Origin of the sequence: Helicobacter pylori FD535 (assembly GCF_000296015.2) — a bacterium.
Taxonomy (GTDB): domain Bacteria; phylum Campylobacterota; class Campylobacteria; order Campylobacterales; family Helicobacteraceae; genus Helicobacter; species Helicobacter pylori_CT.
The window spans coordinates 1-57671 of sequence record NZ_AKHP02000021.1; the positions used below are offsets into that span (position 1 = coordinate 1).

The following is a 57671-nucleotide window of genomic DNA, read 5'->3' on the forward strand; positions in this document are numbered from 1 at the left end:
GGCACAATCGTGTAATGCCCGGGTTTTAAAGGGGTGGTTAGTTCGCTGTCATTGATCAAGATTTCCCCATCCACTTCAGGTGCCCATCTGAGATCCCTAGCTTTGTAAAAATATTCGCCCTCTTTATTTTCCACTAACGCTAGATTGAGCGTTTGAGTTGTGATAATAAGGTTAGTCCTAAACATGCTAACATGTCAAAACTAGCTACATAACGATAGGATAAGTTATCTTGTCGCTTCTAGCGATTTTGTGATTTGCAAGGAAAAATTTATGGATGAAATTAGAACGCTGTTAGTGGATTTTTTTCCGCAGGCAAAGCATTTTGGGATAATCTTGATCAAGGCTGTCATTGTCTTTTGTATAGGTTTTTATTTTTCGTTTTTCTTACGGAACAAAACCATAAAACTTTTATCCAAAAAGGATGAGATTTTAGCGAATTTTGTCGCGCAGGTTACTTTTATCTTAATCCTTATCATCACCACAATCATTGCGCTCAGCACGCTAGGCGTGCAAACCACCTCTATTATCACTGTTTTAGGAACGGTGGGGATTGCTGTGGCGTTGGCTTTAAAAGATTATCTTTCAAGCATTGCTGGAGGGATAATCCTTATTATTTTACACCCTTTCAAAAAAGGAGACATCATTGAAATCTCTGGCCTAGAGGGTAAAGTAGAAGCGCTTAATTTTTTTAACACCTCTTTACGCTTGCATGATGGGCGTTTGGCGGTTTTGCCCAATAGAAGTGTCGCTAATTCTAATATTATCAATAGCAATAACACTGCATGCCGGCGCATTGAATGGGTTTGTGGGGTAGGGTATGGGAGCGATATTGAATTGGTGCATAAGACAATAAAAGATGTTATTGATGCAATGGATAAAATTGATAAAAACATGCCCACTTTTATTGGAATCACGGATTTTGGATCCAGCTCATTGAATTTCACCATTAGAGTTTGGGCAAAGATTGAAGACGGGATCTTTAATGTGCGCAGCGAACTCATTGAACGCATCAAAAACGCCCTAGACGCTAACCACATTGAAATCCCTTTCAATAAGCTAGATATTGCTATTAAAAATCAAGACTCTTCTAAGTGATTGGTGTGAGGCGATTGTAGTAATACTTGAATTTTAAAGGAGACCCCACATCAAGCGGTAGCGTATGTCGTTTAGTGGAAAAATATAACGATAAAATAAAAGAGGTTTTAAACAATGATCTAACCTACTATTTAAATAAAACCATTAAAGAGTGGGTGTATAACATCAATTATGAACTTGAGAAAGTAGAAAAAAATCTAAAAGCCAAACAAGAGCAAGAGAAACGCATGGCATAAGAGCCATGCGCTTGGCAGTGAAACAAAAGAAAAAAAGGAAACAACATGGGAAAAATGAAACAAGAAACAGCGATTGACTATGAAAAATTAGCGAACCATTGGAATAATAATGATGAAAACAGCGAAGCACTAAACGCTTTTACGGACGCTTACCTTTATAAATATGAGAAAAAGAGTCAAAAGGTTCGGGCAATAGAGGTAAGTTCTCTAAACAAAGCTTGCATGGGAGAATTTTGCCACAAAAACCCAAACTTATTTTGATAATGATCGCTCCAAGGAACCAACGCCCTATGACCTCAAGAAAAGAGAATAGCTTTGAATCGGTGAGATCAGCCCCCATACCAGTTTTTGGGCAGGATAAACAAACCCTATTCCTAAAATATTTTGATTCATTTAATCCTATCTAAAAATATTAATCTGATTCTAAAATTCCCTCTAACTCTTTAGTGAGATTTGCAATTTCTTTCAACTCTTTAAGGTTGAGAGTAAGCTTATAATTGACTTGGTCATTGGGATTCATTGGCACTAATTGTTTCTTAAAAACTCTAAAATCCAATAGCATATTGGTTTAACACCAACTAAACACTCTCTCCCTAATTTATCAACGCCTAGAGTTATTGATATAATTCTCAATATTTTTTTAAAATCTTTAAAAATAAACTTAATGTTCAAAATTTTAACTTTTTCTTGAAGACCTTGCCCCAAATTACCATCACTTGATATTAAAATGCATTTCGCATTGGCTCCACCAAAAATTTGAGCGTTAGTGGATAGAGCGGTTAAAACCCCCTTATTTTGTAGCTCCCCACTCTTGCACTCTGCAACATAGAGATTTTTACCATCGCTAAAAGCTATGTCAAGCTCAGCATAAATAGGACGCTTATCTCCTTGAATGGCATTTGTGTTTTCAACGCCCAAAGTCATATTCAAGCGTAGATCATAGATCACTTGTTTGTCTAGCAACTTCAGTAATTCACAATAAATATATTCTTCAAACCAACCCCCTATAATATATTTTCTAAAATCATCTTCATTTTCTGAATATCTGAGCTTTATTTCCTTTCCGTCTATATTCACGCAAACTTGATGGTCTTTGTAAAACATTTTCAGATTATTTTCGCAAATATTTATCGTTTTATCTTTGGCATAGTTTTCATTGATCTTTTGATAGAGCGGAATAATTCTTGCGCGATGTTCATACAATAAGTTGCTTAAATTTTTACGCTCTTGTATCTTTTCTAAACTCTTTTCGTCTATAATACCTTTTTGTTTTATCATACGATTTGGGGCATGCAAAGAGAAAAAAGTCTCCACATCCTTAATGGGGATAGCTGGGATAACAAAAGGCTCAATGCCGCTTGGATTTTTAAAAAATAATAGTCGTTGGGCTTTTTCTTCAATATAGAAATAAGGCGCTTGAAAACATTCTGATGCCTTTAGCCCTGCTAGAAACATCATTTTAGTCCCACCGGTCAAATTAAAACATAATCTCTTATCCTTTAAGCCATGTTTTTTTGCATGTTCCAAAACGTTTTCATAAATATTTTTAGGTTCAAAAACATTCACTTCTATAGAATGAATACGATTGGCATTGATTTGAAAATACTCATTAGTCTTTTTTCGTTCTTCAAAAAATCTCTTTAATGTCTCAGCATTTTTGGAACTAGAAGTGATAAAAACATGCTTTTGAGCACTAAATTAACGCATTCCTAAAAAAATAGGCATCAATTGCTCCCCAAAAGAATGGAAAACCACATCAAAATCAAAATTGTATTCTAAAAATTTTAAGGCTTTTAGGCTCAACTCTCTATTTTGTTTCTCATAATCCTGTGGCTTAACCGGAACCTTCTCCAAATAAAAATCATAGTCATAATGTTTTGCAATACCTCGTGACTTCTTGACGCATTGCACAACATCCCATCCATAATCCATGGGGGTTTCTAAGGTATCTTTTCTTAAAATCTTGGTCTTATCCGAGCAAGGACTAGAAATCCTGTGCTCTTTATGCATTCTTTCTAACACATCTTTATCAACTTGATGTGCATCAGGGCGTTCTTGGGTTATTTTTTGAGCTTCTAAATGCAATTCTAATTCTCTGGGTTTAAAATCAATCAACAAAATTTTATAGCCAAATCCTCTAGCCATATCTGTATATGGTTTGCTTTGCCACGATTCAAAATTGGTGTTATCGCACACTACAATATCTATATGACTTTCTAAAGCTTGTTTGAAGGCTTCTTGATTGTTTTGATGGTATTCATTGAGTTTCTTTTTATCAAAAACATAACGCCTAAACCCCTCTTCATTTATTTGGATGAAATATTCATCGGTAGAATGAACGCTGATAGAATGCCCCAAGCTTTTTGCCGACTCTTCAATCTGTTTGGTCAAAGAGGTCTTGCCCCCACCTGGAATGGTGCGATTGATAACGACTAATTTGTTTGATTTATCCATCCTCTTCTGTCCCCTTAATTTCAATTCCAACACCTTCCAAATCCCCTCTTAAATACAAGCGTAACGCCAACAACAAAGGTGGGATATTGTTAAAGCTTTGATTTTTTAGCTCTAATTTTACAAAGCTTTTAATTTCAGTCTCTTTCTTTATCGCTTTATCTATGCTGTCCAATAAACGCATGGTTTTCTCGCTTTCAGGGATCAATTCTAACTCTTTTTTAGCGTTACGATAAGACAAAAACGCTAACAACAATTCGCATGCGCTACCGAAATAAAATGGCTCAGGATCTTTCAAACACTCTTCTATACGCTTTAAAAAGCCTTTTTGCTGCTCCAAGCTGGTTTCTTCCATCAAATTCTCTAAAAATTTCTCATTATTCCAACTAGCCCTAGCCACAATGCCTAAAATTTTAAAACAAATCTCTTGATCAATATTAGGGTTAAAAAAAGCAACTTTAAGATTTTTAAAAATCGTTTTTTGAAAGTCTTTTTCAAGAGAGCCTAAACATCTGCTTAGTAAAAAATCCCTAGAAGGTAATTTAAAAGGTAATTCAATAAATTCTTGTTGTAATTTTGCGGGAATGCTATCGTTCAAGCGACTAAAGAAATCCAAGATCTCTTTTTTAAAATCTCTGTCTGTTTGTGGGTCAAAATAATACTCTTCTAACCGCTTCAAACATTCTTTAAAGGGAGTAGCAAATTCAGGATTTAGGGTTTCTAACTCCTCAAGCGTGTAATGTGAAAAAATTTTAAAACAAGGATACTTGATTTTTTTGAGCGCTTCTATTCTGTGTTTAATTCTCTCATCTAGAGGTTTTCTTTGATAATTATTTTTAGCTGTATTCAATAAAACAATTTCTCTATTTTTTTCCAAACCATAAATTTTACCTCGATATTTACTAGGGTCTTCCCTATCTAAAAACACTTCCAAACACACTCGCGTGCCTTGTGAAAGCTCATTTCTGTTCGCGCTCTCTTTGCATTGACGGCTATGACAAAAAACTTTTTTACCATTTGTTTCCACTATGTAAAAAAGTTCATTGTTTCTATCTTTCCCTATTTTTGAGATTCCACCGCATTCTAGTTTTTTCTCTAAGAATTCTATGGCTCTCTCTAAAACAAATCTGGGTGGACTATTTAAGTCTTTCAATGTCTCTAATTGCTCTAGCGCCCACTCAAACAAATCAGAACTTTTGCCCTTATTAGGATTAAAGTCATTTTTTAGTTCATCAATACTTGGTTTTTTGATGGGATCGGGCGTAGGGAGTTCAACCTCCTTTGTATCAATACGCTGCCATTCTATAACAATGGGCTTTAAATCATTATTGACAGGTTTAAACTCTAACATGTAGTTAAACTCGGTGCCAGTGTCATAAGTGAGCGTGAGTTTGTATTCTTCGTCATTTTCTAGGGGAAAATCTTTAGAGGTGATTTTGCCTTGATAGGCGATTTTTTCTTCATTTAGGATCAAGGGCAAAGCAAGGCTTTCTAGCCCTTTAGGGATAATAAAAGGCGTTTCAATCTCTAGGGTTTCTTTATCTCCTAAAATGGTTTTATCTTTAATGATCTCAAAATTTTCAAACCGCCCGTCTTTAACCACTTCCATAGAGAGCTTAGGCAAGCATTCTTTATACAGAATAAAGCCTTCTTTTTCTAATCCTAAGGCTCTTTTAAAATTTTTTAAAGCTTTTTGGATAAAAGAATCTTGTAAAATACGAGCCTTTTTTGAATCATCGCTTTTTTGCCTCTCCAAAACCAAGCCGCAATTATTAAAGGTCTTACTTTTATGGTTTTCTTTAACGACCAAATCCACGCCGTTATAACGCAAACGCTCATTTTTCTTTAATTTATTTTCAAACAAAAAACTAAATCCTAAAGCAACGCTTTTAGGATAGAATTTTGCGTCTTTAAAATACAAGCTTATTTTATGCTTGATCTTAGCAAATTCAAAATTTTTAATATTATCATCTAATAAATAATATAATTTTTCTATCTTATAGCGTTCCTTGAAATCTCTCATAAAAGCTTCCACAAGAGTCTCATCATAGTCTTTGAGAGCGTTGGTCAAATAACCTTTTTCATCTATCTCACCCTTAGCGCCATTAGCGTTGATACAAATATTATCCTCCTGCTTTTTGGCTAAAAGAGGGAGCTTTAAAATCTTTTCTTCATTGCCATTACCCACTAGCAAAGCGAAGGGTTTAGGGCTAAACATATCAATATACATTTCCTTATAAACCCCCTTACACAATTCTAATTGCGGGATTTCTTGATTTAAATTTATAGGCTGTTTTAATTCCAAAAACTCTTTCGCTTTTAAACGCATCTTTTCAAACGATAGATCTTTCAACGATAAATCTTTCATTGGAAAACTATTTTTAATTAGCGCGTATAAATCTTGTTCATTTTTAATTAGCGTGGGTTCAATGTTTATAGAAGTATAAAATTGGGCTTGGTATAAACACTCCAAACAGAAAATTTGATCCAAGTTCATCCATGACCCCACACCATCATAAAGCCAATCATGGGCTTTAAAAATGCGTTTGTAGTGCTTATCAAAATGCAACAAGTTATTAGGAATGATGGCTTGTTTTTCATCAATTTGTTGGGCTACTTTACTCTTTAAAAAATTTGTTATGCTGAAAATTAACTCTTCAAAAACCTGTTGGAATTCTCTCTCGCGCCAATGAATTATTCTTAAAAGTTCTTTAATGAAACGCTTGAGAAACCTGTTTTCATGCGTATTGGCATTCACATAACGCTTGACGCTCAATACCTTATTGTCGCACAACTTTTCTTTCAAACTACGACCTGGTCGCTTGGCTAAATACAATACTCATTTAGCGTCAAATTCCCTAGCCTTTTCTAAAGGCATTTTTAAATGTTCTCTGCAGATATTGGTATTTAGATTGCTAAAGATAGCCTTTAGGGCTGGCTCCACAAATTTGCACAAAAAATACAAATCATCTTTATACGGCTTTTTTTATAATCAAATTGCGCGATATTTTCCAAAACGCTGAATAGATCTCTGTATTCAAAAGAAGCACTAAAATCATCAAAAAAAGCAATCGATCTTAAAAAACTCTGTGCTTTCAAACGCTCTATATGATTAGGCACATAGAGTTCTTCTAGATCCATTACAAGCTACTTTTTGAGAATTTTTCATATTCGGCATTATTCAAATAGTTAGCGCTGTTGAACACAAACTGATTGAAATCATTTTCCATAGCTTGTTTGAAATCCGAAGACACACTAAAGTCTTTCAATAGATCTTGAATCTTTGTTAAGTGTTGGTTGTTACGCGTCTGAACCCCTCTAAGTTTGGGGAAGATCTTTAAAACCAAGCATTCTTCATAAGCGAATTGCAAAGCCTTGTCCTTATCAAAAGCATGGAGAACTAAAGGGTGGTTATGCATATAAGCGCTCATGCTCTGCCACACTCTATGCCCAATGCTTCTAGCGTCCAAGCGTTCATTGATCTCTTCGGTTAGTTTTTTATATTTTCCTTCCAGCTTAGCTTCTTGATCACCCTTTTTATTTATCCAACGATTAAAAGTTTCAGCTTTTAAATATCCATCATTACTAGGAAGAGATTTTTGTTGCTTGCTTTTCAATGTTTTAGGTCTCTCAAAGTTCAAACAAAACGCCCTGTCTAGCACCTTATCGCTTAACATTTTGGTGCTTTCATCTTCATTCATCGTGCCCACAAACAATAAATCATCGCCTAAGGGCAATTCCCAAGTTAAGCTGGTGCCTAGTTTAATGCTGATATTAGTTTCTTCACTGCGTTTAATCTCTAGCTTGCTTAAAAATTCTGCAAAATACAATTCAATGTGGGCTAGATTCATTTCATCAAGCAACACCATATTCATCGCTTCTTTTAAGCCGTATGGTTCTTCATTCTTGCTCAAAGTGGTCTGGATGAAAAAGCGTAAAAACTCTGTCGCATCAAATTTGTTTTCTATCGCATTAAAATACCCCATCAACGATTCTGGGCTATCCCAAGTAGGCTACACGGCAATGCTTAAAAAATTTAACCCCCCAAAATGCGCATAGAGCTTGGGCAGTTCAGATTTTCCTGTCCCACTCACCCCACTTAGCACGCTCAATGGCGATAGAGACGCGCTTTTTAAAGCGGTGTGGAACATATACAATAAACGCTTGGGATAGAAAACATTGAACTCTTGCATACCCTTTTCTATGCGCTCTAAGAACGCTAATTCTTCCACTCTGCTTGAAGGCGTGCCTAAGCCTTTGGGGTTGGTTTTTGCAATTTGTTCTTTGATATTTTTTTTGGCGTTTTTCAAAATCCTCTACTCCCGCATATCTATTTTTCAGGCTTTCAAATCTTTCCTTAAGCATATTTCCATCAGCTTCTAAGGACACTAACTCAGCTTCTAATTGCTTATTGTGGACTGAAAGAGTGTTATATTTTTGTTCTGCGTTCTCTTTTTGGGCTCGAATTCCCTCTAATTCCCTTTTTTCTTCTTCTAACTATTCTATTCTTTCATCTCTTGGATCAAGCTTGCTTTTTTCATTTCCCAATTCTTGGATTCTATTTCTTAGATCCTCGTTAGCGGCTAATAAATCCTCTTTGCATTGTTCTAAATCCCTATTATCTCGTTCTAATTTTTCCCTGTCATAATCTTTTTGCCAATCTATTTTTTCTTTTAGTTCTCTGTTTTTTGTCTCAGAGCGCTCGTTTCATCTGCCATTTCATCTAGTTGGGCATGCAAATCACTCTTTTCTTTTTTTAAACGCTCTATCTCGTTTCGGTTTTCCTCTTTGATCTCTTCTTCTTTTTGCTTCATGTGGTTTTCAAGCGCTTGTTTTTGGGCATTAAAACGCTGTTTATCCAAATCTAGCCGCATTTTTTCTTCTAAGATGCCTGTTAGTTGTTGTTCATAGCCCTTAAAATTTTGCTCCCACTTTTCTAATTGGGCGTCAAATTGCGTTTTAAGATCATTCTCTAGCCTATCAGAGTACTCTTTGATACTTTCTAGCTTCTTTTTATAATCTTTATTGAGAGATTCTTGTCGCTCTTGTAGTTGCTTGTCTGTTGTTTCTAAGATCAATTCTTTTTGCTCTTTTTCATAAGTCCGTAAGTCCTCTTCAACTTTTTGAACCTGCTCTTTTTTAAATACCTCTCTATCTTTTATAAAAACTTCAAATTCTTTTCGGGTTTTTAGATAAACTTTTTTTCTTGATTGAACGCATCAATGTTTTTTTCAAGTTGTTTTTCTCTTTTATCCAACTCAGTTTCTCTAGCTCTTAGCTCCAATTCTTCATTCCTACTCATCGTTTCTCCTTTGGATATATTTTATTTGCTATTTTATTAAAATACTCTAGTGCTTGTTTTTCCAATTTTTTTAAATCCTCTTCTTTTAAACTTTCAAGTTCTTTAGCTATCTTGTGTGCATGGCCTCTCAAAGCAATAAGCCTAGCGATAAAATCCAGCCATTCTTGAACTTTTTCAAACACGCTCTCAAAATACTTACAGCTAAGCAATACTAACACATACGCTCCCAAACTCGCTTTATTATACTCAAACGCTCTTTTCAAAAAGTCTTCCATCACTTCTCTTAAAGATTTTCCAAGACCAGGATAATCCTCTAAAAGCTCGTCTTTAGTTTTAGGATTAAGCTTTGGTTGTTTTTGGATAGCTTCAAAAAGAATGTAATTATTCAGCTAGATCTAAGCTTCTTAATTTTCTAATGCTAACTTTTTAAAAACTACTTCTGTATTCTACTATAAATTTTTAAAAAATTATTTTCTTTTATAAATCGGAAAATTTTTTCTTTACAATTTTATTATTAATAGGGGGAGAAAGAATAATTACAATTACTATATTATATATCTTTTTTGTTCTTTTTTTATAAATAAGATCCTTGTTTTTGATTTTTTATAAATTACATTCTTTTTGATTTCTATTGAAAAATTTAATATTAAGAGGACTTTTATGAAAAAATCAAATGACAATAACGCACTCGCTAGAAGTCAAAGGGAGTTGTTTGTAGGGATTAGGGATTTTATTGTTTTTAAATTTAAGCGTATGGTTGTTTTTAACGGAGTAAGGGATTTTACAAAAATGAGATTTTTGTCCATAGAATTAGAAAAATGCGAAAATATTAAAGATTTGGAAAAATTATGTCATACAATTTATAATCAAGGCACAAAGCATATTTTGATGATGCGTGTATTGTTTTTATTCTTTGACTATTTTTGCAAGCATTTGAAAGTTAAGCGATTGAGACTACTCAATGAAGAAATGCTTGTGAATTTTTTATTTGAGTTAGCTAAACAAAGAAAGATTAATTCAATGGCAAAATATGTGATGTATATTAGGCAATTTTTTGATTACTTGGATAGGACTAAACATTATGAATTTTATTTTAGTCTTAAAAATATAGCCTTTGCTAAACACAAGGATAATTTGCCTAAACATCTAAATTCAAAAGATTTAAAATCTTTTATATATACTCTTATAAACTATAAAACGAGAAGCAGTTATGAAAAGAGAAATAAGTGTATTTTGCTCTTAATTATTTTGGGTGGTTTGAGAAAATCTGAGGTTTTTAATTTAGAATTGAGAAATATTGTTTTAGAAAAAGAGCATTATATCTTGCTTATAAAAGGCAAAAACAATAAAGAGCGAAAAGCGTTCATTAAACGAGAAATGCTAGAAAAATCTTTAGATGAGTGGTTGGGTGATAGCAAACGATTGAGTAGTTTTAATGGGCGTTTTGTATTTAAGAAGTCTTTGTCTAACTATACTCAAAAGCATTGTTCAATCAGTAATTTTGTGTTAAAGATTTTTATGTTGAGTGGTATTGAAAATTTTAAACAATATGGCACAGGATTGCACCTATTTAGGCATAGTTTTGCCACTTTAGTCTATGCTAAGAGTAGGGATATTGTTTTGACTTCAAGAGCATTGGGGCATCAGTCCTTAAGCTCCACAAAAATCTACATTCACACCGCACAAGAATATAATAAACAAGTAGCAAGCATTTTTGATAATTTGTTGAGTGGGTGAAAGATGGTTAATTCCTCATTCAAAAATTCTTTAAAAGGTTGTTTTTTGATGTTTTTTTGCAGTTTATCTCGTTGCTTTAGAACCAACATTAACAAAACCAACCGAAGTTCTTATGTTTTCAGGCTGAGAGGCTCTGTTTTTAATGTTATTTACAGCATTGCCTATTGCACCTTCTGTTTTCACAAGAAAATTGCCAGTTCCTACAGAAGCGCCTTTAACGCCACCGCTTACTGCACTACCTACATTACTAGCAAAGCTTAAAAAACTTTGCGACCCAGCTTTTAAGAAGTTAGCTAAATCAACCGAGCCACCTTGTGTGCCAAAAATGGTATTGATAATATTTGGAATATTGCTAATTAAAGCTGAAGTAATCGCTGAAATGATAATAATGCCGATAGTTTCTATGATATTTTGAGTAGGGTTAAATAATTCTAACCCAATAGAGTTTAGCATGGCAAACAAAAATACAAGAGGCGCATAAAAGGTTAGAGAAAAGACTTTTTTAATGTAAGAAAAGAAAAATCCTTGAGTTTGTTTAAAAAATAAACAAGGTGTCATAAAAATAAAGCATAGCAAATAAAAAGTTTTTTCTATAAAAATAATACAAATAAGATAAATTGTTTTAAATATAAGTAGGATTTGGAAAAACACAATAGCCACAAAAGATAGAGATTGCATAATGAAAACAAATGGTTTGCTAAAACCTGCATTATTTTCTCTAAAGCTTTCATAAAAAGCAAAAAGTTGCTTGGTTTGGTTTTTAATAATTCCTTGTATATTCCCATTAAAACTTATAAAACTTTGATTTGTTTTATTTTGGGATTGATTTGATTGTTGTTGAGCTTTTTGGTAAAAAGTTTTTGTTGTTTCTTCAATGGCGTTATTGAGAATGACTGCAGGCGCTTCTACAAAAAACTCTACATATGAATGGAATTTTTTAGGACTATTCAAAGCAAAGTGCATTAAAGATAGAAGAGCAAGAAAAAAAGCAAATTGTGTGAAAGTTTTGATTTCAAAAAACTCATTATTTTTGTATTTTTTTACAGAATATGCAAAAATAAGTATTGTTCCTATAGAAACCATAGCAGGTGCGATTGTTTTTGCAATATTGTTGTATTTGTCTTTAAATTCATTGGTGAAATTTTGAAATACGCCTATAATACTACTATAAAGCCCATCAGTAGCCACATTGAGATTATCAGCTGGTATGAAATAAGAAATAATACCAATAGCAAGAGAAATACCACCCCAAACCAAATAAGGCATTATTCATCCCATCCTTGTGTAATATTGTTTTTCATTTGTTCAAACTTTTCTGTTGCTATATTCCCACCTTGTGTCATCATAAAAGATTTTTCAACATCAGGCAATTGTGAAGTGGGTAGTCCAAATTTATTTAAATTTGCTCTAAAAGCTTGACTTGTTTTTTTATTTATTTCTAAAAACTCTTTTTTAACGCTTTCAGGAGGGTTTAAAAATGATGGCATAATGATATTTTGTTGTTTATAATAAGTGTCTGAATAGGCACTTGCCATAAGAGATAGGGTTTGATTCATAAAATTTAGGTTATTAGCAATATTAAGTAGAATTTGCGTGTTTAACATTTCAAATTTTTGTTTAAAGTCTGCATAGACTTTTGCTTTAGTTTCTTGATTTGTTGCTCCTTTAAGCCTTTCTATATACGAACTATTGTCTTTCTCAAAAGTGTTTATCAATCGTTCAATTTCAAGTGTATTACTAAAACAATAATCCTTACCATCAATATTTTGTTTAGAGCAATACCCTTCTTTTGCATAAATAGGATTTTTAACGGAAAGCTCTTGTGTGAAACTTGCACCCCTGTTCTGTAAAGATGAAAAAAGTTTAAAGGTTCTAGCTTGAGCTTCTTTGAATATTTTTAAATCAATTTGTTTTGATTGAGATAAAAAATCTCCATAGCACTGAAAATTTTTTGATATTAGACAAGTTTGTGCTTGAGCTAGGTATTGTTGCTTTTTTATCTCTAAAAGTTCTTGCTCTTTTGTTTTGCAAATAAAGTCTGCTAAAACCCTACCACTTAAACTTGTTGTTATATCTTGAGTGGTTGTAATTTGTGTATTTCCAAGCGCATTAGCTAAATTTTCTAAAGCTTGTCTAGCAGCACTCTTTTCTTTTCCCTTATCGGAGAAAAAAATCTCTTTTGTTTTTGGGGTAATTTTATTCATATCTAATTCAGGGCATTTGCTAGCAATATTTCGTAATAAAAATTTTTCGGCTAGATTGTAGTTTTTGGCGCTTTCTTGTAGAGCGAGAGCGTTTGACTTTACATTCTTGGCAATTTGAGTTGCATTTTCCACTAAACCCATAGGATTAGGGATATTTAAGATAGAACCATTCATAAACTGATTGGTTTTCAGTAAAATATCATTCACTTTATTTAGTTGGTTAATGGTTGATTGAGCTTTTTCTATCATATCTTGGTATTTTTTGATTTGGTCAGCCCAGTGATTGACCTGTTGGACAAAGCGAGACTTGTCTATAGCGTCTTTTGCTTGTTGCCAGATATTCTGCGTAGGATTATCCACAATCATAGCCACAGCGTTCAGGTGGCTTAAAGCAATCACCAACAACAGAATAAGGGATTTTTTTAAAAAAGTCTTTAACGCTTCCATACCTTATCCTTGAAAAGGCCTATAAATCAGTCTTTGAGCACAAGAAATTTTATTATCATGCCAATGATACCAATTCTTACCAATTTTTGTTTTTTCACTCCAAATATTATATTGAGAGCAAAAGCCTTCACTTTGATTGAGATAGTAATTAGACCAATCAATATAGCCTTGCGATTGTTTAAGATCATTATCCTTGTAATAGCCTTGATGGATTTCTACATACTTCAAATAATCATTACTCAAATGCAATTCGTTTTTTAAAACGCTTTGAGTCCTGTTGATGGTGGTTTGAGTGGTGATAAGATTATAGGTTGTGGGGTTTTTATTATCTTGGGCAGGGCGTAAATAAGGTTGAGTGGTTTGAGTGGTAGTGGTTTTGTAAGTGGCGCTCCAATCGGTGATACTAGGATTAGTATGGAAATATTGCGGTTGGCAACGATTAACTCCATAAGGTTTTTGGCATTGTTCTCTCTCACCATAATTCTTTCTTTCTATCCTAAAATAATGGCTTGTAGTCGTATCGCTTAAGACTTTAGAGCTGGACACACCCATTACATAAGGACTAACAACCGCACCACTTTTAATCCCTGCTTCAAAATTACAAGGCGTAACTTCTACCCATTCACCATTAAGCTTGTTATAGCTTTTTAACATTGTAGGTCTTTTGGCTTCTAATTTAGCGTCATTGTATTCCCATTGACCGCATGCAAATTCTTGATATTGTGAGCTTAATTGGGTAGCAATCCCACGATTTAAAATCTGTTGTTTGTTAGGATTGTTAGGATAATTGTAATACTGATCCACGATGGGCGTTAAGGTTTGGGTTTTATCATTTTTTTCATACCTAACAATCCTGTCTTGCACCCTTGCATAATCGCTACAAGGCACAGCGACATGGATTAGATTATCCATCCCACGAAACACGATTTCAGTTTGGAAGGTCTGAGTTTTCCCCATACCATAACCTTTATCGCTCGTGGTTTGTAAAGCGCATTTGCTGTCATCTTTGTAAAGTTGCATGGCGTATTGAGCGCCTTGTAAATCCACACAACCACCGATATTTTGCGTTTTATTTTCCCTATCTACATAGTAGTATTGCGTTTGCTTGATAGCCTTACCGGCTTCAAAATCGTATCTATAAGCGCATTTAGTGTCATCTCTTAAAGCGTTCATAGAAATACAAGAACCATCTTTAGCGATAACATCTAGTTTCATCGTGTTGTTGGGGCTTAACTCTGACGCTTTACAATACTGGCTGGAGTAATTGTTTTCTTGCGGGTTAGGATTAGTGGCGTTATTAGAACTACTGCCATTAGTTGGGCTAGTGGTGTTAGTAGGATTATTGGAGTTGTTTGTGTCTCCATTGCCAAAAGGAATAGGGAAAAGCCCTCCATTCCCTAACCCCCCACCACTTGAGCTATTATTATTAAAATTGTCATACCCTCTTGTGTTGTTGTTAGTAGAGCCATGATTAGTGAAATTATTCTCATACCCCCCTACAGAGCCACCGCTTGAAGAGTTAGAGCCATTCACCCCATCCACACCTAACACGCCATCTGTATCAATACCACTGCCCACGGCATTATTATTTGAATTATTTCCATTTGCGCCATTACTCCCACTGCTTCCATTTATCCCATCGTTGCCATTTATCCCATAGCCATTATTCCCATTCACACCATCTTTACTATTGATAGCGTTATCATTGGGGCTGTTAAGGTTGTTATTAAAAGGCGTGTTAGCATACATAGGGTCATTGGTAGCGTTAGTTTGAGCGGTGTTTTCTAGCTTTTGGTATTCTTCTTTATTGATACCTAAAATCTTAGCCACTTCTTCAGCATTCTCGCCTTTTAAAACAAGGAGAGTGGATTTTTTAATCTTGGAGTTAGGAGGCATTTTTAAACTAGTTTTAGCGGGGTTAGTCAAAGGAAACGATTGATTGTCTCTTAAAAGATTAGTGATTTCTATATCTATGCTGTTAGTTGCATTGTTTCTAAAATAAAACCCATGAGCTTCTACTTTAAACACTCTCTTGCCTAACACCACCCTGCTTTCTATCGCTCCATTAAGCAAATTAGCGTCAATTTCTTTAGTGGTGATAACACTCAAAGCATAAGTTGGACTAAGCAAACCTAATAAAAACGCTCCTAGAATAAAGCAGAAAAATAAAAAATGGTTATATGAATAAGTTTTCATTTGTTTTTGTTCCTTTATTTCAATTCCATTAAAAACTTTAAACGCTTGATCAACTTGCATCATCAAGCGTAAATCACGCCATTTGACATTGTTTAAAAAAGCTTTTGTTGGGGTTTATTCTCAAAAACTCATCTCCATAGGTATAGACACGCCATCATTTGCTAAGCTTTGATTATTTTTTAATTCTTTAGATTTTGTTAATGCGTTTTGTATGTTTTGCTTTGATTTATTTTCAAAAGCTTGTAGTTTGGGACTTAATGGCTTTTTCTCAGTGTTATTTTTTACAGATTTTTTACTATTAAAATCAACAGAATGATTACCTTGATTAAAATCAATAGGTTCATCATCTAAAAAAGACAAATCATTGTTATTTTTTACATTATCATTTTCAATAATGTTATTTTGTTTAATATTATTGTCTTTAATTAGATTATCACTAGTAGTATTTTTAACCATATTATTAACATTAGCATTATTTTGGGTTAAATTATTTTGATTTTCGCCATTAAACTTCCAAACGCCCAAAGCTCTTTTATCTATTTCGTTATTGGCAATAGCGTTTTGTAAGATTTTATGTTGCTCTTCATTGAGTGGGGGAATATGATTTTCTTTTTGATCGTTAAAAATGCTATAAGGAGTTTGATTAGCTTTTGAATTTTGAATATTGTAAGTTAGGGCAAGTTTTATGGGGTCATTTTCTTTTAAATTTTTATTATTGATTAGAGCGGTCATTAAAACTTCATTTAAAAATTCTTTGTGTTTTGTCTTCATAGCGCTTGGTTTTTTATTAACCAGCATGGCTAAAACTTGCAATTCTTTGGCACTCATATTGTGTTTAGCGTATTCTAAAAGCTCTTTTTTGAATAATTTATCAGAGTATTTTTTTTGTTTTTCACTAGGTAAATCTTGTTGTGTAGCCTTAAAATTTTCTCTTCTATTGTGTAAAAAATTTTTTAAATTTGTTATAGGTATCAAATGAGAGTTTTTAGAATTTTTCCTAATATTTTCCTTTGTTTCTGTGTTTAATTGTTCTTTATTTTGATGATTTTTATCGTCTTGTTTGTTGACAAACTCTTTTATCTCCAAATTAAGCTTATCATTTTGCAAATCCTCTAAATCTTGTTCAAAAGACTTCTGAATGGTTTGTTCTTCATCGTCTTTGTCTTTATTATCACTTAAATGTTCTAAATCTTTTAAGTCATTTTGTAAAGCGCTTTGCAATTCAAAATCAATATTATCTTGTTCTAAAAGTTGCTGTTGCGTTTTGTCTGTCGTGATTGTTTGTTGTAACTCTTCAAGCTCTTTAGAATAGATAGATTGTAAAGTTTCAAATTCTGCATAATTAGACGCACGACTTAAATCATTAGAAAACCTAGTTAAAAAAGTTGTCCATTCTGCATTGCCTCCAAATTTATTGTAAATTTCTTTCATATCTTTTTTTAGATCTTTAAAAAAATCACTCCAAGCTTTTGCTTTTTGTTGCTCATTGATGGAAAATAAACTATCAAATAACATTTAAAACTCCATTGTAGAGTATTGATCTACTTGCTTTTGTGTTTGGTTTTGTTTTTGATTTTCAAAAAAGATTTGTTGGTATTTTTCGTTTTTAATCGTGCAATAGTCATTGATAGTTTCAAACAATTTATCAATATTGTTTTTATAAGTGCTTTTTTGTTCATCACTAAAAGCATTGTTTTTATCTATATCGTTTAAAATCCTATCTTTGACATCTTTTAATACAAGATTAGAAGTGGCTCGTTTTTCCATAGGATAATCTTTATCATGTTCTAGTCTTATCATGGCGTTTGTAGATTTCTCAAAATGAGTGTTATTAAGGGGTTTTAGGTTTTCAACGAAATTATCCATTTGTTGTTCGCTTAAATATTTAGAAAACGCTTCTAAATTATATAACTTTTCAATTTTTACATAAGGTTCGCATTTTTCTTGCACCCTTTCAAAATAAGTCTCACCCATTGAGTTAGTTTTTTCTTGAGTTTCATACAAGGGGATTTTTTCGCCCTTAGCATTTAGAATGTATTCGCCTTGATTGTTTTTTGCATAAATAATCTCGTTGTTTTTATTTCTTAGAATTTTATCTTTTGAGTGTTTGATGAACATAACTTCCACGCAAGGCTCATTGTTTTTAATTTCTCTTAAAGCGTTTCTAAGTTCATTAGCTTTTTGTGGTTCTTCATTGGTAAGTTTCCCTATCTCTAGTTTAATTGCAGCATCACTAAGACCTATCCATGCGCTTGAATTATAGTTATGTATAGCCTTTTCTAAATCAAGGTTAAAATCATTTACATTGTTATAAGGAGCGCCTGAGTAAGCGCAAAAATTACGGCTATTTTGAGCTATGCTTTGTTTGTAATCATTTTTACTAATACCCATCTTTTCTAATTTAGCATCACTTTTATAAGGCGCTTCCGCTTTATTGCTTGGGTTTGCTATATGCAAGAGATTGTCTGCAACTTTTTTTGTGTAATAAATCTTAGCTCTTTCAAACTCATTTAATCCCTTGTTTTGTGATACTTGCTCTGTATTTTGGTTCATATAAAACCCCTAAAAATAAAAATTTTTTAAATATAACCATATTTTTAAAAACTAAACAATACGGGTTTTTTAAAGATTTTTATTCTAAAAATCCGTATGTTTTAGTTACTGAAATTATGTCCTAATAGTAAAAATCCACTCTAAAGGACTACACATGCAAAAAAAGAAAGCTAAAAACCCACAACCGAATTTGTTTAGCATCTTAGATAATGGCGATATTGCAACAAACAATCCTACTAAAGAATCAGACAAGGCCAATGAAATACAAGAGCCACTCCCTTATGTCGTGAAAACGCAAATCAATAAAGCAAGCATGATTTCTAGAGATCCTATTGAATGGGCAAAGTATTTAAGCTTTGAAAAACGAGTATATAAGGATAACAGCAAAGAAGATGTCAATTTCTTTGCTAATGGTGAGATAAAAGAAAGTTCTCGTGTTTATGAAGCGAATAAGGAAGGGTTTGAAAGGCGCATCACTAAAAGATACGATCTGATTGATACCATAAGAAATAGAGAATTTTTCACAAGAGAAATTGAAATTCTAACCCACACAAACAGCTTAGAAGAATTGAAAGAACAAGGTTTAGAAATCCAATTGACCCACCATAATGAAACGCATAAGAAAACCTTAGAAAATGGCAATGAAATCGCTAAAGAATACGACTATCTTAAAGACATTTACCAAGAAGTAGAAAGAACAAAAGATGGTAAATTAATAAGAGAAATAATCCCTAGTATTTCTAGCGCTGAGTGTTTTAAGCTCTATAACAAACTGCCTTTTGAATCAATAAACAATGAAAATACCAAATTGAACACTAACGCCAATGAAGAAGTTAAAAAACTAGAATTTGAATTAGCTAAAGAAGTGCATGCTTTAATCCTAGAGCAACAATTGCTTTCAGCAACAAATTATTATTCTTGGATAGATAAAGATGATTATGCATCTTTTGCTTGGAAAATGCATAGGCTTATCAATGAAAATAAACTCAAAGAAAACCATCTCAGCGCAGATAACGCTAACAAGATCAAGCAATTTTTCTTTAATAATGGTTTTATTTTAGGCTGGACTAAAGAAGAACAAAACGCTATACAAGAAAACAGAGATTATTCTTTAAGAAGCGCTCTTTTAAGTTTGGAAGAAATCGCTCAAGCAAAAATTGAATTGCAAAAATACTATGAAAGCGTTTATGTTAATGGTGATGGGAATAAAAGAGAAATCAAGCCTTTCAAAGAAATTTTAAGAGACATCAACAATTTTGAAAAAGCTTATAAGGAGCGTTATAACGAATTGGTAAGCTTGAATGAAGCAATCATTCAAGCTAAAGAGAGGAGTAATGAGCAGCAAAATTCTAGCGCAAATAACAATAACACTATTAAAAATACAATAGAGGCTAATACTTCTATTGGTAACAATATTATTCAAAATAATGATAATAATAATCTAAATTTAAGCGTTGCTGATTTAGAATTAGAGCAACAAAATTTAGGAGAACCAAATGACAAAGAAAGAACAAATCGCGCAGATGAGCCGAATAGAATTAGAGCAGGAATTCCGCAAGAAATTCACCGCAGAAGCGAACATGGAGGACAGCAAGAGGGAGTGGAGCGATCGAGTGATGAAGAATTTTCACACCAAGACCCTAGTTTATTTATTGAGCCTAGAGAGCAGGGAGGAACAAGAGGAGTTTATAGATCTAGCGACCAACAGGCAGTTTCAGAAAAATCCCATAGAGAGCGAGATAGAATACATGAACATGTATTTAGAGGAGATGGAGTATCAGCAAGAGCAGATAGCAATAGAGCATCAAGTCAAGCAAGCCGAATGGAAAATGGAACAAGAAGCGAAGAAAAGGGGGATAATCCCAACGATGAGAGAGGAATACCACAGACACCGCAATCTCCATCTCATCAACAAAATAGCTCCAGAGATTTGGGGCTTTCTCTCTCTAGAGAACAGCCAGGACAGACTGGACGCTTACGCCTTTTTGATCATGGACAGATGGGCTCATTATTTCCCACAGACCATGAAAACCAAAGATCAAAGAACGATAATGAGCTTGATAAAAGCAGTGATAGAGCAAACGAAAATGGAGACAGAAGCCCTAGACAGAATGGAAGCGCAAATCAAGAGAGCGCAAGGAGTGAGCGATATGGAATTGCTCAAGGAAGCTCAAATCAATCAGTATTACCACTTGCTCAAAGCCGATTACATCATGCAGGACTCATCACACCAAATGGACTTAGAGACCTTGAAGAAAACAGGGATCAAAAGAGAGGACTTTTATCAAATTTAGACCATTTAGAAAGCTTGCTTAACGCTATTAGAAACAATACCATAGCGAGTGAGCCTGACTTTAGAGCTAGGCTCTTAGAAGCCATTCAAAACAACGAGCCTTTAAAAGATAGCATTGTGGGGACACAACTGTTTAAAGACCCTACGACTAAAATCTTTTATGACAAATTCCAATTAAAAATCAGCCCTAAAAAAGTCTTAGAGATTTTAGAAAATCGCCTTAAAAAATCCATTGAAACAGCGAATGAAACGCTAAACGCATTCAATGCGCTGGATAGTCAAGCCATTGATTTAAACGCTATCTCTAATAGCGTAGGATTAAATCCCACACAAGAGAGCAAAATAACAGACAATAGCGTAGAGTTGAATAACGCTCAAGAACAAACCACGCAAGAGCAAGACACGCAAGAAAACGCACCAACCACGCTAAAACAAGAAACACCAACCACCCTAGCCATCCCCCTTAATCCTAAAATAGATTTTAAATCGAGCGAAGAAGTTTTGATTAAGGGAGCTAAAACCCGCTATAAGGCTAACATTAAAGCCATTGAGCTTTTAAAAGAATTGCAAGCCAAACAAGAGCTCTTAAAAGGCGGTTATTACGCCACTCAAGAAGAGCAAGAAATCCTAGCGCAATTTAGCGGATGGGGTGGGTTAGAAAGCTACTTTAAAAAGGATCAACGCCCTGAAGAATTTAAAGAATTAAAAGCCTTACTCACCAAAGATGAATTCAGAAGAGCTTATTTGAGCGCAAGAGACGCTTACTACACCCCTAAATTAATTATTGATAGCATTTATCAGGCTTTAGATCACTTAGGGTTTAATAACGACAACCATCAAAAAGAAATCTTTGAACCCAGTTTAGGCACAGGCAAATTCATCGCTCATGCGCCAAGCGATAAGAATTACCGCTTTAGTGGCACAGAATTAGATCCTATTAGCGCTAATCTTTCTCAATTCCTTTACCCTAATCAAGTCATCCAAAACACCGCTTTAGAAAACCACCCATTCTATCAAGACTACGATGCGTTTGTGGGCAATCCTCCTTATGGCAATCATAAAATCTATAGCTTTTATGACAAAGAATTGAGTAACGAGAGCGTTCATAATTACTTTTTAGGGAAAGCTATCAAAGAATTGAAAGATGATGGCATAGGAGCGTTTGTGGTGAGTTCTTGGTTTATGGACGCTAAAAACCCTAAAATGAGAGAACATATTGCGCAAAACGCCACTTTTTTAGGAGCGATAAGACTGCCTAATAGCGTGTTTAAAGCAGCAGGCGCTGAAGTAACTAGCGACATTGTGTTTTTTAAAAAAGGCGTTGATGAAGCAATCAATCAAAGCTTCACTAAAGCTATGCCTTATTATGACAAGATCATTAATGGCTTGGATGATGACACCCTTTTTGCCTTACAAAACAACCGCTTTGATAGTTTTATCCCTAGCGATCAACTTAAGATTGTCAATGCGATTGCAAGCCATTTTGGTTTCAAACAAGAAAAATTGCAACGCTGGTATGAAAAAATAGACACCGCTAACTTTGGCTATAAAGAACAAGACTATGAGATCATCAAAGATTTCATTGATAAAGTTGGAAAGAATAATATCAATCTCAACGAACAAACCTTAAATGAATACTTTATCAACCACCCTGAAAACATTCTAGGGCATTTGAGTTTGGAAAAAACCCGCTATAGCTTTAAAACAAATGGCGAACAAATTTACAAATACGAGTTGCAAGCTTTAGAGAATAAAAGCTTAAATTTATCCCAAGCTCTTAATCAAGCGATAGAAAAATTGCCTAAAGATGTCTATCAATACCATAAGACTACCCTTAAAACAGACGCTCTCATCATTGATGCCAATAACAAACGCTATGAAGAAGTTCAAAAGCTTATCAAAAATTTAGAAAGGGGGGAGTTAGTCAAGTGGGATAATCTTTATTGCCAGCTAGAGCAAAATAATGAAAGGGGCATCTTTTTAAAACCCACTAAAACCAACTCTAAAGTCCAAGATTCACGACTAAAAGCCTATTTTAAAATTAAAGACGCTTTGAATGATTTAACGAGCGCGGAATTAAACCCCTTAAGCTCTGATTTAGAGCTAGAAAGTAAAAGAGCTAAGCTCAATCTTGTTTATGATGGATTTGTCAAGAAATTTGGCTATCTCAATGAAAACAAAAACCGCAAGGACATCAAACAAGATTTGTATGGCACTAAAGTCTTAGGATTAGAAAAAGACTTTGAAAAAGAAATCACCCCTAGAAGCGCTAAAATACAAAACATAGAGCCAAGGCAAGCTCAAGCTAAAAAAGCTCAAATCTTTTTTGAAAGGACTTTAAACCCTAAAAAAGAACTTATTATCACTAACACTAAAGAGGCATTGATTGCAAGCATCAATCAAAAAGGGGGTTTGGACTTGCATTTCATTAGAGATCATTTCACAACCCAAAGCTTAGAAACCACGATTAAAGAACTTTTAGAGCAAAAACTGATTTATAAAGACCACAAGGATAATGGCGACTACATTTTAGCGAACGATTATTTGAGCGGCAATGTGAAAAGAAAACTCAAAGAAGTTAAAGAAGCCATCAATCAAGGTGTGGAAGGATTAGAGGCTAATGTGAAAGATTTAGAGCTGATTATCCCTAAAGATTTGAAAGCCACTGAAATCATGGCTAATATCAACAGCCCTTGGATACCCACTCAGTATTTAGAAGAGTTTTTAATAGAATTGAGCGCTAACCATTATGAAAAGCAATACGGCGATAAAATGACAGATTACCAACTAGGCAATCTCAAAGAAGACATCAAAGTAGAACACCTAAGCGGTGCTTATGAAGTTTTTTCCAGAAACAATGAATTGAACGAGCTTTATGGTATCAGGCATAAAGACAGAGCGCATTCTTATAAAGTGCCTTTTGAAAGTCTTTTAAATAAAGTCTTAAACAACAAGGATTTGAGCGTTAAATACGCCCAAGTTGATCCTAATGACCCTAAAAAAGAAATCTTTATCGCTGATGAAGAGCAAAGCAATCTCGCTAGGCAAAAAGCAGAAGAATTGAAAGAAGCTTTTAAAGACTGGGTTTATAAGGATTATACAAGAAGAACCCATTTAGAGCAAATCTATAATGACACTTTCAATAACTCCGTTTTAAAAACCTATGATGGCTCGCAATTAGAACTAGAGGGCTTTAACCACCACATCAGCTTGCGCCCCCACCAAAAGAACGCTATTTTTAGAACGATCCAAGACAGGGCGGTGTGTTTAGACCATCAGGTTGGAGCAGGCAAGACTTTGTGCGCTATAGCCAGTTGCATGGAACAAAAACGCATGGGATTAGTGAATAAAACCCTCATTGCCGTGCCTAACCATTTGACCAAGCAATGGGGCGATGAATTTTATAAGGCTTACCCTAACGCTAATGTGTTAGTTATTGATAGCAAGGATATCAATGAAAAAGAAAGAGAGCTTTTATTCAATCAAATCGCTAACAACAATTATGACGCTGTGATTATCGCGCACACCCATTTGGAATTATTGTCTAACCCTAGAGAAATCATAGAAGAATTGAAAGAAGAAGAGCTAGTGAATGCCGAAAAAAACTTTGAAAGGCAAGAATTAGCTTATAAAAATAACCCTAGAGAAGCTAAAAAACCCAATGAAAGAGCCTTTAAAAACAAGTTGGATAAAATCCATGCTAAATACGATGCGATTTTAGAAAAACAAGGCTCTCATATTGATATTAGTCAAATGGGGATTGACAATTTGGTTGTGGATGAAGCCCACTTGTTCAAAAATCTAGCCTTTGAAACTTCTATGGAAAAAATTGCAGGGCTTGGTAACCAACAAGGCTCTAATCGCGCTAGAGATTTGTTTATTAAAACGCGCTACTTGCATCAAAACGATAAGAAAATCATGTTTTTAACCGGCACGCCTATAGCTAATTCCTTAAGTGAAATGTATCACTTGCAACGCTACCTGACCCCTGATGTGTTAAAAGAAAGAGGGTTAGAATTCTTTGATGATTGGGCTAAGACTTATGGGGAAGTGGTGAATGATTTTGAATTAGACACTTCCGCTCAAAGTTATAAAATGGTTAATCGCTTTTCTAAATTTAGCGATGTGCAAGGCTTAAGCGCCATGTATAGAGCTTTTGCGGATATTGTCTCCAATGATGACATTTTAAAGCATAACCCCCACTTTGTGCCTAAAGTGTATGGGGATAAACCTATCAATGTGGTGGTGAAAAGAAGCGAAGAAGTGGCTCAATTTATTGGCGTGGCTTTAGAAAATGGCAAATATAATGAAGGATCTATCATTGATAGGATGCAAAAATGCGAGGGCAAGAAAAGCAAAAAAGGACAAGACAATATCCTTTCTTGCACCACAGACGCTAGAAAAGTGGCTTTGGATTACCGCTTAATTGACCCTAACGCTAAAGTAGAAAAAGAATTTTCTAAAAGCTATGCTATGGCAGAAAATATCTATGAGAATTATTTAGAAACTCATGCCACTAAAGGCACACAACTTGGTTTCATAGGTCTATCCACACCCAAAACCCATAGCCAAAAAGTGAGTTTAGAAGCGCTAGATAACGCTCATGGAATAGAAAACAAAAATCCCCTAGATGAAACTCAAGAACTATTAGAGAGCTTGTCTAGTTATGATGAAAAGGGCAATCTTATCGCTCCTAGCAAGAAAGAATTAGAGAACGAACTCAAAGAGAAAGAGGCTAAAAGCGTCAATTTAGATGAAGAACTAGCTAAAGGCTGTTCGTTTGATGTTTATAGCGATGTTTTAAGGCATTTAGTCCAAATGGGTATCCCACAAAATGAAATCGCTTTCATCCATGACGCTAAAACCGAAGAGCAAAAGCAGGATTTGTTTAAAAAGATCAATCGTGGCAGAGTCAGGGTATTATTGGGCAGTCCCGCTAAAATGGGCGTAGGCACTAATGTGCAAGAAAGATTAGTCGCTATACATGAATTAGATTGCCCATGGAGGCCTGATGAATTGTTGCAAATGGAGGGGCGTGGGATAAGACAAGGCAATATTTTGCACCAAAACGATCCTGAAAATTTTAGAATGAAAATCTATCGCTACGCCACTGAAAAAACTTATGATAGCCGTATGTGGCAAATCATAGAGACTAAATCTAAAGGTATAGAGCAATTTAGAAACGCGCACAAATTGGGCTTGAATGAATTAGAAGACTTTAATATGGGGAGTTCTAATGCGAGTGAGATGAAAGCAGAAGCGACAGGTAATCCCTTAATTATTGAAGAAATCAAATTGAGAGCTGAAATCAAAAACGAAGAAGCAAAATACAAAGCTTTCAATAAAGAAAATTACTTCAATGAAGAGAATTTGAAAAACAACTCTTCTCAATTGGACTATCTTAAACGGGAATTGAAAGATTTAGAAACGCTTCAAAGCTCTGTAATGATCCCCACTCATACAGAGATCAAGCTCTATGATTTGAAAAATGAAGAGAGTAAGGATTATGAGCTTATCAAAATTAAAGAAGTAGAGCCTTTAAAAGAAAACGCCTCTATGAGTGAAGAATTAACGCACAAAAAACTCAAAGAACAAAACAAGCAAATAGCTGAACAAAATAAAGAAAAGCTAGACGCTATTAAAAAGCAATTTGCAAGCAATTTGAACGACTTGTTTTTCAATGAGGAAAGAGATTGTAAGCTTTTAGAATACAAGGGCTTTGTGGTGAACGCTTATAAAACTAAGTATCAAGTGGAGTTTAGTTTAAGCCCTAAAGACAATCCAAACATTGCCTATAGCCCTAGCAATATGGTTTATAAAAACGATACTGCCAACATGTTTAGCTCTTATAATTTCTGCGGTGAGATTAAATTTGATGGGTTTTTAAAGAGACTGGATAACGCTATCACTAAACTCCCTGAAAAAATCAAGGAATTAGAAAACTCCATTGAAACCACTCAAGAAAATATCGCTAAATACACAAGATTAGTGGAGCAAAAACCTCCTTACCCACGACTAGAATACTTGCAGGCTTTAAAATGGGATCATAAAACTCTAATAGATGATTTAGCCAAAATGAGCAAAGACAGAGATTACAAGCCTGTGTTCAACCCTAAATCTAAAGAAGTTTTAGAGAAAATGAACGCTGAAAAAAGAGCGAGTTTAGAGAATGAGAGTGTAACAGAAGAGATAGAACAAGCCAACCAAGAAGCACATAGGCCAATGAAAAAAGCGGCTAATGATGATTATGACATGGAGTTTCACTAATACTTTCAATAACATGTTTTTAAATAATGTTATTGAATTTGGCGTAACGCCTTTTAATATTCTTTTTTTCTAAACTTTTCCCTTTTTAAAAACACCCTAAAAAACCACCACTAATAAAATTCTACTAACCATTTCAAAAAGAACTAATAGATAATATAACTATTTACAATAACATAGTATTAAGTTTTTCTATTTTATATACTTTTAAGCTATTTATCTTTAAAATATATTTAACAAAATGATAAAGGAATAAGCGATGATAATCACCATAGCCAATGAAAAAGGAGGGAGCGGTAAATCCACTTTGTGTTTGAACTTGTGCGTTCAATTATTGCTAGACAAGAAAGATATTGCCGCATTAGACACTGATAGCCAAAAGAGTTTGGAAGTGTTCAATAATATTAGGAGTGAAACAAGTTTGCCCAATTTCACGCTCTTTAATCGCACAGGAAACATTACAGACACCTTAAAACAGATGACGGATAAATACGAATACATCCTTATTGACACTAAGGGCGAACATTCCAAAGAAAGCCAAAGGGCTATGCTATTGAGCGATTGGGTGCTAATACCCACCACGCCAAGCCAACTAGACACAGCAGTATTATTAGACATGCTAGAAAGGATTAGAGACATCCAAGCGTTGAATGAAAACTTAAAAGCTTGTATTGTTATGAACCGCATCCCTACTATCCCCACTCTTAAAGAGAAAAAAGCTCTCATTGATTTTATCAACCAAAATAACGCTAATGAAAGCGTGTTTTTAATGGATAATCTATTAAGCGAAAGGATAGCTTATAAGCGTTCAGTGAGTGAAGGCATGGGTGTGATGGAATACAATGACAATAAGGCTAAAAACGAATGGTCTCAATTCTATGATGAATTGATCGGGTATTTAGGGGGCAAAAAATGAAATGGTAGAATTTATAGTTTAATTCTAAATAACGCTTAATTGTGTTATGATATTAAAAACAATCTACTTTAAAGGATAAATATGGAATTTAAAAACACTAAAAAAGACAGGCTGAGCGATTTAGAAAATCGCTTTGAGAATGCCAACAAGCATGAAACAAACAAACATGAAAAAGAAGACAGGAAAAAAGCCCACACGCTCTATATTTCAGAGAAAGTGATGAATAGCGTAGAAGAGTATTTGAATGAATTTGGAGCGTTCAGAGAAAATAAAAGCGTGTTTGTTCAAGACGCTATTGTTTTTTATTTAGAACACAAGAAAAAAGAAATGAAGCAAATGCTTTTAGATAAGGCGAGCAAGTTGTGATTTTATGGTGTTTTCATACCAAGGAGCTTAAATGAAAAAAACAAAACTTTTAAAGTTGAGAGCGTTGAGTTTAGCATGTTTAATGGGATTAGGCGTGAGTGGGTGTGCGGTTTTAGATAAGCAAATTTTAAACGACCACTTGACTAAGGCTAAAAATAACCCAAAATACGATTGCCAAAAAGAAATGTGGTCTTTCCCTAAAAAATACGATGGGATAAATCAGTGTTTAAAGGCTCAAGAAGAGCTTATTGAACCAATCATCACTAAAAAGATTGATCAGTATCAATGCGATGATTTCACTAATAAAGGCTTAAAAGATAAGTGTTTCAAAAGAAACGATGCCTATTTAAACACTCTTTTAACGCCCATCATTCAAAAACAAGAGCACCGTTTTAGCTGCTATGACTTCCATAACCCAGAACTAAAAGAACAATGTATGGATAAAACTAACGCTTATGAAAAACAAAGAGACCGACAAGAAAGACTGATTAATCTCGCGCAATTAGAAGCGTTTGAAAAAGAATACGCGCAATATAAACCATACATTATCCCTTACTTCACCAAAGAATGCGTTAAAAATGCGTCCCATTTAGCTAACAAGGAAAGACTATGCCAAAAAGAAGTGCATGAAAAATTTAGCGACCCTTATTCTAGCTCTAAAGAATTGAGCGTTAAATCAGCTATTTCTTTTTGCATTAAAAAAGTTGATGCTAAATTAAAAAAAGCCGCTCTTATGAATGGCGTTTATACAAGACCTTATAAAAAATCCACCCATTGCCAAAGAACGCATTTAGACAATAAGAGCTTGAAAGAAATCGCTTTGGATATGAACCCTAAATTAGAAAAGCAAAGCCCTTTTATTGATGCAAACAAAATGGCTATTCAATCTGCGGGGTTATTGAGAAAGAATAAAGATGCCTTAATCGCTTTTACTACAGATATTTGCATGGAGCGTAACGAACATAAAAAAGAAGAGTTTATTAACCTTAAAGATAGTTGCGCCCAATCGCAAGCCAAACTCTATAACAATAAAGAGCGCTTTGACAAATTCATACAAGATTACCAGAAAGACTTAAAAACTTGTCTTTTAGACACTTCTAACACTAAAGAAGAAGTGGAGCAAAATTTTTTGCTTTGCCAAAAAGAGCAATTGAGAGACGATAACAAAAGCTTGGGCTTCACTCTAGAAGAATTGGTTAAAAAATACGCTAAATAAAGTTACTTAATTTTATGGATGGTTTTAAAAATCCATTTCATAGTTATTGTTAGGGTTTGTAGGTTCATTAGTGGTTTTGTTAAAATCTTTGAGTGGTATTTTTTTGAGCGTGTTTGTGCTTTCTTGCATGTCTTGTGCAATGGCTGTGATTTGATGGTTATTTTGCAAGCTTTCTAAAGCTATACTTGCACTTTTTAATAAGGTTTTAAAGCATTGTAATTCTTTCTGTAAAAAATTAAGCGATTTTTCACAGCGTTTAATGATTTTATCCTTTTGCCCTCTTTCATAAATGGGCAAATCATTTTCATTAGCTTGCGTTAAAAATTTCAAATCTTTTGATAGTTCCATAGCTCTAGTTTCTAAGAATTCTTTCCGCTTCTTAGCAAAACAATAATTTTTCTCTTCAAGTCTTTTTAAATGCTCTAAAAGATTGAGCCACACTTGTTTGTCTAATAAATTGTCTTGTGGGTTAGAATTTTTAACACTATCATCTATCTTTTTCATTTCAAACCTAGCAATATTAACAAGTAAAGCACTATCTTTAAAAAACTTAGCCACTAAAAACATATTGCCTTTATCAGTCAAGCTTAAATTTTGATAATTCATATACCTAAAAAATTCAAAAGCTCTTTGTGAAATACTATGTCTATCGCTTTTAAAATCTAAAGCAATTTTTTCTAAATTTTTAACAATGCTTTTACTTATAAAAACTTTGCTCATGCTTTTTAGTTTAGTGTAAAGCTCAAAGCGTTTTTTTGAATGGGATAAATCAGCTTCTAAATCTTTGCTAAATTCTTCCTTCAAAATTTTTAAATCTTTATAATCTTTCTCTAAAGCTATAATCTTTCTCTGTGTGGCAAAAAGTTTTTTGGTGGTATAAAGATAATCTTTTATTAAAGGGCTTTTACAGACAGCCAATTTTTGAGTTTTTTTATAAGTGTTTTTAGGAGTTAAAGATTCTTTATTTAACCATTTTATTTCCTTAAGTTGTTGGTTAAATTCTTTTTCATTTGTTGGGGGCGTGAAATTTTCTTTTTCCCAATGTGTTTTTTCTAATAAACTTTTTAGACTATCTAAATGGTCAGATAGGGCATTTTCTCTTTTTTTCAAGCTTTCTATTTGAGAAGTTGCACTGCCCAAAACTTTATAAAAATAGTTTTCATGCCTAAAACTCTTATTGTTTCTAGCCTGTTTTTCTAGCGTATTTAACTCTGTTTCTATGTCTTTAATCGCTTTATAAATATTAGGCGTGTTAGAATATTGCAATTCGCCTTTTGAGTTAGCAAATAAATAATCTTTAAATGTTTCTCTTAGTGTGTGGTAAAACTCTTTACAGTTATCTTTAGAATTAAAGCGTAGTTGCTTATTGGTAATTTTGTTAGTTTTGTTGATAATCACATGCACATGCGGATTGTTTTGGTGTGTATGGAGTTTCATTATAAAAGGATAATCATAACCTAGCGTGTTAGTGAGTGTTTGATACACGCTTAATTCCAGAGCTTTTAAATTTTTTTCATTACAATTTTCATCAATGCTAAACACTAGATGTAAAGCGCAATTTTTAACACGGCTATTATTTTCTAATAATTTTTCAAATTGCTCATTCCATTGCTCTGCTATATCATGATAATCAACTCCACTAAAAAATTCATCTCTCACTAGCTCACCATGTTTAGCGATATAATCCATCGCCCTTTTTGAATGCAAGCGTGTCATATTGCCTATATTTTTGATAACCACTTGTTTTTGTGGCTCTCTTAAACGCATGAATTCTTCTTGTGTCAGTTGAGTTGAATTTTTAGCAAACTTTTCTACTTCTTTATAATAGCGTTTAGCATAAGTGTATTGTATCTTAAGCGTCTTTTTGGGCTTGATGATCTCATAATCAAAAAGCTCATCGCTTTCAAAGTCTTTACTATAACTTTTTTCTAACGCCATTTTATTGTAATTTTATTATCCCAAAAACTTTCGCTTGTTTTAATTTTCTTAGCCCTTATTCTACATTATTATTCCCCCTTTTTAAAGTGCAGGATAACACTTCAATTCCGTAAAAATTGAAGTCAATTTGACCTTACAGGTGGCTAAAACACGCGCTTTTAAGATATTCTTAAATCAAACTTAATCAAAAAAACTTATTTTTAAAACTTTCAATTTGCTGCAAATAGCGCTAAAGGTTATGACAAGTTATGCTAAAATGAAAACAAGTTGTGCTAGCCATCTTTTATTAAAAAGGAGTCCAATATGTCAAATATTATTACAGATTACTCGCAATACAATGAAAAACAACTGCACAATTTCTTAAACTCCATTGAAAAACAATTGCTTAAGGCAGAAGGGGATAAAAATAAAGCGATAAAAAAAATCCAAGAGTGTGAATTGCAAGAACGAATGATCAGACAGGTTTTAGCCCAAAAACATTCTCAAGAAAAAGAACCCACACCAAGTTTGTTAAATACGATCGCCTCAAAAGATGACCCAGAATGGATGTTTCGTTTGGAGACTTCAATGATTTTTTGCAAATAGCAAAACAAGAAAGAGAAAGGCATGATGCTTAAAGTCAGAACTAAGAAAGATTTTCTTAAAGACTTTAATAAGCATATCTTAGTCTTAGCGTATTACAGAAAGCGATGTTGCAAGCATTGTTGATTGCCTAAAAAAACAAAAACCACTCCAACAAAAATATTGCGACCATGCCTTGAGTGGCAATCTTAAAGGGCTGAGAGAATGCCATGTTAAGCCAAACTTGTTATTGATTTATGAAATCAAAAAACAAGAAAACGAACTTGTTTTATTGCGTCTAGACACTCATAGCGAGCTATTTAAAAAGTGATCAAACGCTAAAAAATTTATCCACAACAACAATCCGTGCTAATTTTTAATTTAAGTTGCGCTAACTTTAAAATAGAACATGCTAATTTCTAAAAATAAGCTACGCTAAGCGACACTGCAAAAATGTTAATCTTATGCTACCTTAAAAGGAAACCATGCAAAGCAACACAATAAATCCTATTCATAATTAAATTAAATCTTACTCATCATCTAACGCAAATCTGTGTTAGAAATTGATGTATTCTTTTTTAGCAACAAGGATAAGAAGTTGTAGAAAGCGATTTTTAAAAAGCAATTAAAAAACACTCATGCAAACTTTTTTAATTCATCAAAACACTTCTTCATTGGGCTTGACTTCCCAGTTAATACGAGAGAGTAATTCTTTGTTTTTGAAATAATAATTCGCTTTTAATTTTAAGGGTTTAGCCTTATGACCGCTTACTAAAATGATCACTTCATCTTTATCAATATTCATAATATCTTGCACGCTCAATAAGTCCCACGCCTCTTTACCTATACTAGAAGTCCCTCCGGTAATGAGTTGTCCTTTTTCTGTAGAGTGGCTTCGTGTTTTTCTAGTCATCTTACCGACTTCTTCGCTCACTTGTTTAGCGTATTCTAAATCATCCATTTTGAAAATTACTTTGTAAGCCACGGTGCTATTAACAATTCTTGCATCTTCTCTGCCATAATATTTTTCAATAAGAGCGTTGGATTGCGTGATAAAAATTAAAACCACACCATAGCTCCTACTTAATGCGGGCATTTCTAATAAAAAAGGCAATTTACCAAAACGCACAAATTCATCTAAAAACAGATAAACCCTTTCTTCAAATTTCTTACTCTCTTTCAATAAAAGATTTTTAGCAATACTTTCCAAAAGGATACGGATAAGCGGTGCGAGTGTGTCAATATCTGTTTGAGCGATTTTAATATAGAGTGAAATATTATCAGCCCTTAAATCTTCATATTCAAAACTCATGCTATCTGTAGCGCTTTTAACTTGATAGCTTGTAAAGACTTGCATAAAACGGCTATAAACTGATTTAATGCTCGCAAACTCTTTATCATTCGCCTTCGCCCATTTGTTCGCTTCGTTTCTAATAATAGGATCTAGCATGCCCTCTTTCATTATAATATTGCCTTGATCGTCTTTTTCTAAATGATTCACAGAGCCATCATAATTTTTAGGATTTTCTGGGTCAGTATAGACTTGTTCGGCTACTTGTTTATACCATAGCAATTCCACATTGACATTAGGTTTCATTTTTTTAACGCCATTTTCTACTTTAGCCATATAACGCCCATTTTCTTTAACAAAACCATTATCGCTACTTTGACATTCATATAATTCAGTATAAAATCGGCTTTGTGGATTGATTAAGGGGACATAATTTTTTATAGGAGTGCTTGCAATTTCAAAGAAGGTACTAGCGTTATGCACACACAAATCATAAAGAGCGTAAAAGACAAATAAATTTTTAGCTTGCTGTGTCCAATGAGGGTCTTTATTTGCCCCATCTTCAGCAAAAATAGTATTACCCACTTCATCTACAAGCCTTCGCTTTCTGTTAAAATCTAATTTTTCTACAATGCGTTTATCAAACGGATTGAATTTAAGCGTGTTATTATTCCCCAAGGGATCAAATACAAAAATTTTATTTTTTAGAACTTGTTGTCTGTAACCAGCCGTTAAATCAAACAACTCTCCTTTAATATCTAACACCACACAAGAGCTAGGCACATTTAAAAGATTAGGCACAGCCACAGCTGCAGTTTTACCACTTCCAGGAGGAGCGATAATTAAGGTAGAAAGCGGAGCATCATAATAAGTAGGCTTAAGTGAATTTAAACCTTTATATAGCCCCACACAAAAACCTTTGTTAAAATTTAAGGTCATAGGATAACTTTTAGAAGAACCTAGCGTAAAGACATCTTTGCAAGCCTTAGGGAGAGTTTTAGTGTAATAATCTTTTTGAATTCTATTAAGCTTGTGGAATAAATTGCTGGCTTTATCCTTAAATTTATCTTTTAATGTTTTAAATTTTTTTCTCATTTAAAATAATCCTTTTATATATTTCATAAACAGCGTTAGTTTTACGCTTAAAAACCCCCTAAATACAAAGATTAAGACACAAATCACTACTAAAAAGGATAAGATCGTAAAGAAAACCTTAGGTCTTTTCTTAGCAAATTGATAAACTTCATAAAATATACACCTTATAAAAACAGGCAATAGCGTAAAGCTAGAGACAACAAGCATTAGAGGTAAAAACAAAATTAAGAACAAGCCTTTAAAAATATTAAAAATCCTATATTCATATTTAATAATATCTTTCATTTCAGCCCAAACTGCCTTGCCATGACTATCCATATTGCGCCCATTAAAAAATAAGTAGGCTGTCAAAAATAGCGGTAATAACGCACAAAAGAATGAAAAATAAATCTCAAATTTAAAATGGGGAAAATGATGTAGATTAAGAACAATCTTTTTTAGGTAGTTATAACTCGCTAAAAAACTAGGAAAATCTAAGAAATAATGCGATACACCTAAAAAAATAAAAGGAATGGCTAAAATAGAAATGATATAGCAATAAGGCTTATAAATTTGCATTTATTCTACTTTAATTTTACTATCTAATAAACTCATAAAATGCATAAAATCATTCTCAAAACTCTCATCTTTCATAAACTCTTCAAACTCCTCTTCGCTTTTAACCCAAACTTCACTAACATATTCCATTAAAAGAGTGAAATTTTCTTTTAGATTTTCTTGTAATATTTTTGCTTGATTTTCATCTTTTAGAAAATGGGGAGCATTGATAATGCTTTGAGAATTTTTAATAATAGATGCCATTTTTTCTAAATAATTTCTGATTAAATCAATATCAGTTTCTTTTGTCATAAATTCATCCTTTTAAAAATTTTCTTATCCCCTTTTAAACAATGCGCTACGATGAAAGCGCTTTTTTTGATAGCTAGGTTTAAAATTTTTGTTTTTTCACTCCAAGCTTTCAGTTGCATTTCAATATCTTGTAATAATCCAAAATGGATAACATTTTCTCCTAAAAGTGCCGCATTGTTTAAATGGTAAGCAATCTGGTTAAAATTAGAACAAGTCGCATTCAATGAGCTATATAGCATCGCTAAACTGCCTAAAGCACTTGTGATTTTTTGCTGTTTGTAGAAACTAATTTGGCTATTTAAAATAAGATTTTCTACAATTTTGGTGTAAGACTTGTTGTGCCTCGTTTTTAAATCATTTAAAATTTGGACACATCTAGCATCCAATAAAAATTCCATCCTTTTAGCGCCTTCTTTTTGTTTAGATCTTCTATAAAGTCTTGGATTTTTCATAACATCAACTCCTTTTTAAATTCGCTTTTAACATTTAAAACATCATCAATTATTCTATCGTTACCTTTTTTTTTGATTTGGATAACATAGTCCATACCAGTGCAAAAATAATCTAAAAGCGTTTCTTTAGGTGTAGGCTTACCGCCTTTATTCAGGTTTATATTCTGACAAATAGCTATAAAAGCATCTACTACACTATTAGCGTGTAAGGTGCTTATCATTCCGCTATGCCCAGTATTCGCTAAACGCAAAAATAACGCAGTATTATGCGTGTCAATTTCGCCTAATAATAATCTATCAGGAGACATTCTCATGGCCGCATTTAAGCCATCTTCATAAGTAAAAAATCCGCTCCCACTTTTATCCACTAAAATATTAACTTGGTCTTCGTTACTGATTTTTAACTCAGGACTATCTTCAATAGTAACCACCCTTTCGTTTTGGGGAATATTTTCAATCAAAGAATTAACAAAGCTAGTCTTGCCACTAGCTGTGCCACCACTTATTAAAATATTTTTACCTGCACTTACTAAGCTAAGTAAAAAATCATAGGTAATGTTTTTAGCCAGACATTTCTCACTTAATTTAAAGGCGTTAATTTCAAACTTGAAATTGCTAGGCACTCTGATATTGATAGAAATATTAGAACTAGCAATAATGCTAGGGTGTAATGCATTAATTCTAATTTGTGTGTAAGGCAAAGAAGTGTTTAACTTAGGCGTTTTTAGAGTGAATTTTTGGTTTCTAAAAATGGCTAATTGCTCACAAAAAACTAACAAATAATCATTAGTAAATTTTTCATTAAAACACCTCACTTTTTCCTTTGGGCGGTGCAAGAAATACTCTTTTTCTTTATTAAAAACCACTTCATTTAAATCAGGCTGGCTTAAAATAGGCATAAAGTCATCAAGGTAACTTTTTAAAAGATTAGAAATCATTATGGCTCTCCTTGATGATTATCAAAATCCCTTAACATTTTTTTTTGAAGTTCAATGCGCTCTTTTTCTCTTTTATCTTCTATCTTTTTAGCTAAAGAATAGAGATGGTGTATTTTGGAAAGCCTTTTATTATTAGCTTTAATCTCCAGGTTTTTTTCACAATTTTCGTGTTTTTCTAGTAAGTATTCTTGGTAAATTTTATGGCTTGTGAGTTTTAGATTAGATAACTCTTTTTCTAAATCCAGTTTATCTAACTCATTAAGCTCTAATTTTAATAATTTGTCTAGTTTTTCTTTCATAATTGTTTCCTTAAGTTTTCTAGTTCTTTTAATAAGTTATTGAGTTCTTGCTGTTTTTGTTCACACAACCTATAAGTCTCATCAAATTTTTTTTGGATTTCAACATTTTTGCTCACATAGTAGGACTAATAAAAATATGGCTTCCCTCTCTAATAGTGATAATGGGCTTAATCCTTATTTGATCTCGCATGATTTGAGCGATAATGTTATTTAGGCTGATACCAGTTTGCCTCGTCATTTGCATCATCATGTAATCTCCAAAATAGTTTTGGTTAAAACCACCCCTTTTGTTTTTCATCGCTTCGGTAAGACCGCTAGTAAGACCTATGAGTAGCCCGTTTGACAAGGTGCTTAAGGATAAAGGAATGCCATAGCGTTCCCAATATTTGTTATGGAGTGTGCCTATCATGCCGTTATAACCCTTGACATCAGCTCCCTTAGCATCGCTTAGTATGATATTGACTCCTTGTGGCGTGATTATCCTATTCCAAGCAATTTCTAAGCGGTATTCTCCTATTTTGTTATTGGAGTTGTAATAGCCTATGGCTCTACTCCCTTTAGGGATTAAAACCGCTCTACCCATCGTTGCGTATATATCACTCTCCACCTGAGCGACTATCTTACTCCCCCCTATTTCACTGCTAATAGGAGTGATCAGAATGGCTGGGATCATTCTGTCAGCTGTAATCGTTCTCAAAAGTTTGTTTTCACTGCTCGCTACATTTTTTCTTTTAAAATTTTTAAAACCGCTAGAGCCGTATTCTTTTTCAAGTTCTTGTTTTTCTTTGGATTTTGTGTTAGAAACACTATTTTTTATAGATGTTGGAGGCTGCGTTTCTTTTTGGCTGCTAATACGAGACGCTAAAATCACAAGGCGGGTTTTTTCTTCTTCATTAGCGGTATTGTAGTTGAAGAATGGACTTTGTGGTTTAATAAGCGTTTTATTAAAATCCTTAGGCAAATTTGGTAATTTTTGCACTAGCACATTAAAATCATCTAAATCTTTTTGTGTTTTTTCTATATTCTCATTAACGCTTTTAGTTTCATCGTTTGGCTTCACTTCATTGATAGTATCTATTTTATTCTTAATGCCTTCGTAAGCTTGAAACAAATAAGATGAAGTAGGGAATTTACCTTGAGAAACATTAACAGCTTTTTCTTTGATTTCTTGTTCGTAAAAAAGAAAAAAACCAGCTAATACAATCACAATAATTAAGCCAATTTTTATGATTTTATGCTCTAAAAGTAAAAGAAGTTTTTTCATTTCTTGTTTTCTTTAACCTTTTTAATAGGGTTTGCTTGATGTTGTTTTGGGGGTGTTATTTAGCCCCTTTTTATTCTTCTCTAAATTATCAGTGGTTTTTGGTCTTTCTATATAGGGGATAGGCACGCAATAGTGGGTTTTGATTGTGTGTTTTTTGAGCTTGTTTTTCAAATCTTTTTGCAAAGGCTTGGGAGCTTTTATGATGTTTTTAACCTCTTCTAAAGTCTTAACTTCTTCTTCATTTAAGGCTCGGCATTTTTCATTTGGAGTTTGGTTTTTGATTTGAGCTAACAACTCCGTTACGCTAATGGCATTTTTAGGTTGAGGCGTAGTGTCTTCAATCAAGTGAATGTTGTTTCGTTTGGCTTTCATGGCTTCATCTTGCTCTAAAAGCCTTTTTAAACGCATGAAGTCCTTAGATTTTTGGTATTTGTGCTTATCTCTTCTTACGCACACATATTCCTTACCGCTCATTAAAGTCCATTTTTTAGAAACATCTTCAGCAATAATATAATTCCCTACCACACGGCTATTGATAGGATTATCATACCCATCTACAACCTTATAGGTATAAGGAAATTTTGAAAAGGCTTGATCTCTGTCATATCTAAAATAAGTGTATTTGCCATCATCAAAGACATCTAGTGCCTTTATATCAAGCGCGTCATCACTGGGTTTTTTATAGAGCCACAAACTCCACCAGGTGCGTTTGTGTTTGGGTTTTTGCAAATAACCACGATTGATTTTAGCTTTTTCAATGAAAATGTGATTGACTTCATCTCCAATTCTTATAAACTTGCCATCATCAATTTCCTTGCTCTCATAATTGATTTTTCTATAGTCAAGTTTTTGTTTGTCTTGTTTATTGGAGCTGTTTGTATTTGTTTCTGTTTTAGCCAATTGTTCTTGCTCTCTTTTTTCTAGCTCGTTTTTAGATAAAATATTAAGCTTACCGATAGCCCTTTTATTAGAGACAAACACTGAAAAATAGCTTTGAAATTTGCTGGTGTAAGTGGTGCTAAACAAGTAAAAAGTATAAATTGTTCCGCTCGCTCCGACTACGGTTAGGTTTGTATCCACCCCTATAAGCAAGGGTTTGATCACTAGCATATTGGATAAATCGTAATGATCATTAGTAGGGTAAGTGAGTTCAAAACCGCTAGGATCGCCTAAGCTCACATAGATAATAGGATCATTATCAAAAATAAAAGTGGTAGTCATCGCATAGCGTAAGCGGACTTTGTTGGTGTTACCTGCCACATATAAGACATTGAAATTATTGTCTTGCAATTTTCTATTTTTAGAAAAATACACGCTCTGTAAGGCTTTTAAATCCATAAGTTGTTTGGCTTTTTCTTTGTTTTCTTGTTCTTTGAAACTTTCTAAACTATCAGATTTTGCTGGGATAAGATTGTTGTTTTCTTTGCCATGTTCAAAAGAACTTGTAGGATCAGTTTCATTCGTATTGTTTCTAAAAATATCTTCTTCAGCGCTAAGTAAGGTGCAATACAAAAATAGCGATAGAGTGAATTTTTTCATTATTGTTCCTTAACATCTTTATATTGGCTCATATGAGGGTCTTTTTTCTCGGTATGGATAATCCTAGATTTCACACCATCATCTTTGACTTTATTTTTTTCATCCAAGTCTTTTAAAATCGCAATTTCAGTTACATCATAACCTGTAACAATAAAGCCTGTAGGATTTAAGGGAACAGATTTTGTATCAATTTCAATAGGTTCAAATTCAAAGGTCATAATTATTCTATAACGCTTTTCGCTTTCTAACTTTTCTTTATTAAAAAGTTGTGCGGATATTTCAATATTGGCTTGGGTTTTACTAATTAAAGCGATATTGATAATGTTAATTTTTCGTGTTAGATTGATATTAGTGTAAATGCTATGTTCATAAGAAACAAGTTTTTCAAAAAAATCCCATACTTCAAATGCACTTTGCAATCTAATGGTTTCGTGGGCTATTTCGTTTTGCTCTTTTATATTTGAAATATTTTCTCTATTACTGACATAAGATGCTACCAATTGTCTTATAAGTGCTTGATTGGCACGAATACTCTTGTCTGCTCTTTGGACTATGGCAAAATTTTGTGTAGCGTTTGAAAAGGTTACCAAATAAGGCACTTTTTCTTTTAAGGGCAATAATAAGCATATAATAATGGCTTCTATAAGAGCTAAAGCAAAAAAGAATACCGCACTGCTAAAGATCCAATCGCCAATTTTACGCTCTGCTTGAAAAAGCGCATCAGCTTCTTTGACTCCATCAAACAGCATAGTGCTTTGTAACATATCACGCTTTTTTAGACCAACTTTTTTTAAAAATCCACTGAGTGTTTTTTCTCTTTGTATCTTTTGTTGTTCTTTGGCTTTATCTTTGACTTGTTCTTCAAGCTCTTCTTCGTTTATTGCTTTAGCCTTAACATATTTTTCCCAATCATCGCCATATTTTTCTTTTAATCTTTCTTCTAAAACCTTAGGCAACTCCCATGCGTTCATGCAAACTTTTTCCATTTTATGCCTTAAAGCCTTTTTGTGGATTTTCTAAGTTCGCACAAGGGCTTTTATACATTTCATATTGTTTATTGGAGCAACCCATAAGAATAATGACTGCATAGCAAATAGATACAAGTTTTAATACCATCAATTATCCTTTTTGGGCATTTTTTTACTATGTTCTTCTATAAACTTCATGCACGCAAACTTGTCTTTTTTTGTCATATCAGAAGCTTTTATTTGAAGAGTTTTTTCTATAGTTTCTACAAAATTAAGTTGTTTTTCAGTTGGAGGTATCATTTCTTTTTTTGTAGAAGAAATGTTGTTATTGCTATTATTTCTATATAAGTTAGAAATTTCTATGCCTAATTTCTTTTGGATATTTTGCATTAAATCAAGATAAGCACTTTTACCATCTTTTATAATCACATCTAACATTTCTTCTAATTTTTTTGTAAAACTATCATCCACTTTAGAAATAGCAATCCATTGTATTTGGTTATCATTCAAAAAGAAATCAACAATGCTTTTACCAAGAGCTGTGGGCGTGATCTTCCTATTTTTGCCCTCTAATGTAATGTAATTTTTGTTTTTTAAGGTCTCAAATACGCTTATATAAGTGCTAGGTCTTCCTATGCCATAGGTTTCCATCATTGCGATAAAAGTGCTTTCAGTATAAGGGCTAGGAGCTTTAGCTTTTAGTTCTTTGATATTAAAATCTAAAATAGGCATTTGAGTTTTTAATTGCAAGCTAGAAAAATCAAGATCGCTTTCAATCTCTTCTTCATCTTTCTTTTCTTCTTCTAAGTCTTTAATCGCTTTAAAGCCTTTAGATTTGAGTTTGCTAAAACTGCATTTAAAGCTGTGCGTTTTTACTTTAAAATTTAAAGTTGTGTTTTCATAAATAGCGTTTTTACTTTGAGAACAAATGGTGTTAAAAAAGATAAGCGTATAGACTTTTAAATCATCAATATCTGTAATATTGTGTTTCTCGCACACTTTTTTAAGATCTTCATAGCAGTGAGGGTGTGTAATTCTTATAGCCTCATGTGCTTCAGCTTGTGAATTTTTACCAGCCCTATATTCTCTGTATTCATACACGCTAGGATAAATATTTTCAAAAAACGCTTGATGCTCTTGCAAGTATTCTTTGCTTAACGCTTCACTATCGGTGCGAATATAAGTAATCAATCCAGCTTCAAAAAGTTTTTGGGCGTGTTCTTGGATTTGCTTAACACCCATTTCTAAAATTCTAACCCCATCTTTTAAAAGATTAGAAGTGGTGAAAGGTTTGGGTGGAGCTTTTTCTTTATCTTTTTGCTCTACTGAGTCTAAAAAAGCTAAGGGGTTAAGATTGTTTTTTAAATCATTTAAAAAGTTTTGGGCTAATTCTTTGGTATCAAACACTTTCCTTTTATTTTCTTCTACTAAAGTAATAGAGATTTGAGAACCTAACACATCAATAATAGCTTCTATGCTATAACTTAATTTCTCATCAATATTCTTTTGTTCAAAGGCTTGGATTTTTCTGTCTAATTCTACTAAAATGGAAAGAACAGGAGTTTGAACCCTACCAGCACTCACTTCAAAATTTTTAATGTTTTTGCGCAAATAAGGCGTCAAAGTAAAGCCTACAAATTGATCGCTTACAATCCTACCTAGCCAACTATAATATAGATTGAGATTGCTTTGAGAAAATAGCACAGCATTGTTCAAGCCTTTTTCTACACCGCTTTTTGTGATTTCATGAAACTCAGTGCGATAAATTGTTTTAGCTATATTTTTGATTTTTTCATAAAATTTATAACCTATACCATAACCCTCTCTATCAGGGTCAGTAGCAATATAGACCACTTTATTTTTACATTGATTTATCATATAGTTGATATGAATGGATTTATCCTTTTTCTTATCCGTGCTTTTTTTGATTTCAAAAATAGGATTAAATTCTTTACTCACTTCAATATTGACTAGCTCAACAAAATGCCCACCAGTCGCAAAAACAAATGAACTTCCTGTTAATTCTTTGATTTTAGCGATCTTATTGGGACTTTCTATGATAAATACGCAGTTTTTATACATATTGAACACTCTCGCTTTCTTTTTTCATTTTAGTTTTTAAATACTCTTCCTTATAAGTTTCTTGGTTTGTTTTTTTAAGGTCATTGAAAATTTTTCTATTACCAGCATTGCTATCAAGAATATAAAGCAGTTCTTGCAAATCTTTTTTTAAATCAATTTCAATAAAAGCTGAAGCGTTTGTAACGATATTTTTTACTAGCACTTGTCTGGCTCTCATATCCGTGTTGTGTAAGAAATTGATTTCGCTATCGCTTAATGGGATGCCGCATTCTATTAGTTCATCAGTATCTTTTGTGGGGTAGATAATCACTTGAGAAAGGTTTCCTATCAAACTCTTTGCTTTATCAATACCTAATTCTTTGACTTGAGATATTTTTTGAAACGCCATGCAAAGTGTTCCGTTGATTTTTCTAGCTTGAGCGAGCGCGTTAGCGATATAGGTAAACATTATAGGATGCATAATGTAGTCTTTAGTTTCATCAATGAATAGGAAAAAAGGTTTGTTGTGTTCCTTTGCTTCAAAAAACAATTTGTGGAACAAATACATAGCAATTAGCCCCATAAGTTTTTTATCATTAGCAAAAACATCCATATTGATCACGCTTAAAGGACTTTTAGAAAAGTCTAAACAATCTTGAAATTTTTTAAAATAGACTTTTTCCCCTTGTGATTTTAAAATCTCATTAAAATCTTGTTCGCTAGAGCCTAAATTTTTGGCAATTTCTAATAAGTTTATTTGATTTTTTTGTTCACCAATGTAATTATAAGTATCTCCAATAACCTTATCTATAGACTGAGAAGCCTTATTATCTTGTTGGTTATCGCTATCAATATTGAGCATAAATTTAATCCAGTTTGCCAGAAATTGCCTATTTTCTTCTGTATCTTTTAAACTGAAAGGGTTGATATAAAAACCACCATCTGTATTAGCAGTATTGTATTGACCTTCAAAAAAGTCAGTCATAATCTCTAAACCATTCATTCTGTCAAGAGCTACCACGCTCATATCGTATTTAGTCAGTAAATTGGCGATTAAAAAACTAATAAAAGTAGATTTACCGCTTCCTGTGCTACCAATTATCATGGTATGACCTACAACATTGTCGTTTCTATCTCTACCTTGCTTAGCTTGAAAATTGAAAAAGTGGGCTGATCCATTTTGATTTTTAAACACGCTGATAGGACAATCCCCCCAACTATTTTCTTTAAAGCCTTCTTGATATTTTTCAAACATAATCAAACTAGCAATATTTTGGCTAGTTTGAGGTCTTAGGCGTGAATTTAAAAAATTTCTTTCAGGAAAAAATGAAAAAAATATAGGACGCATGTTGATGCTTTCTAAGACCGCTGAAAAGCCTTCTTTTTTCAAAGTGTTATATACAATAATTGATTTTTTATCTAATTCTTTTTTAGAATTAGCAAAAACCATAATTGATAAACTAACTTTTTGTATTTGCGCTCTGTCGGTAGAAACCATTTGCTCTAAATATTCTATATTTTGATAGCTAATATCTTTAGAGCGTTTTTTACGCTCTCTAATAAAAAACAAAGCTCTTTCTTTATCCATAGCTTCTACGGTAAGCAAAATGTCTAAGTTAAACTTTTCACACAAAAGATTAGATAAAGCCAAAGAAGTGATATTATCCACATCATAAGCTTTCACAGCAATAAAACGCTTAAAAGTCTCTATTCCGTTATAGTCATGTATGAAGTGGTCTTTTTTAAAATATAAATGAGATTGGATATTCCCATCGCTCAATCGTCCTTGTTTGTATTTAAAATCACAATAATGACCATTGCAATATTCAGCGTATAAATTCAATAGATCGTCTGAACTTAAAAATTTAGGCTCAAAGTCTGTTAGTATGGAACTCATCTTATTTAAAATCTCAGCTAAAAGAGTTGCTTTATCTTGCAATTCTTTATTTTCTACCGCATTCTTTTTTATTTTATAAACTTCCTGTTTTTGTGCTTCTGAGTTTTTAAGATTATCTTTTAAAGGTTTCTCTTCATCATTATTTACATACTTATCAGTAGTCATTTTTGCTTTCCACTTTTCTAAAAGCCCTTTTATATTGACGCTTTTTGTTTCAATAATTAAATAGTAAGTCGTGATATAAAATTCTTTATTTTTTTCATAAGCATTAACAATTTTTTTAGCGTATTTACTCACGCCATCTTTGTTGTAAATAGTTTGAGTTTTTATATCTCTTCGTTTAGCAACAATTCTTAGCGTAACACCATCTATCAATTCATTTAAAGCTTGTGTTCTGTATAAAAATTGTGTAGCCACCTCTTCTTTATCAAAATTTGAATAAGTTATTCCACTTAAAGATATTGCTCCTACTAAGTTTCCTTTATGCGTTAACACAAACTTTTCATCAAATTTCCCATTAATATTGTTTTCTTGAACTAAAGAATATTGTCTAGGAATACAAAAACTTAAGAAATTGAAAATAAATTTTTTAAAACCCTCTAAACCAAGAAACATTTTTAAAACCCTTTAAGCATAATATTCTTTAGTGTCATTTTTTAGCGTTAGGTTTGCCAAAATAATGTTTGTAATATCTTCATCAAAAAATTCTAGTATGTAAAACATTGTTATTAATGCCACCAATAGCACCACGCCATATAATAAAGACCACACAAATAAGAAAGAAGCGCTCAAAAAAGAAATGATCCAACTATTCATATTAAGCTTTAAAAACTTCTCTTTTTTAGATATTTCTCTAACATTGATGGTCTCTACATAATTTAAAATCATTCACCCAACTCCAAATAATTTATTGGCAATAGTTTGAGCATTTGCAATAGCAATAGTGGCTAAAATTATCCCTATACATTTCCACGCAATTTCTCCTAGCCTGTCTAGGTTTTTAACTACATAAATACCAACACAAATCACAATAATTGCACCTATTGCTTTCATAAAAGGACCGCTAGTAAAATTGATGATTGTTTGTAATGCATTAGACTGCCACACGCCACTTCCATTTGCCAACAATAAATTGGGCATAGCTAACAGCATAAAATATAAAGCCTTTTCTTTGAAATTTTTACATTTCATAATCTACTCCTTGAATTGGTTTTTCATTTTCTTTTGTGTTGTTTTGTGAGATTGTTTGTTCTTGTGGTTTTAATAAGGCTAAGCACTCATTTTTAAGAGCTTCTAATTTTTCTTTTTTCTCACCATCAAAAAACAAAGATTGTTTCTCTATTCTTTCTAAAAAGTTTTTTATCACTTCATTATTAATATGATCATTACCGATTAAATTGGCTAACTTTAAGTCATCGTTACAATCCTTAGAATATGGGATAAAAACATTAGGCATATTTTCTGTATGTTTATAAATGATTTCTTCACTAATCTGTGTATAGATTTGTCCATTTTTATCATTGTCATAGGCTAAAACAATATTTAAAGACAAATCAGGTTTATTCACAGGCTCAGGCTCTGTGGTTTGAATTTGTGTGTTCTGTGTAAATAAATTACTCATTGCTCGTTGTTTTAAATGGGTTAAATCCATAATGCGTCCTTTTAAGATAATAGGTGTTGCATCATTGGGGCTTTTATAATACGCCCTTGATTGATCCACAGAAACTTTTTTATCTATGTAGTCATAAATACCCAAAGCCTTAGCACAAAAATTGTTAAAGGCGCTAAAATCATTGTTGCAATTAAAATCTTGACCTATAGTTTGTTGTGTAGGGATAATGATTCTAAATCTTTCAGCAATGTGTCCGTGCTTTTCTTTATTATGGTTTCTTGATGGGATAATGAGCGTTTCTATTCCATGTTTTTTAAAGAGATTTTTAGTCTCTTCTAGGCTAATATTAGGTTTATCTTTGTCATTATCTATATCAAAAATAAGCAAGTTAGAAAAGCCTTTGGTGTTATGGGTATTTCTATAGCCATTCTTATAAATCGCGCTTGAATAATGGTAGTTTGTAATCACCTTAACTAATTCATCTAAACTTTTTACACTTTCATTAACCCAATCTTTAGCTGGTATAAAATCTGTGCTACTAGGATATTTAGCCCTTGAAAAATGGATAGTTAAATTATCTCTAGTGGTATTTGTTTTATTTTCAATTCTTGTTTGAGTGCCTTTATACAATTCAAAGCTCTGAACTTTTTTAATATAGTCAGCGTATTCTTTGCTTTTAGATTGCTCAATATCGCTCAATAATTTTTCTAAAAAAGCGTCTAATTTATTAGCATTAAATTGCCCATTACAGCTTAATAGAATACTTTCATAAGCATTGAGCTTTCTTAATTGCAAATAACTCATGCTATCAATAATGCTTTCACTTAAAACAATATTTTTAATCAGCTTTAAATCCTTAGGGGCAAGCATTTCTATACCTTTTTCCCCCTTATTTAAAGCATTGATAGGTCTATTTAATACTTGATTATTTAAGCTAGTCATAGGATTTTCCAAGCGTCTAGTGTAAGAAATGATCTTATTAGAATGGCTATTTTTGGAATATAAGAAGTTAGGCACACACATGTTATTATGTTTGTCTCTTTTTAAAGAGTGGTTATAGGCTAAAAAGAGATTACCATTAAGCTTTCTTTTTTCTAACATTTTGGAATTGGTTAAATCATAAAGTTCAAATTGGTTGAATTTGTCAATAATTTTTTGTTGCTCTTTAAGTTTATCTGCTTCTTTATTAATTAGTTTAGAGACATTTTCTTTTATGGTATCATCGTTTGCTATTAAACCTTGCGTAAAATCCATTAAATCTAAATTTCTGTTCTTACAAAAATTGATAATATTACCGCTATCAGCCTTATTGTCGCAGTTTAAATAAAACCATTGAAAATTAGCATTTTGTTTTACAAGAAGCTTTTCATTACTATTACTATAAACTTTCCAAATTTTAGTACTTTTTTGTGCGTTCAATCTATAACCATTTCTTTCTAAAAGGCCATCTAGTGGTAAGTGTATAGCGTTCTTTACATAAGCCATAATCAAGCCTTTATGCGCATCCTCTTAAATCTTTAGATTTAACGCTCAATTTATTAAAAGCTCTTTGCAAATTTTTCAATACAATAGCTTTTTGATAAGGGCATTTGTTACTAGGGAGCGCTTTTTTGCTCAAGCTTTTATAATTAAGCGTAAAAATTGTCTGTGTGTCATTCAAAGGGTTAAAACTAAAAAGTAAGTCGTTAAATTGTCTGAATTTATTAAAAACAATCTCTTTAAGCTCGCAAATTTGACTATTAATTCTATACTTCACGCTTTTTAGCCTTTGTGTGTTCTTTTGTAAAAAGTTAATAATTTTTAAAAAAAAGGGGGAAGGGAGTGTGTTTTTATTGAATTTACTCCCTTGAAACTCCTTATTTTTTGTGAAATCTTTTAAATAGATATACACATAGCCTGGCTTATTTTTTACCGCTTCAATTAACCCTTGAGCTTCCAAATCATTGATTGCGTTTCTTAAAGACCTATCTACACACTGATGCACTTGCGTGTAATAGTGCCTACTTAATGCAATTTTATTGCTTTTTGAACTTAGTGCAAGCTCACAAAGCTCTCTGTAAAGCCTTCTAGACCCAACCCCACCAAATAAAGTGCTATAAAACCTATCTTCAACAACTTTTCTAAAGATTTCTACATTAACATTTGGATAGTTTTTGAAATAAAATTGTTGTGTCTTTTTGGAAAATTTAACATTGTCTAAAAACATTTCTTGGCACTCTTTAGAATTTAAGTGCAGTTTAGGGATTTTAAAAAACTTCATAAACTTCCTTTTAAAAGAAGCTCAGATAAGAGTTCTATAAATAATTACATTCTCTAAAGAATAATTTCAAATATCTTACAAAAATTCAAAATCATCTTTTCTTTTTCTCTTTCTTCTTTTTTAGAATAATATTTGGCTTTGGCCAGATTAACCCCCACAAAACATTCAAATAAAGATTTGGGTGCGTTTAAGTTTGATAGCTGGAGTTGGGCGTCAATCTCTGCATTTTTCTTATAATGTTTTTCTTCTTGAACATTTTCTCTCTCTTTAATCAAAAGGTTTTTTAAAAGATTTTCTACTAGAAAATAAATTCCATCTCTGTATTTTTCTAAGTCCCCTCTCGTTAAAGAAAACCCATCTTGTGATTTCTCGCCATGCTTGTCTTTATTCCTGTATTTTTTTATATCATGCAAATCTTGTAAAAAACTGGGGTATTTTTTGGCCAAAGCTTGCATGACTTTTTCCTCATAGCGCAATAAAGCGTTTAATCTAGAGTTGTTTAAACCCTTTGGAATCCGTTCAAAACCTAAACGCATGAATTTCTTTGACAAATCTTCTGCTTTGTATGTTTCTAAAGCGTGTCCTTTCAAGCTTGGTGTTTCATCAAAAATTTGTTCATAAATATCATACAAAGCCCCACAAATTTCAAGCTTTTTTGGATTGTTATATAGGTTTTTTAAATTATGTTCAATTGCATGCAATCTGTCATCAAATGCCGTAGGTTTTTTAAAAACTTTGATTCGTTTTGACGGCTTAGATTCGCCAGTTTGGGTGTATTGTTTTTTCTTCCATTTTTCAAACCATATAGGATTAGTTTCTAATAATTTTTCTGCCATCTTTTCAATAGGGTGATTCTTGCATTCCACTCTTATTTCTTTACTATCATCAAAGGCTTTGGCATGCAAATAATAAACTCCTCCTAAAACATGCCAACTCACCACTTTCACATGGCGTAAAGTATCTTGCTTGTGGTATTTTATAGATGTCTCTATCGTTTTATGGATTATTATCTCATTCACATTTAATGACTTGTTATTTTCTTTTGAATAGTATAGGCTCTCTGCCTTAAAACTAGAGTCTGCAAAAAAACTCCACTATATTATTTTTTAACTCTTTTCCATCTATAGCTCTGACACGCTCCAAATCCACAAAATGCAAAAATTCTTGATTGATTAAATTGTAGTAAAAATGTGCATGAATTTTTTTATACTCTTCAAGCGTTTTAGTCTCAATCTTTTCTAAAATAGGCTTTAACAGATCCAACTCACCCCCAAACCCTAAAAAATCTTTTAAGTCTTCATCTTTTACCCCTAATTCTTTTAGTTTTAAAGTGCATTTTTCTATTGCATTTAACCCTAAATCATTATGCCCAATTTCTAATTCTACGCAATAAATTCTGCAAGGAACCAACAGATGTTTATCGCAAACAGAATGATTTTCAAAGTTAATAATTTTCATAAAATTTTACCCCTTTCTTTACATAATTGTAAAAACTCAAACAGGCCTGAGACCTTATTTTTTGCTTCTGGTGTTTCAAATTTCTCTCTATCCCCTGCTACAATGAGCGCTCTTTTTTGGCGACTCAAGGCCACACACAGACGCAGAGAGTCTTTTAAAAACCCAAAACCCTCAGTATGGTGAGTTCTTACGCTTGATAAAAACACAACATCAAATTCCTTACCTTGAAAGCTATCCACCGTGCCTATCTCCAAATTAGCGTATCCTTTTAAAGCTTGTTCTAATAGCCTTTTTTGCTCGCTAAAAAAAGTAATCACCCCAAAAGTGAAATCTGGCTCATCTTTCATAAAAAGGTCTAAGCATTTTTTAATTGCTGTAATTTCACTCTCCCTATAGTAAGAACCATCAGCATTCCTTTTTTCTTTAGGATTTTTGACATCTATCCAGGTGCAAGGCTTGTTATGCAAATTTGTCAGATTGTGTTTGAAATGATTTTCTTCTAAATGCTCTCCTTTTAAAGGCGATTCAAAACTTTCACCATGAGGTTTATAAAAAACACCGCTCACTAATTCCCCCAACAAGAGATGCATTCTGTATTGCATGTTTAGGGTAATAAAACGCTCCTTACCATCTAGCTCTTTTAACTTTTGAGCTCTTTCTTTGAGTTTCTTAAACATGCTGTCCTTTAGAGCTTTTTCTATCTCATCTTGCGCATCTTGACTCTCATCTTCAAGTTTTTTTCCTATCTCATCGTCTAAATAATGCGGCAATTGTCTGTCATCGCCCACCAAAATAATGCGCTCTTTGGCTAATGCCATCACCATAAGCAGCTCTAAGGGGTTAGCCTTGGCCGCTTCATCAACAATCACGCTATCAAAATCAGGGGTTTCTTTTCTTTTTAATGCTTTATTGTGTTGCCCTGTGGTGCTAGAAAAGACAAAATTATAATCCCTTAACAAGCCCTCTAAATCCCATGGAGTTCTTTCTAGAACGCTCAGATATTCCAATAAAACTCTGATGCGTTTGTCATTAGGGCTTTGAGAAGAAAGAATTTCTAGCAGGTCATTAGCTAAGGACACTACTTCTTCGTTGGGTTTAGGAATTTCATATTCTCTTTTAGGGGCATTCTTTTCTAACAATCTCATTTTAAGCTCTTGTAATTTTTCTAAATTTGGCTTAACTGATTCCAAAAGCTCTCTGTCTTCTTTGGTAAGATTTTCTTTAAACTGGCTTTCTAAAAGATCGTAATTACGCATAACTCCATCATCTTCAAACCCCTCTTGTGTGGCGCGTAAAGCATAGATAACGGATAGGTTTGGCGGGCATTTTTGTTTTTGTTGCCTTGCTTTTAATTGGCTTAGCTTTTCACGCATAGAAGGATTAAAAAAGATCGCATTTTTTTTCTATTTCTTTTAAAAATTCCAATTCGCTGATAGGCGAACTATAGTAGTGCCTGAGAGCTTCTTCTAAATCCAAAATTTTTTCTATATTTTCATAATCCCCTAATTCTTGCAGTTTTTTCCTCACGCTTTCTATGAGTATTTCAGCAAACTCTCTCAATCGCTCATTCAATCTTTCATCTTGCTTGTATTGTTCTTCTTCAGCATTTTTTTTAGCACCAAATTTAAAAGTGGGCAATCTCCCTACTTTGATGCGCTCACGTGCATTGTTAGTCGCATCATGCCCTTGAGCGCACAGTAAAATTTGCCCCTTGATATTTTTATCCTTAGGGTATTCTTCAAACAATCTCTCACAAATGGCATTGATCACAGTGGTTTTGCCCGTTCCAGGAGACCCTTGGATAATAGCAATATCAGGGGTATTTAGAGCGATCTCTATGGCTTTTTTTTTGATTTTCTGTGGGATCATTCTTAAAAATCTTCTTTTCAACTCTTTTGGTTAATCCTAAAGCTCTTGTTTGATAACTTGATAAAATCTCTTTTAAGGCTTCATCCATCGTGTCTGCAGTATCATTATCGCTATCACTATCTTTTTCATTCTCTTTAATGTTTAAAATTAATCCTAAATTAGGATTGGCGCTCAAACCTTTTTTGTTTTATCTAATGCGTTACATTGTTCTTTAAGCGTATTTAGATCCCCCATATAATTTAAATGAAAAGCATCGCTCTCTTTTATGGAAGGATTGTCATCTATGATAAAATCATCCCCACTAATGTCTTTAATCATTATTGATTGGCTGTTGTTTTTAGAAATTTGTTTCTTTTGCCCAGAAATAAGATTGATTAAGCTTTCTTCATTTTGTGGGTCTAATTCCTCTAAAACCCCTAAATCACTCCCCTCTTCTAATTGTGATTTTTTCTTTAAGATTTCCATTTTATTCTTGTCTAAAGCTGACTTAAAACGAATTCTTAAATTCCCTCCTGCTTTACCCACGCTTTCAATCTCTAAAACCCCCACTTCTTTTGCCTCATTAAAACTTTTTTGAGCGCTTTTAATGAGATATTGTTCCCAAATTTTTAAATAAGATTTGTTATCTTGCTGGATCTGGTCTAAAAGGCTCGTTCGCATGGTTTTTGTGGTTTTATCATTAAACTCTAATGAACCTTGAAAAAACAAACACAAACCAGGTACTAGCTCTTGTTTAATGGGTTTTAAACTTATCGCTTCATAAGAATGCCTATTATTTATCAAAGCGTGCTTAACGCTTAATTCCCCCTTGGTATTTAACAAGCTGAAATATTCTTTTAAAACCTCTCCACTATTCTCTTTATCCTCTTTATCCTCATATTCATAAGGCAATACGCACACAAAATAAGTAAAATCAGCCATTTTTAAAATACAAGTTTCTTTAAAATCTTTTAGGTTTTTGTCTTTGCCCATATCTTTTAGTAACTTTTTTACGATTGTTTCTTTGAAATTAATGTTTAACGCTTCAGTAAGAATTTTTATAGGGCGTTTGAAGAAATGGCACTTCAATTCTAAAACTTGTCTTTCTTGGTTTTGGCTTAAATTTTGGCTTAAATTTAGGACTTGAGCCACAAGAAAAGCGTTACTGCAAAAAGCGTTTTTAATTTCTTTTTCTTTGGCTTTGCCTATGATCTCTAATTCCAAATAACGCTCTTTATCTAAATGAAAATATATTTTATCTTTTTCAATCTTTAATAATCCCAATTTTTCTCTATCTTTTAGCTCTAGTTTTGTGGTATTGAGATTATAAGCCTTGATGACACTATCTTCTTTGATAAAACTCAGCATTTTTGAACCTTAATTAAAAAATCATTGTATGAAATAGTCAATTCTTTTTCTAAATCTATTTCTATCCTATAGTGATCCAATCTTTTATCATTGACTAGAGTCTTTTCTTGTTGTATGTCATGATGAAAAATCAATACATTACCAGCAATCTCTGCAAACTCCCGTTCGCTTTTAACCACTTCAATCCCCTTAAATAAGGTTATCGGTAAAGAAATAGGGTTTGTAAAATTCGATGCAAAATAAAAAACTTCGCTATTTTGGTAATAACTTGTTGCTACAAGTCTGATAGGTTTTTTAGCATCGCAATAAGGGCAAATCTCATGTTCTCTATCATAATAAGTCATTGAACAATTTTCACATTCTAACACTTGTAAGCTAGCTTTTTCTAAGCTCTCTATCAATAAGGGCATAGTAGGGCGTTTCAAAGGATCTTTTTTGCCTTTTTCAAAGCATTGCGCTAATAATTTTTTTAAATCCCTTGTTAAAAAATAAGGCAATAAGCCGCAAGAACTATTGCTATTATCCTCACTATCTTCAATCCAAGGCAATTCTATAAAATTTTCTATATCACCATCTGCCCTATTCCCGTCAAAAGGATGAACCATATTTAGGAGTTCATAAGCTATGATGGCAAAAGAAAAGGTATCGCTAAGCATGGTGTTGCAATTGGTTGTATCGCTATTTTTAGAGGTTTTGCTAATCTCTAAAGCCCCATAGTTAGGCGTAAAAAATAATGCATAAGGCTTTTTCGCTCTCATAACGCACATTATCCGCATCAATTAAAAACGCTGAATTATCTTTATAAAACACATTGTTTAAATTCAAGTCCCCATACACCAAACCCTTACTTTGCAATCTGAATAGAAGCTTTGCTAAATGGGTGAGTATTTTTAATCGTGATCTCAATCCTTGTGTTTGTGAGTAATAACTTAAACTTAAAGCCATATGATGGTTATCTTTGCAAAGTTCTTGAATGGCATTATTGATCTTGAAAATCCCATCTTTTTCTTCGTTTTCTAAAATACTAGGCTTCTTCAAAAAAGTTTTTAGTGGTTTATAGCCCTCAGCCATTTTCATCACATAGCCTTGTTTTTCTCTCAAAGTTACCAGTGGAATTGACATAGGGAAATGACTCTCTATCGGCTTAAAAGATAAATTTAAAACGCTTTTTTCATATTGTTTGAGAGATTCTCTGTCTTTAATGAAATCCCCATCTCTCAATACTACCTTAATAACCACATCCTTATCCAAACAGCGATACACTATACCCTGTCCGCCTTCTCCTAAAACTTCTATAATCTTATGGATATTCCCCTCACTATCAACAATTTCTTCTAGCTCCATAAACTATCCTTTCTATACGCTATGATCAAACTCGTATCATCATAAAATTTATGATTCTTTAGGAGCGCGTAGCACTTTTTTGATGCCTTTTTTTATGTTTAAATTCACTGATTATGTCCTTAACAAAATCCAAGCGTCTTGCATCTATTAAGCTTTCATCTAATCCATCCGTGCATAAGAATAACGCATCAATTTTTTTACTCTCCAAAACTTCCCAAGTTAAAAGCGTATTGCGATCAAAAGGTGTTGTGAAATGCGCTAAATCTTGCTTATCCTCTCTTAATAATCTATGTTCTTTTCCTAAAACAGCTAACAATCCATCACCCACTTTACCTATAAACGCCTTTTCTTTGCCAATAAAAACCAGTTGCAGAGTGCTTAATGCATGACGAACTTCCAAAGGATAGAGCAGACACTCCCAAATACTAAAAATAACTTTATTCAATAACGCTAAATTGCAACCTTGTATATCAATAGTATTTAGGGCTTTTTCTACGCTCTCGCACAATTTTTTAGCCCCAATTTGTGAATCTTTTTTACTCCCTAAACCATCGCACAAAACAAGCAATAACCCCTTTTGATTTTTTCTGATTAAAAAAGCGTCTTGATTAGGCAATCTAGCATACGCATGGTATGCTCCCCTAATAGAAGCCCCAAACGCTTTAAAATCTCTCATTGCTTAATCATCCACTTTCTTCATGAATTGCAATACTTGAAAAATTTCAGCACTATCAAACACTTTAGAAGAGATTTCTTTAAGTTTGATCCTATTGGCATCCGCTCCAAAAGCCACACTGGATTTAACTTGAATTTCTTCTGTAAAATGCCCATCGTTCAACAACAAAGCATCTTCAAACTCCCCGTTTAAACCCTTTAAATCCCACTTTTGTATATCTATATTTTTATTTTCAGCCAATTGCTCAAAAGCTAAAAGCCATAATTGAAGGGCTTCTTTTTTCCCGTTTTCATTCATAGATCCTGAATTATCTATAATGATCTTCATGCTTTCTCTTTAAAGAGTTTAAAATATCTATCAACTTCATCGTTTAAATCCATAAACAAAGCGTTTTTATGGCGTAAAGATTTTAAATCATTCATCTGGAATCCAGTTCAACTTTTTAATTGAAGCAGAACCCTTGCTAATGGTTTGGGTCATGATTTCAAATAACCCTACTAACTTTTCCACATCATCTGCGTAAAATACGCCATCTTTGCCAAAATCCTTATTAACTTGCAGGTTGGCTTCTCTATCGCCAATAAAAATGCTCCAACACACACTTTTAGCGCTTCTTCCATCATGGTGGAAGTTAAACAAAGGCTCTTGCCACTCATCATTATTTGGCTCACCATCCGAGACTAAAATACTATAAGGCTTATAGAATTTAGTAGGGAAAGTTTCTCTGTCTTCAATAAGATCCTTAGCCAATTTAAATGCTTGTTCTAAAGGAGTGCCACCACTCGCGTTTAAAGGCTCAAAGTCAATGTTTTTTATACCATCAAAGGATGTGTGCAAATAACTCTTTTTTAGCTTCTTGCTTTAAAGTTTCTATCATTTTTTGAACACAACGATTAAGCACTCCAATGCGTGTATGACTACCCAAAGACTCATTCATTGAACCACTCGTATCTAACAATAAAAATACCGGAATAAATCGTTCTTCCATAGAATATTTACTGAAATCTAATGCCATAATACCTCCTTATAATACTTATAACAATTATCTTTTTACGATAACAGAAATAATTTTTCGCACTAAAAAACCCAATCAAAAAAATAAAACACAATCTGATTAAAGCATTCATTTCAGCACTCTTTTTGATGATTTTATAAGCTTTTGAGTATAGTAGACTTAGACTTAGCTTAAGAGTGCCTGAATTTTGGGGTAGCAAGCCGACTCTATGGTTTGTCTTAAGGCAAAGAAATAAAAAACAATACCACCAATAAAATCAAGCATGCAAAAACAACCATCAAAAAGTCAAACCTAAAACCACAGAGCCTATGCAGGAAAAAAGATTTGTTTGAAAACATGGCAGAGAAGAGGCACGTTAATTGGTAAGTTTTATGAGTAGGGAAGACTTCAAACAACCTTTCATCGGTTTAGAGTATAAAAAACTAAAAAGTTAAAAACAATAAAACAATCAATAATGAAAAAAGATAAAAAGCAAGACTAAAAAACATTTCCCTATCCCTGCACCGACCTACATTCCCACTCTTGAAAAGAGCAGTATTATCAGCGATGAAGAGCTTGACTTCCAGGTTCGGAATGGTTAACTGGGTAGTTCCTCTTCTCTAAAGGCACAAGGAAAAGGGAGCTAAAGATAAAGCGCATTTACCCTTAACTCCCCTTTCTCTTTATAGGGAGCTGTTTTTTAACAAAGAAGATCGTTAATAGCCCTTAATCTTAAACCATTGAGAGAGTATCTCATTCTAATCAAAGTTTATAATATAAAAGTCTTTATAAAACTCCAACTCTCTTACACTCAGTAAGGCAGTGGTAACTTATCCATGCTCTATTGCCGTTATCTTATACAAAAAGCAAAAAACAAGCCAAACGCTCTATTAGTAGTAGTCAGCTAAACGCATTACTGCACTTACACATCTACCCTATCAAGCACATAGTCTTTGTGCGAGCTTCAGGGAAAGTTTATCTTGGAGTTGGCTTCCTGCTTAGATGCTTTCAGCAGTTATCACATCCGTGTGTAGCTACCCAGCGATGCTCTTGGCAGAACAACTGGTGCACCAGTGACACATCCATCCCGGTCCTCTCGTACTAGGGACAGCTCTCCTCAACTTTCCTACGCCCACGGCAGATAGGGACCGAACTGTCTCACGACGTTCTGAACCCAGCTCGCGTACCGCTTTAAATGGCGAACAGCCATACCCTTGGGACCTGCTCCAGCCCCAGGATGCGATGAGCCGACATCGAGGTGCCAAACCTCCCCGTCGATGTGAGCTCTTGGGGGAGATCAGCCTGTTATCCCCGGGGTACCTTTTATCCTTTGAGCGATGGCCCTTCCACACAGAACCACCGGATCACTATGACCGACTTTCGTCTCTGCTTGACTTGTATGTCTTACAGTCAGGCTGGCTTGTGCCATTACACTCAACTTGCGATTTCCAACCGCAATGAGCCAACCTTTGCAAGCCTCCGTTACTTTTTAGGAGGCGACCGCCCCAGTCAAACTACCCACCAAGCATTGTCCTGCCTGTGGATAACACAGGCCAGTTAGCTAACAGAAACATCAAGGGTGGTATCTCAAGGATGGCTCCATAAGAGCCAAAGCCCTTACTTCAAAGCCTCCCACCTATCCTGCGCATGATATTCCCGTTAGCAGTGCTAAGTTGTAGTAAA

34 protein-coding genes, 2 rRNA genes and 13 pseudogenes (1 of these 49 running past the window's edge) are annotated in these 57671 nt (G+C 33.4%); 10 read left to right on the forward strand and 39 right to left on the reverse strand.

Features of this window, described 5'->3' with window-relative positions:
- Positions 1–140, reverse strand: a pseudogene (locus tag DV63_RS12550) (hypothetical protein); the annotation flags it as partial.
- A gap of 130 nt (positions 141–270) precedes the next feature.
- Between DV63_RS12550 and mscS the strand changes: the two are divergent.
- The 3 genes from mscS to DV63_RS18360 are packed head-to-tail and all read left to right on the forward strand — an operon-like array spanning position 271 to position 1592.
- Positions 271–1095 (forward strand): small-conductance mechanosensitive channel MscS, encoded by an 825-nt coding sequence (gene mscS, locus DV63_RS12555; RefSeq protein WP_000343517.1) that lies wholly within the window; start codon positions 271–273, stop codon positions 1093–1095.
- A gap of 26 nt (positions 1096–1121) precedes the next feature.
- Entirely contained in the window at positions 1122–1331 is a 210-nt protein-coding gene (locus DV63_RS18260) for a hypothetical protein (RefSeq protein WP_131157278.1), read from the forward strand.
- Positions 1332–1376: 45 nt separating this feature from the next.
- A complete protein-coding gene (locus tag DV63_RS18360; RefSeq protein ID WP_000517568.1) occupies positions 1377–1592 on the forward strand; it encodes a hypothetical protein in 216 nt (71 codons plus the stop codon).
- A 151-nt stretch (positions 1593–1743) separates the two neighbouring features.
- Here the strand turns inward: DV63_RS18360 and DV63_RS12565 are convergent.
- The 8 genes and pseudogenes from DV63_RS12565 to DV63_RS0209205 form a co-directional block, all read right to left on the reverse strand.
- Positions 1744–1872, reverse strand: a pseudogene (locus tag DV63_RS12565) (type II restriction endonuclease); the annotation flags it as partial.
- Positions 1857–2897 carry a Card1-like endonuclease domain-containing protein gene (locus DV63_RS12570; RefSeq protein ID WP_031202318.1) on the reverse strand — a complete coding sequence of 347 codons (1041 nt, stop codon included), beginning with the start codon at positions 2895–2897 and terminating at the stop codon, positions 1857–1859. The gene DV63_RS12570 and the pseudogene DV63_RS12565, both read right to left, overlap by 16 nt.
- Before the next feature lie 132 nt (positions 2898–3029).
- Positions 3030–3785 carry an AAA family ATPase gene (locus tag DV63_RS12575; RefSeq protein WP_000361569.1) on the reverse strand — a complete coding sequence of 252 codons (756 nt, stop codon included), beginning with the start codon at positions 3783–3785 and terminating at the stop codon, positions 3030–3032.
- Positions 3778–6923 (reverse strand): annotated as a pseudogene (locus tag DV63_RS0209190) (DUF2357 domain-containing protein). Before DV63_RS0209190 ends, DV63_RS12575 begins: the two are co-directional and overlap by 8 nt.
- Entirely contained in the window at positions 6923–7768 is an 846-nt protein-coding gene (locus DV63_RS17705) for a DUF8727 domain-containing protein (protein WP_017179766.1), read from the reverse strand. The pseudogene DV63_RS0209190 and the gene DV63_RS17705 overlap by 1 nt, the downstream one beginning before the upstream one ends.
- A gap of 27 nt (positions 7769–7795) precedes the next feature.
- Positions 7796–8092 (reverse strand): hypothetical protein, encoded by a 297-nt coding sequence (locus DV63_RS18520; protein ID WP_017179765.1) that lies wholly within the window; start codon positions 8090–8092, stop codon positions 7796–7798.
- A gap of 363 nt (positions 8093–8455) precedes the next feature.
- Positions 8456–8860, reverse strand: coding sequence for a hypothetical protein (locus DV63_RS18525; RefSeq protein WP_017179764.1), 405 nt, complete (start codon positions 8858–8860; stop codon positions 8456–8458).
- 220 nt (positions 8861–9080) lie between these two features.
- A pseudogene (locus tag DV63_RS0209205) lies at positions 9081–9461 on the reverse strand (hypothetical protein); the annotation flags it as partial.
- A 283-nt stretch (positions 9462–9744) separates the two neighbouring features.
- Between DV63_RS0209205 and DV63_RS12595 the strand changes: the two are divergent.
- Positions 9745–10821, forward strand: coding sequence for a tyrosine-type recombinase/integrase (locus DV63_RS12595; RefSeq protein ID WP_000749462.1), 1077 nt, complete (start codon positions 9745–9747; stop codon positions 10819–10821).
- 63 nt (positions 10822–10884) lie between these two features.
- Here the strand turns inward: DV63_RS12595 and DV63_RS12600 are convergent, their stop codons facing one another.
- From DV63_RS12600 to DV63_RS12620, 5 genes are all read right to left on the reverse strand, one after another.
- A complete protein-coding gene (locus DV63_RS12600) occupies positions 10885–12087 on the reverse strand; it encodes a hypothetical protein (protein ID WP_001146615.1) in 1203 nt (400 codons plus the stop codon).
- On the reverse strand, positions 12087–13472 hold the full coding sequence (locus DV63_RS12605) for a hypothetical protein (RefSeq protein WP_000387738.1): 1386 nt from the start codon (positions 13470–13472) through the stop codon (positions 12087–12089). Before DV63_RS12605 ends, DV63_RS12600 begins: the two co-directional genes overlap by 1 nt.
- 3 nt (positions 13473–13475) lie before the next feature.
- Positions 13476–15668, reverse strand: coding sequence for a hypothetical protein (locus DV63_RS12610; RefSeq protein ID WP_031202321.1), 2193 nt, complete (start codon positions 15666–15668; stop codon positions 13476–13478).
- A 120-nt stretch (positions 15669–15788) separates the two neighbouring features.
- On the reverse strand, positions 15789–17183 hold the full coding sequence (locus DV63_RS12615; protein ID WP_000895781.1) for a hypothetical protein: 1395 nt from the start codon (positions 17181–17183) through the stop codon (positions 15789–15791).
- Positions 17184–18221: a hypothetical protein gene (locus tag DV63_RS12620; RefSeq protein WP_001075339.1), complete on the reverse strand. Its 1038-nt coding sequence runs from the start codon at positions 18219–18221 to the stop codon at positions 17184–17186. It lies immediately after the preceding gene.
- 154 nt (positions 18222–18375) lie between these two features.
- On the opposite strand from DV63_RS12620, the gene DV63_RS12625 reads away from it, so the two are divergent.
- From DV63_RS12625 to DV63_RS12640, 4 genes are all read left to right on the forward strand, one after another.
- On the forward strand, positions 18376–26781 hold the full coding sequence (locus DV63_RS12625; RefSeq protein WP_001169864.1) for a helicase-like domain-containing protein: 8406 nt from the start codon (positions 18376–18378) through the stop codon (positions 26779–26781).
- Positions 26782–27037: 256 nt separating this feature from the next.
- Positions 27038–27694, forward strand: a complete 657-nt coding sequence (locus tag DV63_RS12630; protein WP_000587412.1) for an AAA family ATPase — start codon at positions 27038–27040, stop codon at positions 27692–27694.
- 81 nt (positions 27695–27775) lie between these two features.
- Positions 27776–28060: a hypothetical protein gene (locus tag DV63_RS12635; RefSeq protein WP_000394639.1), complete on the forward strand. Its 285-nt coding sequence runs from the start codon at positions 27776–27778 to the stop codon at positions 28058–28060.
- Between the two features lie 31 nt (positions 28061–28091).
- Entirely contained in the window at positions 28092–29276 is a 1185-nt protein-coding gene (locus DV63_RS12640; protein ID WP_000751572.1) for a hypothetical protein, read from the forward strand.
- A gap of 24 nt (positions 29277–29300) precedes the next feature.
- Here the strand turns inward: DV63_RS12640 and DV63_RS12645 are convergent, their stop codons facing one another.
- On the reverse strand, positions 29301–31214 hold the full coding sequence (locus DV63_RS12645) for a relaxase/mobilization nuclease domain-containing protein (protein WP_001162731.1): 1914 nt from the start codon (positions 31212–31214) through the stop codon (positions 29301–29303).
- A gap of 303 nt (positions 31215–31517) precedes the next feature.
- Between DV63_RS12645 and DV63_RS12650 the strand changes: the two are divergent.
- A pseudogene (locus DV63_RS12650) lies at positions 31518–31831 on the forward strand (hypothetical protein).
- Positions 31824–32106: pseudogene (locus tag DV63_RS0209215) on the forward strand (type II toxin-antitoxin system RelE/ParE family toxin). The pseudogenes DV63_RS12650 and DV63_RS0209215 overlap by 8 nt, the downstream one beginning before the upstream one ends.
- Positions 32107–32433: 327 nt before the next feature.
- Here the strand turns inward: DV63_RS0209215 and DV63_RS12655 are convergent.
- The 24 genes and pseudogenes from DV63_RS12655 to DV63_RS12770 form a co-directional block, all read right to left on the reverse strand.
- Positions 32434–34161: a type IV secretory system conjugative DNA transfer family protein gene (locus tag DV63_RS12655; RefSeq protein ID WP_001227390.1), complete on the reverse strand. Its 1728-nt coding sequence runs from the start codon at positions 34159–34161 to the stop codon at positions 32434–32436.
- Positions 34162–34719, reverse strand: coding sequence for a hypothetical protein (locus tag DV63_RS12660; protein WP_001167792.1), 558 nt, complete (start codon positions 34717–34719; stop codon positions 34162–34164).
- Complete coding sequence (locus DV63_RS12665; RefSeq protein WP_000159814.1) at positions 34720–35010, reverse strand: hypothetical protein; 291 nt, start codon at positions 35008–35010, stop codon at positions 34720–34722. It abuts the gene before it with no gap.
- Positions 35007–35462, reverse strand: a complete 456-nt coding sequence (locus DV63_RS12670) for a hypothetical protein (RefSeq protein ID WP_000795441.1) — start codon at positions 35460–35462, stop codon at positions 35007–35009. Before DV63_RS12670 ends, DV63_RS12665 begins: the two co-directional genes overlap by 4 nt.
- Entirely contained in the window at positions 35459–36400 is a 942-nt protein-coding gene (locus tag DV63_RS12675; RefSeq protein WP_000625122.1) for a CpaF/VirB11 family protein, read from the reverse strand. The genes DV63_RS12670 and DV63_RS12675 overlap by 4 nt, the downstream gene beginning before the upstream one ends.
- Complete coding sequence (locus tag DV63_RS12680; RefSeq protein WP_000660140.1) at positions 36400–36699, reverse strand: hypothetical protein; 300 nt, start codon at positions 36697–36699, stop codon at positions 36400–36402. Before DV63_RS12680 ends, DV63_RS12675 begins: the two co-directional genes overlap by 1 nt.
- Before the next feature lie 121 nt (positions 36700–36820).
- A pseudogene (locus DV63_RS12685) lies at positions 36821–37963 on the reverse strand (DNA type IV secretion system protein ComB10); the annotation flags it as partial.
- Positions 37960–39502, reverse strand: a pseudogene (locus tag DV63_RS12690) (TrbG/VirB9 family P-type conjugative transfer protein). The pseudogenes DV63_RS12685 and DV63_RS12690, both read right to left, overlap by 4 nt.
- On the reverse strand, positions 39502–40488 hold the full coding sequence (locus tag DV63_RS12695; RefSeq protein ID WP_000416480.1) for a VirB8 family type IV secretion system protein: 987 nt from the start codon (positions 40486–40488) through the stop codon (positions 39502–39504). Before DV63_RS12695 ends, DV63_RS12690 begins: the two are co-directional and overlap by 1 nt.
- 129 nt (positions 40489–40617) lie before the next feature.
- Entirely contained in the window at positions 40618–42552 is a 1935-nt protein-coding gene (locus DV63_RS12700) for a type IA DNA topoisomerase (RefSeq protein WP_000277562.1), read from the reverse strand.
- Positions 42545–45043, reverse strand: coding sequence for a VirB4 family type IV secretion/conjugal transfer ATPase (locus tag DV63_RS12705; protein WP_000478381.1), 2499 nt, complete (start codon positions 45041–45043; stop codon positions 42545–42547). The genes DV63_RS12700 and DV63_RS12705 overlap by 8 nt, the downstream gene beginning before the upstream one ends.
- Positions 45044–45055: 12 nt before the next feature.
- Entirely contained in the window at positions 45056–45316 is a 261-nt protein-coding gene (locus DV63_RS12710) for a hypothetical protein (RefSeq protein ID WP_000602756.1), read from the reverse strand.
- On the reverse strand, positions 45317–45619 hold the full coding sequence (locus DV63_RS12715; RefSeq protein WP_000649840.1) for a TrbC/VirB2 family protein: 303 nt from the start codon (positions 45617–45619) through the stop codon (positions 45317–45319). It lies immediately after the preceding gene.
- Positions 45609–47525, reverse strand: a complete 1917-nt coding sequence (locus DV63_RS12720; protein ID WP_000332142.1) for a toprim domain-containing protein — start codon at positions 47523–47525, stop codon at positions 45609–45611. Before DV63_RS12720 ends, DV63_RS12715 begins: the two co-directional genes overlap by 11 nt.
- Before the next feature lie 10 nt (positions 47526–47535).
- Positions 47536–48300: a hypothetical protein gene (locus tag DV63_RS12725; protein WP_000667731.1), complete on the reverse strand. Its 765-nt coding sequence runs from the start codon at positions 48298–48300 to the stop codon at positions 47536–47538.
- A 56-nt stretch (positions 48301–48356) separates the two neighbouring features.
- Positions 48357–49758, reverse strand: a pseudogene (locus DV63_RS0209220) (hypothetical protein); the annotation flags it as partial.
- Positions 49755–52974: pseudogene (locus DV63_RS18640) on the reverse strand (DEAD/DEAH box helicase). The pseudogenes DV63_RS18640 and DV63_RS0209220, both read right to left, overlap by 4 nt.
- Positions 52968–54318 (reverse strand): annotated as a pseudogene (locus DV63_RS18645) (protein kinase domain-containing protein). The pseudogenes DV63_RS18640 and DV63_RS18645 overlap by 7 nt, the downstream one beginning before the upstream one ends.
- Before the next feature lie 58 nt (positions 54319–54376).
- A complete protein-coding gene (locus DV63_RS0209255) occupies positions 54377–54994 on the reverse strand; it encodes a protein phosphatase 2C domain-containing protein (RefSeq protein ID WP_031202330.1) in 618 nt (205 codons plus the stop codon).
- A gap of 3 nt (positions 54995–54997) precedes the next feature.
- A complete protein-coding gene (locus tag DV63_RS18370; protein ID WP_000691342.1) occupies positions 54998–55321 on the reverse strand; it encodes a hypothetical protein in 324 nt (107 codons plus the stop codon).
- Positions 55322–55408: 87 nt separating this feature from the next.
- A pseudogene (locus DV63_RS12760) lies at positions 55409–56009 on the reverse strand (vWA domain-containing protein).
- Between the two features lie 218 nt (positions 56010–56227).
- A pseudogene (locus DV63_RS18540) lies at positions 56228–56416 on the reverse strand (hypothetical protein); the annotation flags it as partial.
- 88 nt (positions 56417–56504) lie between these two features.
- A 5S ribosomal RNA gene (gene rrf / locus DV63_RS12765) occupies positions 56505–56622 on the reverse strand.
- A gap of 235 nt (positions 56623–56857) precedes the next feature.
- Positions 56858–57671, reverse strand: a 23S ribosomal RNA gene (locus DV63_RS12770); its annotated part runs 167 nt beyond the window's last position; the annotation flags it as partial.

Coding starts and splice junctions, on each gene's coding strand:
- DV63_RS12640 (WP_000751572.1), top strand. CDS start 28,092: ATGAAAAAAACAAAACTTTTAAAGTTGAGAGCGTTGAGTTTAGCATGT.
- DV63_RS12715 (WP_000649840.1), bottom strand. CDS start 45,619: ATGAAATGTAAAAATTTCAAAGAAAAGGCTTTATATTTTATGCTGTTA.
- DV63_RS12605 (WP_000387738.1), bottom strand. CDS start 13,472: ATGGAAGCGTTAAAGACTTTTTTAAAAAAATCCCTTATTCTGTTGTTG.
- DV63_RS12615 (WP_000895781.1), bottom strand. CDS start 17,183: ATGTTATTTGATAGTTTATTTTCCATCAATGAGCAACAAAAAGCAAAA.
- DV63_RS12675 (WP_000625122.1), bottom strand. CDS start 36,400: ATGATTTCTAATCTTTTAAAAAGTTACCTTGATGACTTTATGCCTATT.
- DV63_RS12610 (WP_031202321.1), bottom strand. CDS start 15,668: ATGAAAACTTATTCATATAACCATTTTTTATTTTTCTGCTTTATTCTA.
- DV63_RS12665 (WP_000159814.1), bottom strand. CDS start 35,010: ATGACAAAAGAAACTGATATTGATTTAATCAGAAATTATTTAGAAAAA.
- DV63_RS0209255 (WP_031202330.1), bottom strand. CDS start 54,994: ATGAGAGATTTTAAAGCGTTTGGGGCTTCTATTAGGGGAGCATACCAT.
- DV63_RS12620 (WP_001075339.1), bottom strand. CDS start 18,221: ATGAACCAAAATACAGAGCAAGTATCACAAAACAAGGGATTAAATGAG.
- DV63_RS18360 (WP_000517568.1), top strand. CDS start 1,377: ATGGGAAAAATGAAACAAGAAACAGCGATTGACTATGAAAAATTAGCG.
- DV63_RS12575 (WP_000361569.1), bottom strand. CDS start 3,785: ATGGATAAATCAAACAAATTAGTCGTTATCAATCGCACCATTCCAGGT.
- mscS (WP_000343517.1), top strand. CDS start 271: ATGGATGAAATTAGAACGCTGTTAGTGGATTTTTTTCCGCAGGCAAAG.
- DV63_RS12670 (WP_000795441.1), bottom strand. CDS start 35,462: ATGAAAAATCCAAGACTTTATAGAAGATCTAAACAAAAAGAAGGCGCT.
- DV63_RS12595 (WP_000749462.1), top strand. CDS start 9,745: ATGAAAAAATCAAATGACAATAACGCACTCGCTAGAAGTCAAAGGGAG.
- DV63_RS12695 (WP_000416480.1), bottom strand. CDS start 40,488: ATGGAAAAAGTTTGCATGAACGCATGGGAGTTGCCTAAGGTTTTAGAA.
- DV63_RS12635 (WP_000394639.1), top strand. CDS start 27,776: ATGGAATTTAAAAACACTAAAAAAGACAGGCTGAGCGATTTAGAAAAT.
- DV63_RS12705 (WP_000478381.1), bottom strand. CDS start 45,043: ATGTTTCTTGGTTTAGAGGGTTTTAAAAAATTTATTTTCAATTTCTTA.
- DV63_RS12630 (WP_000587412.1), top strand. CDS start 27,038: ATGATAATCACCATAGCCAATGAAAAAGGAGGGAGCGGTAAATCCACT.
- DV63_RS12600 (WP_001146615.1), bottom strand. CDS start 12,087: ATGCCTTATTTGGTTTGGGGTGGTATTTCTCTTGCTATTGGTATTATT.
- DV63_RS12725 (WP_000667731.1), bottom strand. CDS start 48,300: ATGAAGTTTTTTAAAATCCCTAAACTGCACTTAAATTCTAAAGAGTGC.
- DV63_RS12700 (WP_000277562.1), bottom strand. CDS start 42,552: ATGTATAAAAACTGCGTATTTATCATAGAAAGTCCCAATAAGATCGCT.
- DV63_RS12645 (WP_001162731.1), bottom strand. CDS start 31,214: ATGGCGTTAGAAAAAAGTTATAGTAAAGACTTTGAAAGCGATGAGCTT.
- DV63_RS12660 (WP_001167792.1), bottom strand. CDS start 34,719: ATGCAAATTTATAAGCCTTATTGCTATATCATTTCTATTTTAGCCATT.
- DV63_RS12720 (WP_000332142.1), bottom strand. CDS start 47,525: ATGGCTTATGTAAAGAACGCTATACACTTACCACTAGATGGCCTTTTA.
- DV63_RS12680 (WP_000660140.1), bottom strand. CDS start 36,699: ATGAAAGAAAAACTAGACAAATTATTAAAATTAGAGCTTAATGAGTTA.
- DV63_RS18370 (WP_000691342.1), bottom strand. CDS start 55,321: ATGAAGATCATTATAGATAATTCAGGATCTATGAATGAAAACGGGAAA.
- DV63_RS12655 (WP_001227390.1), bottom strand. CDS start 34,161: ATGAGAAAAAAATTTAAAACATTAAAAGATAAATTTAAGGATAAAGCC.
- DV63_RS12625 (WP_001169864.1), top strand. CDS start 18,376: ATGCAAAAAAAGAAAGCTAAAAACCCACAACCGAATTTGTTTAGCATC.
- DV63_RS12710 (WP_000602756.1), bottom strand. CDS start 45,316: ATGATTTTAAATTATGTAGAGACCATCAATGTTAGAGAAATATCTAAA.
- DV63_RS17705 (WP_017179766.1), bottom strand. CDS start 7,768: ATGGGGTATTTTAATGCGATAGAAAACAAATTTGATGCGACAGAGTTT.